Genomic DNA, 57,671 nt, shown 5'->3' with positions numbered 1-57,671 from the left:
CCTCGATGTCGACCGGGTAATGGTCCTTGCCGCCGAGAATGTAGTCGTACACCCGCGCCGAGTGCGCCGTCGTGGTGTCGATCCGATCCTTCGGGTTCCGCATCGCCGCGCTCCATACCTTTGTCACTGGCCGGACTTCACGGCAAGGCTAATGCGTGTGTGGAGGACACGAAGGTCCTCGCGTCAGGAGCCCGTCCGCGCGAACGACCTGTGCGCCTCGATGAAGTGACGCTCGCCCACTGCCGCCTGATCGGCCGGCGCTGAGACCCACAGGTCGTACATCTTGCCGCCCTCGTTCCAGCTCAGGTCGTACGTGCGGCGCGGCCCGCCGTCCTGGGCGCCGCCGTCCCAGGTGAACTCCCAGACGGCGGCGGGGAATCCGTTGTGCGTGGTCTCGCGGACCGAACCGTCCCGGTAGCCGGGGTAGTCCGACGGGCCGGCCTCGTGCGCCTGCCGCATCACCGCGACGGGGCCGTTCGGATCCAGCGGCTGGGGATGGACGCCGATACGGAAGGCGTTGTCCGCCGAGTTGTAGAAGACCCGGGGCGATTCGTCCGTGCGGATGAAGCCGGTGGGCGTCGCCATCGTGAAGCCGGATGGGTCGGAGACCTGCCGGTAGCCCGCGGGGGCCGGGTCACCGGCAGGCTCGGAAGAGTCCGCGGACTGTGTGGGATCGGGCTTGCCCGTGCCCTCGCCGAGCGGTTCGGGAGCGTCGGAGGCCTTCTTGCCGGGAATCTTCAGCTTGTCGGGGCTCTTGGAGGGCTTCCCCGTCGCCCCCGTCGCCTCCGCCCCCCGGGAGTCGTCTCTCGTCATGACCCACGCACCGGTACCGCCGGCCGCGAGGACGACGACCAGTGCGCCGACAAGCAGCGCCGTACGGATCCGGGGGCGCCCGGCCTGTGCGGGAGCGGCGCCGAGCACGACCGGCCCGTCGGACGGAGACGGGTCCACGGACTTGGGGGGCACCGGCGTGTGGGGCACGGTGGGCATCCGCTCCTGCGTCAGAAAGCCGCGCAGTGCTCGCTCCACCTCGTCCGCGCCGAGTCGCCGCGCGGGATCTCGCTCAAGGAGACCGTTCAGGACGGGAAGCAGACCACCGGCCGAGTCGGGCACCTTGACCTCGTCCATCACCACGGCATGCAGCACCTCCACCACCGAGTCGCGGCGGAACGGCGACTCGCCCTCGACGGCGGCGCAGAGCAGCACCCCGAGCGACCACAGGTCGGACTCCGGGCCCGTTCGCTTCCCGGACATCCGCTCCGGAGCGGTGTACTCCGGGGAGCCGACGAACGCGCCCGTCTCGGTCAGCGTCGTCTGCCCGTCGACCTGCGCGATCCCGAAGTCCGACAGCACCACGCGGCCCGTGGCCGCCTCCAGGAGTACGTTCGCGGGCTTGAGGTCGCGGTGCAGCACGCCGGCCGAGTGCGCGGCGCGCAGCGCGGCCAGCAGGGCGAGACCGATACGGGCGGCCTCGGCGGGCGGAACCGGGCCGTCCACGGCGATCCGGTCGGCGAGCGACCTGCCGTCGATCAGCTCCATCACGAGCCAGGGCTGCGCGTCATGCTGGACGACGTCGTGCAGGACGAGGACGCCGGGGTGCTTCACCTGCGCGACCGAGCGCGCCTCGCGCATCGTGCGTTCGCGTCGGCTCTCGGCTTCCGCGGACGAGCGCCCTTCGTCGACGTGCAACTCCTTCACGGCGACGGCCCGGCCGAGCAGTTCGTCGTTCGCCCGCCAGACCGTGCCCATACCGCCGCGTCCGAGCGGTGTCGTGATGCGGTAGCGCCCCGCTATGAGATCCCCGTGACTTGCCATGGGCTGCATCATACGAACTCCCCTTTGGCAAAGCCGCAGTTGGGCCTGTTGATGGCCGTCGTGCGGGAGCGCCGTGACCGACCGGTGAAGAGGAGCGGACAGCGCGCTCCGGGAACGCCTCAGGGGCCGTCCGCGGAAGGCGGGCAACTCTCGGGCGGCGCTCCGTAGCACGTGACGATCGAGGCGGCGCGGTCGCGCAGGGAGGTACGCAACCACTGCGGGGCCAGGGCTTCCGCGTTCGTGGCGAGCTGCCACAGCGCCCATTCGGCGTGTCGTGAATCCTGGAAGGTCACCTCCAGCCGCAGCCGGCCGTCCGCCTCCGCCTCTTCGGATCGGACGGCCAGTGCGGTGGCCACCAGGTCCTCCCGCCGCACCGGGTTCACCCGTACCAGCACGGCGACTTGGTCACCGCCGGTCCGGAACCGCGTGCCACGTTCCTGCCAGGCCCGGTCCAGATCGACCCGGTCCGCCCGCTGCGCGGGTTCGGGGAGTTCCTCGGCGGCCAGCACCCGGGACAGGCGGTAGGTGCGGTCCGCGCCGGACCTCGTCGCCAGCAAGTAGCCCTGGTCTCGTACGGTCACCAGGCCGATCGGGTCCACCGTGCGCCACTGTGGTGTCTGGCCCGCGGCCGCGTAGCGGATGCGCAGCTTGTGTCCGGCGAACACCGCGCGCCGGACCTCGGCCACAATGGCGTCGGGCACTTCCTCGGCGACCACGCGGCGCGAGAGAAGGTCGGTCTCCGGGTCGATGAGGAGTCGCTCGGCCACGCCGGCCGCGGTGTCCCGATGGCTTTCCGGCAGCGCGTCGACCACCTTGAGCATGGCGGAGGCGAGCGCCGAGCCGAGGCCGAACGCCTGCGCGCCGCGCCGTGATCCGGCGACCAGCAGGGCGAGCGCCTCGTCGTGGTTCAGTCCGGTGAGCTCTGTCCGGAAACCGGGCAACAACGCGAACCCGCCGTTCCGGCCGCGTTCGGCGTAGACCGGGACGCCGGCCGCGGACAACGCCTCCATGTCGCGCAGCACGGTGCGGGTGGATACCTCCAACTCGCGGGCCAGCGTGGCCGCCGACAGCCGACCCCGCCGGCGCAGCAGCAGTACCAGCGAGACCAACCGGTCGGCACGCATACGAAAACGCTACCGGAATACATGACGAAGGGTGTCGTGATTTGTGCGGGAGGCTCCTCGACACGACGTCAGAACGGGCGGCTGCCGAGCCGTTGGACGTAGCTGCGTCGACGAATCGAATGGAGCTGATGTGGCTGTGGAGCGAACGGCGGTCAACCCGGTGCCGTGGTCGGTGGAGATGGGTTACCACCAGGGTGAGGTCGTCTCCGGGCACACCCGGACCCTGTACATCTCGGGGCAGACCGCGATGAGCGGCGACGGCGAGCCCCAGCATGACGGGGACATGGCGGCACAGTTGGCGCTGAGCCTCGACAACCTGGAGGCGGTGCTCGGCGAGGCCGGCATGTCCCTCGTGAACCTCGTACGGCTCAACGTCTACACCACCGACGTCGATCTGCTGTTCCAGCACTACGGCGGGCTGGCGGGGCGGTTGGGCGCTGCCGGGGTGGCGCCGACCACCACGATGCTCGGGGTGACACGGCTGGCTGTCCCCACCTTGATGGTCGAGCTTGAGGGAACCGCCGTGGCGTAACGCGACCTCCCAGACGCACCACGGGTACCGACGGCGGCGGGGCACCGTACTCCGGCCGGGTGAGTTCCGCTCCCGCCCGGTCTCGGCGGCCTCCAGGCTCACGGCAGGCGCTTCGACCCTGGTATTCCACAACCCGCCGGCTGGACGTGCCGGATTCGACGGCTCCTTTCCGGGAACAGATGAATGCTCCGTCTTTCCAACAGGAGGTACAGGTGACTGACAACGCGCGGGCATCCGGGGACCCGGTGAGCAAGTACCCACAGCCGGACTTCCCCCAGCAGGACCAGTCACATCCGGGCTGGAGCGGACCGATGGACCCGCCCCCGGACCACGGCGAAGAGTCCTACGAAGGCCACGGACTGCTCGTCGGCCGCAAAGCCCTCGTGACAGGCGGCGACTCCGGCATCGGACGCGCCGTCGCGCTCGCCTACGCCCGCGAAGGCGCCGACGTCCTCTTCAGCCACCTGGACTCGGAGGAGGAAGACGCCCGGGAAACAGTACGGCTGATCGAGGAAACCGGGCGCACGGCGGTCGCCGTCGCGTGCGACATCCGCCAGGAAGCACAGTGCCGCGCTCTCGTCGGCCGGACCGTCGCGGAGTTCGACCACATCGACATCCTCGTCAACAACGCCGCCTACCAGATGTCCCAGCCCGACGGCATCCAGGCCATCTCCACCGAACAGTTCGACCGGGTCGTCCACACCAACCTGTACGCCATGTTCTGGCTCTGCAAAATGGCCCTGCCATCCATCCCCAGAGGCGGATCCATCATCAACACCACCTCCGTACAGGCATACAAACCCAGCCCCCACCTGCTGGACTACGCCATGACCAAAGGCGCGATCGTCACCTTCACCCAAGGACTCGCCCAGATGTTGGCCAAAGACGGCATCCGCGTCAACGCCGTCGCGCCCGGCCCCGTCTGGACACCCCTCATCCCCGCGACCATGCCCGACACAGCCGAATTCGGAAAGCAATCACCCCTCGGCCGGCCCGCCCAACCCGCCGAAATGGCCCCCGCCTACGTCTTCCTCGCCTCCCCCCAAGCCAGCTACATCACCGCCGAAATCGTCAACGCCACCGGCGGCACCCCCCTCCCGTAGTGCGTGTTCCCCGGCAGTCGGAAAGGTCGGACATCGATGGATCACTCACAAGCTCCCGTACTCGAAGCGCTGGAGGCGTATCACCGCCGGGGGTACGTGCCGTTCACACCACCGGGGCACAAGCAGGGCCGGGGAACGGACGAGCGGGTCGCGGCCGTCCTCGGCGACGACGTCTTCCGCTCGGACGTCCTGGCCGTCGGCGGTCTTGACGACCGGACGTCGTCGGGCGGGGTGATCGAGCTCGCGGAGGAGTTGATGGCCCACGCCGTGCACGCGGACCACACGTTCTTCTCCACCTGCGGCAGCTCCCTGTCGGTGAAGGCCGCCATACTGGCCGTCGCGAACCCGCACGAGAAGTTGCTCGTGGGCCGGGACGTGCACAAGTCGGTGGTGTCGGGGCTCATACTCGCGGGCCTGCGGCCCGTGTGGGTCGCCCCCCAGTGGGACGCCGAACGGCACTTGGCCCACGCGCCGTCCCCCGCCGCGTACGAGAGGGCCTTCGCCGAACATCCGGACGCACGCGGCGCACTGGTCACCTCGCCCACTCCGTACGGCACCTGCTCCGACCTCGCGGCGATCGCGAGGATCTGCCACGAGCGAGGCCGGCCGCTCGTCGTGGACGAGGCGTGGGGCGCGCATCTGCCCTTCCACCCGGCGCTGCCGACCTGGGCGATGGACGCGGGGGCCGACGTGTGCGTGACCTCGGTGCACAAGATGGGTTCGGGGCTGGAACAGGGATCGGTGTTCCATCTTCAGGGCGACCTGATCGCGCCCGAGGTGCTCAAGAGCCGAGCTGATCTGCTCGCCACCACGAGCCCGTCCGTTCTCGTCTACGCCGCTCTCGACGGCTGGCGCCGCCAGATGGTCGAGCGGGGACAGGACCTCTACGACGGGGCGCTGGACCTTGCACGAACCGTGCGCGCCCGCGTCGGGGATATCGACGGCCTGCGCGTGCACGGGAGGGAGGACTTCTGCGGACCGGGGCGGGGCAGCGACCTGGATCCGCTCCAGATCGTCATCGACGTCTCCGCGCTCGGCACATCCGGTTACCGGGTCGCCGATCAGGTACGCGAGCGCCATGGCATCAACCTCCACACCTCGGACCACCGCCGTACGAACGCCCAGCTCACACACGCGGACGACGCCGGGACCGCCGAGGCGCTGCTGACCGCGCTCGCGGACGTCGCCGAGCACGCGGCCGAACTGCGCCCCGCCCCCGCCGTCGAGATCCCCGACCCCGCCGCCCTCCGGCTCGAACAGGCCATGCTCCCCCGTGACGCGTACTTCGGAGCGGTGGAGCGGGTGCCGTGGAAGCAGGCCGTGGGGCGGGTCTGCGCGGAGATGCTGACCCCCTATCCGCCGGGGATCCCGGTGGCGCTGCCGGGCGAGCGGGTCACCGTCGAGGTCCTGACGTACCTGCGAGACGGCGTGGCGGCCGGGATGGCCGTGCCGGACGCCGCGGATACCGAGGTCGAGAGCGTGCGGGTGGTCCTTGCTGAGTGAGACCGGGGCCGGGGGCCGAGGCTCCTCGTCAGCGTGGGGGCCGGTCCTGCCGCGAGCCCTTCCGGCCGCTCGCCCCGGCTTCCTTCAGGGGTCTTGGCCGGGCCAGGCTGACACAAGATCACGGTAGCCCGCGAAGCGGGGGCCGGGAACCGTGTCCTGGATCGGCCGGCCGTTGAGCCAGCATATTTCGAAGGCGTCGCTCTCGGTGTCGAGGTGAAGCGTGCCGCTTGTGGAGCAATCGACCGGCTCGCTCTTGAAGTGGGAGACACGGCTTCCAACGCGCGGGAAACTCACCGGCGTTGTCCCGAGTAGGGACGATGAGGCTTGTCCGCGGGCTTCTGGCACCACGGAGGCGGGGTACTGGAGGGCGGGGGCCGCCATGGGGACGGAGCGGCGTGCGGGAATGCTGTCCCGATTGGTGCACGGCGTTGTCCCGGTTGGTTCACGGCATCTGCCGTCGCGCCCGGCAGCGGCTAACGTTCCTGGTCGCGGGGCCGCATGCCGGTATGGCATCGCCCTGCGCGGGTTTCTGCTCTTACGACTTCACGGGGATACGCGAAATGGCCATGGGAGACAGCATGTTGGGTGGCAACACGGCGGGTGGGGGATCTTCCCGGCGGCGAGCACTGAGGCTGGCCGGGGGTGGTCTCACACTGGCGTTCCTGACGGCCGGGGCGGTCGGCTGCGAGGACACGGCGGACGGCGGGGGCTCAGGCGGATCCGAGGGATCCGCGGGTGACAAGCCGTCCGGGGGCGGCGCCCGTGAGGACGGACAGGCCCCGGAGCCGCTGTGGACGAAGTCGACCTCGGCACAGACCTTCGGTGACAACGACGAATTCGTGGCCGTGGGAGGCGTGGTGATCGCGAGCGGTGATCCGCTCGCCGCCTTCGACGCGGCGACCGGCAAGGAGCGGTGGTCGCTGGAGGGCGGTGCGGTCCCCGGTGCGCCGATGCTGGTCGGCAACGGCACCCTGTACCTGGCCAGCGGCAAGTACGACGGTACCGTCGCCGGCTACGACCCGGCTTCGGGCAGGGAGACCTGGCGCAGCCACCTGGGCAAGGACTACCGGCAGCCGAAGCCGATCGCGGTGGACGAGAAGCAGGTGTACGTCATCGCCGAGATACTTGAGGACGACGGTTCGTCCCGGACCAACGTGATCGCCGCGCTGAACAGCAGCACGGGCAGGGTGGCGTGGAGTGAACAGCGTGACCTCGGCACCATGCAGATGGGGGTCCACGCCGCTGTCCAGGGCCGGTATCTCGTGTACACCGACTTCAAGAAGAACCTCACGGTGCGCGACACCGCCACCGGTCAGCAGGTGTGGACACACAAGACGACAAAGACGAGCTACGGCTTCTTCGCCGTCCACGAGAATCTGGTGATCGTCCCGCAGGGGCAGAGCCTTCAGGCCTTCAGTCTGTCCGACGGCGCCGAGAAGTGGTCCATGAAGTCCGAGCGCCTCACCACGTTCAAGGAGCCTGCCGTCGTGGAGGGCGTGCTCTACATCGCCGACAGCAGCCGGACGCTGCGGGCCGTCGAGCCGGGGACCGGCAAGCAGATCTGGCAGTCCAAAGCCCTCGCGGACGCGGAGGTCCAGGTGACCCGGCAGTACGTCAAGGCGGGTGGCGTCCTCTACGGAGCCACGAGCCTCGACAAGCAGGGCGGTATCGTCGCCATCGACGCGAAGACCGGTGAACTGCGCTGGACGTTCAACGACAAGTCCGGCGACTCTCACGCGTGGCTGGTGGCCACCGACGGCAAGCGTGTCTTCGCCCTGCACGGCAAGAAGCTGCATGCCCTACCCACGTAGCGGAGGAACCCCACGAGGGCCCGGCGGCCCCGGGTGGGGTGGTGACGAGCCGGGCCCGAACGCCATCCGTCGTCGCCCGCCTCCGGGACCGGGCGGGCGAGTTCGGCGAGCAGCGCGGCTTGGGTGAGAAGCGGCGACGGCAGGAGGTCTGCGGCGCGTGCCGCGACGAGGGCGCTTCGCGCGGCGCGGCTTCCCGGGCATCGGCCGTCGCGGGCCGCGCGCCGTCTCCTTGTGAAGCGTCCGCCCGGTTCGGTCAGTCGGTATTCTCGCTGTCCTTCTCGCGCTGTCGCTCGCGTTGGCGTCGGCCGTACGCGGCGTTGCGGACGACGCCGTGCTCTTCGAGGCCGGAGCCGAAGGCGCCACCGACCAGCGCGACGGAGGCGACGACCCAGGAGAGATCCAGAGAGTCGGCCGCACCTGTGCCGTGCCCGAGGACTTGGGTGAGGATGCCGGTGTCGAGCAGAAGGTACGTCACCGCGGTGAGCGTGGCGAACAGGGTCACGTACAAACACAGGACTCCCAGGCCGATGGTGATGGCGGTGACGAGGTTGTAGAGGCGGGCACGGGCGCGGGGCAGATAGCCGTCGGGCCGCTCCCACAGCCGGTGGTCGATGATGATCCAGGACGTCAGAGCGGTCAGGCACAGGACGGCGAGTACGGTTTCGCGCCACCAGCCCAGACGGTCGGAGACCTGCCAGACGGTGCCGTTGAACAGCGAGTAGGCGGCGGTCGCGAAGACGCCGGCCAGGGCGCGGGAGAGCGAGGTGAACAGGAGCCAGGGCCGGTTGGCCTTCACCATGCCGGATATGAGCCGTCCGTATCCGGGCAGGCCGGGCACGACGTAGCGGTCGGGCATGCCACGGCCGGCGGCCATCGGTTGTCCGACGACCGGGTCCTTGGGCAGATCCTCGGGACCGGGCCGCGTGCTGTCGGGCAGTACGAGCCCGATCGCCGTGACGATTGCCCGGGCTGCCCGGCGGGTCAGGCGCACGGAGCCCAGAGCCGGCAGGGAGATGAGGGCCACGTGTGCGGTGCGGCCGATCTCGGCGCTGACCGGGCGATTTCCCTCCCGCCGGGGCAGGTCGGTGAGGAGCACCGCCACGTCCCACTCGATCTCGCCCTCGATGGCGGCGTCGAGTCGGTCGTGGACGAGCTCCACCATCTCGGAGACGCCGACCTGTTCATCGACGACGACTCCCGCGGTGAGCGTGCGCACCTGCCAGTCGACCCGGTCGGACAGTTTCTTCCTGAGCCGGGAGGGCAGGGTGGCACCCAGTTCCTCGACGATGTCCGCCGGCAGCCCCGGGTCGGCGACCAGAACGACGCGGACGACATCACGGGGCGTTGCACTATTCGTCATCCCTGCCTCCCTGCCTCCGGAGCCGGCTCCGGCCTCCGGTGCCGGCTCCGGTGCCGGCTCCGGTGCCGGCTCCGGTGCTGAACCGAAGGGCCCGGGGTCCGATCTGACCCGGGCCCTTGGGCCGTCCCGTCCGATGGTCGTCAGGCGGTCACGCCGTCAGGGTGCAAGACAACCTTGGTCCAGCCATCCAGGCGGGCGTCGAAATTCTCGTATGCCGTGGGTCCCTGATCGAGCTTCAGCTCGGGCGAGACGAAGCTCGGCTCCGCCTTCCCGCCCGCGTACGAGCCCATCTCGGCGAATCCGTACGCGGCCCCGGCGAGCGTCGGCTCGGGCTGCATGGTCAGGCAGTAGTTCGTCAGCCCTTTCTCACATTGCTTGCAGAAACCGCAGGCGATGTTGAAGAGCAGGGCGACATATTCGCCGACCTTCACCTTGCTCACCCCGGAGCCGGTCTCGACGACTTCACCGAGATTCTCGTGCCCCAGGGAGCGTCCCTTCTCGAACGAGGTGCGCCCCTCGTACATATGCAGGTCCGACCCGCAGATGTTGGTGGTGGTGAGACGGACGATGATGTCGTTGGGGTGCTCGATCCGGGCGTCCGGTACATCCGCCAGCTTGACGTCGTGGGGGCCGTTGTAGACACGTGCCTTCATCTATGGCCGCACATTCCGACCACCCGGCGCGAACCCGGAATGCCGCCGCAGACGGTGCCGGAGGCGGGGTGATCTGGTCGGTGGTTCCGGCTGTCACCCGGCGGCCGGAGCAAACGGCCGCGCCAGGCTCGTCCCATCCACTGTGACACTGATTGCGTGACCTCGCGCGCGTACGCCGAGAGATCCGCCGGGTGCTCTGTGAGACCAGGGATGATCCCGAGCAGGCGGGCGGCTCACCCGCATACGGGCCGGGACGTGGTCGTCAGCGACCTCGTGGACGCGTCCGCCCTTCTCGGCGTGCCCGCCCCGGCCGGCGACGACAGCATCGCCGGTTTCCGGCTCAGATTCCGTGGTCTGACCATTGAGCGTTCGGATGCCCTTGAAGTCGCGCTCGGAGAGAGCGGGCCATCTGGTCTGCCTGGTCAGTCGTTACCCGCTCCCGCTCAGGTCGCCGAAGCAGCTCGAAAATGCCCGGCCCACGATGCTCCGGCCGCAGATCTGCCATGCGCGGCACGATGTGGAAGTGCACGTGCGCGAAGCCTTCGGCCTCGGCAAATTGAACGACGTACGTCTTGGCGCAACCAGTCACGCTCCGGAGAGCCCGGGAGAGCTTGACCTGCCACATCCCCAGGGCAGATGCCTCAGCGTTGGTGAGGTCGTGGACTGCGGCGACGTGACGTCGGGGCAGCAGCACCAGCCAGCCGGGCACCGCGGTGTTGAAGCCGTGGGCCACCCGCCAGTGCTGATCATGTGCCACGCACTCGCGTGGTGGAAGGTCGTCGAACTCTGCTTCCTTGCTGCATGCGTAGCAGTCGGGAGTCGTCATGAGCCGAGATCGTAGAACGGTCTCGCCGGTGCCGGCGACGACGCCGGAGTTCCCTGGAAGGGTGAGGCCGCGATGACGGCGTCGCGGTCCCGGTCGATGCCCGCGGCGAGGGTGTGGAGGCCGGGCAGGTCGTCTCGGCGGACCCTCTGGTCCCCGCCTGGTCCCCAAAATGACCAAGGGCCGACCTCGGATTTCTCCGAAGCCGACCCTGACCTGCGACTCTCACGAGTCGGGACGACAGGATTTGAACCTGCGACCCCTTGACCCCCAGTCAAGTGCGCTACCAAGCTGCGCCACGTCCCGCTGTTCCCGTCGCCGACCGGGAGAACTCCCGTGCGGCCACAGTGGAGAACATTACCCCACGGCCGGACGGCGGCCGGCCGTCCCTTGGGGGGGAGGGACGGGAGACAATCGGGGCATGACGGAGAACCCGCGGGATCGAGACGTCGAAGGGCGGGCGCGGAGTGCGCGGCCGCGGGATGGGCTGGGGCGGCCGTTGGCCTACGGGGCGCCCGGGGTCGAGCGGGGGCCCGAGGGGGTCGTGCGGGCCCCCGGCGAGACGTTGCGGGAGGCGCAGCGGCTGCTCGATGCGGGGATGCCGTTCCACGCGCACGAGGTGTTCGAGGACGCGTGGAAGTCGGGGCCCGACGACGAGGAGGCGCTGTGGCGCGGGATGGCGCAGCTCGCGGTGGGGCTGACGCATGCCGCCCGGGGCAATCCGACGGGCGGGGCACGGTTGCTGCTGCGGGGTGCCGAGCGGATCTCCGGGCACGGGGCGCCGTACGGGATCGACGTCCCTGGGCTGACCGCCTGGGCCCGTGAGCTGGCGGGACGTGTCGGCGACGGGCCGGTGGATCCCACCGCCGAAGCGCCGCGCCTGACGAGGCCGGCCCGCCCTTGACGGGAAGGCGCGCCACCAACGGCTCGACGACCGCCCGCAGGAATTCCCGCGCGTCAACGAGGCCGTGGTGGCGCACCGCCACCGCTACGCCTGCTCCGCCTCGGCCGCGGAGATGCGGCGGGCCTACGGCACCGTCGACGGGGTGCCGCCGGACGGGTCCTTCGGCGACACCCTCATCAAGCACGACATGGTGCGCGGCACCACGCGGGTACACCGCTTCACGAAAGACGCGGCGACGTCGGAGGCCGTCTTCGTGCCGTCCCGTCCGGAGTCGAAATCGGCGGCGGAGGACGACGGCTGCACGCCGGCGTACGTCCACAACCTGGAGCGCGGCGCGTCCGACCTCGTCATCCTGTCAGCGCAGGACTTCACGGGCCGACCGGTCGCGCGGATCCTCTGCCGGGCCGGGTGCCCCTGGGATTCCACGGCAGTTGGGTGCCGGACGCGTAAGAAACAGCGGAGGGGGGTCCTGGTCAGTCCTCGACCAGGACCACCTCCAGCGTGCGCGGGCCGTGGACACCCTCGACCCGGTCCAGCTCGATGTCACTCGTTGCCGACGGCCCCGAGATCCAGGTCAGCGGACGGGTCGGGTCGAGTCTCGGCATCGCCTGCGGTACGGACGCGACGACCTGTTCCGGCGCCCGTACGACACAGATGTGGTGGTCCGGGATGAGCGAGATACGGCGCCGGCCCTGGTCGGGGCTCCCGTCCAGGACGATCGTGCCGGTCTCCGCGATGGCCACGGCGCAGCCGGTGACGACGCTGTCGACCTCGTCCAACTCCCCCGCGGTGGACTCCTCCCGGTCATGGATCCGGGTCGGATCGGCGGCGGCGAGCCAGGACGGGGGCAGGCCCGGCGGTACGAGCACCGTACGGGAACCGTGCTCGGCGAGCAGGCGCATCAGCAGTTCCGTGAGCCCGGCGGAGTCGGTGCGGTGGACGACGGCCCGGTAGTCGGCGAGGTTCTCGGCCAGCAGGTCGACCATCCCGGCGTCGGGGGTGTGCGTGTCGAGATAGCCGCGCGTCACCTCCGGGGCGTCGGGCGCGTCGGCGACAGCCGCGCGGACCCTGGCGAGGACGCGTTCACGCGAGCCCGAACCGGGGCCAGGGCCGGGGCCCGAGCCCGAACCGGGGCCTGATCCGGGGCTGGTGGCGGGGCCGGTGCTCATCACGGCTTCTTCCCCTCCGTGTTCGGCGTCGTGCCCGACTGCTTACGGTTCTTCTTCCACCAGTCGCGGAACGGCTCCGCCGGCATCTCCGGCAGCTCCCTGCTCCGCGTCCACGCGCCGGTGCCCGGCAGCTTCGACGGGTGCAGCTTGCGCGTCTTCGACGCGACCCGCTCCCCCGCCCCCAGCACGCCGGGATGGTCGAGAACCCACCCCGCCGCCTTCATCGCGGCCTTTTCGAGCCGGTGGCCCTTGCCGCCCTGATCGGCGACACGTTCCCGCAGGTGAACCAGCACCTCCGGAATGTCGATCGCGACCGGGCACACCTCGTAGCAGGCGCCGCACAGCGACGAGGCGTACGGCAGTGAGGCGTCGATCTCGCTCTGGGTGCCCCGGAGTTGGGGGCTGAGGATCGCCCCGATCGGCCCCGGGTAGACGGAGCCGTACGCGTGCCCGCCGGCCCGCTCGTACACCGGGCAGACGTTGAGACAGGCCGAGCAGCGGATGCAGCGCAGCGCCTGGCGGCCGACCTCGTCGGCAAGGGTGTCGGTGCGGCCGTTGTCGAGGAGGACGAGGTGGAAGGTCCGCGGCCCGTCGCCGTCGGCGGTCCCCGTCCACATCGACGTGTACGGATTCATCCGCTCGGCGGTCGAGGAGCGCGGCAGCGTCTGGAGAAAGACCTCCAGATCCCGCCAGGTCGGTACCACCTTCTCGATGCCCACGACGGAGATCAGTGTCTCGGGGAGCGTCAGACACATCCGGCCGTTGCCCTCGGACTCGAAGACGACGAGCGTGCCGGTCTCGGCGACCATGAAGTTGGCGCCGGAGATGCCGACCTTCGCGCGCAGGAACTTCTCGCGGAGGTGGAGCCGTGCGGCCTCGGCGAGGTCCGCGGGGGTGTCGGAGAGCCCCTTGGGCGCGGCGCGGCCCCAGTCGGCCATCTTCGTGCGGAAGATGTCCCGGATCTCGCCGCGGTTGCGGTGGATGGCGGGGACGAGTATGTGGGAGGGCCGGTCGTCGCCGAGCTGGACGATGAGTTCGGCGAGGTCTGTCTCGTACGCCGCGATGCCCTCGGCCTCCAGGGCCTCGTTGAGTCCGATCTCCTGGGTGGCCATCGACTTGACCTTGACGACCTCCCTCTCGCCGGTGGCCTTGACCAGGTCGGCGACGATCCGGTTGGCCTCGTCGGCGTCGGCGGCCCAGTGGACGGTGCCGCCCGCCGCGGTGACCTGGGCCTCCAACTGGAGGAGATAGCGGTCGAGATGGCGCAGCGTGTGGTCCTTGATCTGCTTCCCCGCCTCGCGCAGCTCGGCCCAGTCGGCGAGTTCGGCCACCGCCTTGGCGCGCTTGTCGCGGATGGTGTGGGTGGCGTGGCGCAGATTGCCGCGCAGGGTCTTGTTGTGCACGGCCTCCTTGGCCGCGCGCGGGAAGGACGGCATACCGACGAACGTCCCGCTCATACGAGGGGCTCCTCTCGGGTGCTCGCCAGGATGTCGGCGAGATGCAGGGCGCGCAGCGGTGCTTCCTCGCGGCGCAGAACGCCCCCGATGTGCATGAGGCAGGAGTTGTCTGCGCCGCACAGGACGTCGGCGCCGGTGGAGACGGCGTTGCTGACCTTGTCCTGGCCCATGGCGGTCGATACATCGGAGTTCTTCACGGCGAAGGTGCCGCCGAAGCCACAGCATTCGTCGGCGCCGGGCAGTTCACGCAACTCCAGTCCGTCGACGGCCTCCAGGAGGCGGCGGGGTCTGTCGCCGAGGCCGAGAAGCCGCAGGCCGTGGCAGGAGGGGTGGTAGGTCACCGTGTGCGGGAAGTACGCGCCGACGTCGGTCACTCCGAGGACGTCGACGAGGAATTCGGTGAGCTCGTAGGTACGGGCGGCGAGGGCCGCGGCCGAGGCGTCGCCGATCTTCGGGTAGTGCTGCCGGACCATGGCGGCACAGGATCCAGAAGGGGTCACCACGTACTCGTACCCCTCGAAGGCGGCGGCCGTACGGCGTACGAGCGGCTCGGTCTGCGCGCGGTAGCCGGTGTTGTACTGGGGCTGGCCGCAGCAGGTCTGCGCCTCGGGGAAGTCGACCTCCACCCCGAGACGTTCGAGGAGCCGCACGGTCGCGATCCCGGTGGACGGATACACCGCGTCGTTGACGCAGGTGACGAAGAGGGCGACACGCATGGCCGGAGCATATGCCGCGACCTGCGGCGAACGTAAGACCCGCGCAGACGTCCGATGAATCCACGTCCACATAAAGCCACCAGAAAGCGGGGCGGAAGCCGGGAGGAAGCCGGGAGGAAGGCTGACGAGGCCATGAGGCAGACTCGGCCCGGTGAGACAGATCTATGTGATCGGCATCGGCGCGGGCGACCCCGACCAGCTGACCCTCCAGGCGGTCAAGGCGCTGAACCGGGTGGACGTCTTCTTCCTCCTCGACAAGGGCGCGGAGAAGGCCGACCTGATCCGGCTGCGGCACGACATCCTCGCGGAGCACATCGCGGACGGCCGGGAGTACCGGCTGGTGGAGGCGCGCGACCCGGAACGGGACCGGACGGCCGGCGGCGCCGACTACTCCCCCGCCGTCGGCGACTGGCGCACCAAACGCGCCGGCATCTACGAGCGGATGATCACCGACGAGCTGGGCGACGACCAGGTCGGAGCGTTCCTGGTGTGGGGCGACCCCGCGCTGTACGACTCCACGCTCGGCATCCTGGACGAGATCCTGGAACGCGGCACGGTCGCCTTCGAGCACGAGGTGATCCCGGGCATCAGCAGCGTCTCGGCGCTGCTCGCCAAGCACCGCACGGGGCTGAACCGGGTGGCGCGCCCGGTGCAGATCACCACGGGCCGGCGGCTGGCGGAGGCGTGGCCGGAGGGGGTGGACGATGTGGTGGTGATGCTGGACGGGCACCAGTCGTTCCGCCACCACCTGGCGGAGGACCCGGTCATCCACTGGGGCGCGTACGTCGGGACGGCGGACGAGATCCTCGTCTCGGGGCGGCTCTCGGAGGTCGCGGACAGGATCGTGGAGCTACGGGCTCAGGCCCGCGCCCGCAAGGGCTGGATCATGGACACGTATCTGCTGCGGCGGGACTGAGCCCGAGCCGGGCGAGCGCGGCTCGTACGTCGGGGACTTCCGGTACGCCCTCGGGCGTGGGCGGCCGTTCGACCATGACCACGGGCAGGCCGAGTCCGCGGGCGGCGGTGAGCTTCGCGGCGGTGGCCGGGCCGCCGCTGTCCTTGGTGACGAGGACGTCGACGCGGTGGTCGAGGAGGAGAGCGGTTTCGCCTTCGAGGGTGTACGGGCCCCGGTCGAGAAGGATGTGGGTGCTGCGGGGCAGGGGCGGCTCGGGCGGTTCCACGGTGCGTACGAGGAAGTGCGACCCGTCCAGTTCGGGCCCGGCGAAGGCGGCGAGCCCCTGACGCCCGGTGGTGAGGAAGACGCGCCTGCCCCCCAGTACGGGGAGTTGCGCGGCGGCGTCCGCGAGCGAGCGGGCGGGGTGTCTGCGGTCTCGCGGGTCGACGGGCCAGCCGGGGCGGCGAAGGGCGAAGTGGTCGGTGCCGGATGAGGCCGCGGCCTGGGCGGCGTGGGCGCTGATGGTGGCGGCGAAGGGGTGCGTGGCGTCGACGAGAACGTCGATACGGTGCGCGACCAGCCACGCGGCGAGGGCGTCGGGCCCGCCGAATCCCCCGACGCGGACGTCCCCGGCGGCAGGAGCGGCCGGGTTCGTGACGCGCCCCGCGAGGGAGGTCGTCACGTGCGCGTCCGGGGCGGCGGTGGCGAGCGCGCCGGCGAGCCGACGGGCTTCGCCGGTACCGCCGAGGATGAGCACGCGCGGGTGGGGCATGGGGACGAGGCTACGGGGGCGGTACGGGTACGAGGAGGCGGACCCCGGCGCGTACGGCCGCCCAGTCGGTGTCGCACGGAAGGTCCAGGGCGCGGCGCAGCCAGGGGCCCTGGTCGCCGGTGACGAACGGGACCAGGGCCGACGGGACGGGCTCCAGCGCGGTCGACGTACGTTCCGTCGCTGTGGCGGAAGAGGTGGTGGCCGTCGGCCCCGATGTCGTACCAGCCGTCGGTCAGGCTGGATCAACTCAGGGAAGGTGCCTCGCCGCCCCACGGCCGGAGGCCGGTCACGGGTGTCAGCCCGAACCGAAAGCTGACAGCGCCTACGCCCCCCACCCCGCCTGCTCCCCGCCGACCCGCTCCGCCACGATCTTCTTTCCGTAGCCCGACTCGTGGTACGCCGCCACCGGGTCCGCGTCCGCGCCCAGTTCGGTGCGGACCTCGGCCACCAAGGGGCGTACGTCCGTGTTGTAGGCGTCCATCAGCGCCGCGTTCGCCGCCAGGACGTCGCCGGCCCGCTGGGCGGCGGCCAGGGCCTCGGCGTCCACCAGCAGGGCCTTCGCCGTCGCCTCCTGGACGTTCATCACCGAGCGGATGACCGCGGGGACCTTCTCCTCGATGTTGTGGCACTGGTCGAGCATGAAGGCGATGTCCGACGTGAACCCGCCGCCCCTGATCACCTCGTACATGATCCGGAAGAGCTGGAACGGGTCGGCGGCGCCGGCCATCAGGTCGTCGTCCGCGTAGAAGCGGGAGTTGAAGTCGAAGCCGCCGAGCTTCCCCTCCCGCAGCAGGATCGCGACGATGAACTCGATGTTCGTGCCGGGCGCGTGGTGGCCGGTGTCGACCACGACCTGGGCCTTCTCGCCGAGGCGCAGACAGTGGGCGTAGGCCGTGCCCCAGTCGGGGACGTCGGTGGCGTAGAAGGCGGGCTCGAAGAGCTTGTACTCCACCAGCATCCGCTGGTCGTCGCCCAGCCGTTCGTACACGGCGTCCAGTGCCGCGGAGAGGCGGTCCTGGCGGGCGCGGATGTCGTCCTGACCGGGGTAGTTGGTGCCGTCGGAGAACCAGAGCTTGAGGTCCCGCGACCCCGTCGCGTCCATGATGTCGACGCACTCCAGCAGATGCCCGAGCGCCTTGCGGCGCACCGCGGCGTCCGGGTGGCAGACGCTGCCGAGTTTGTAGTCGTCGTCCTGGAAGACATTGGCGTTGATGGTGCCGAGCCGCAAGCCGCGCTCCTGGGCGTACGCGGCCAGCGCGCCGTAGTCGTCGACCTTGTCCCACGGGATGTGGAGCGCGACGGTGGGCGCGACGCCGGTGTGGGCGTGTACGCGGGCCGCGTCGTCCAACTTCTCCCTGGGGGTACGGGGGACGCCCGGCCGGGCGAAGACCTTGAACCGGGTCCCGCTGTTGGCGTACGCCCAGGACGGTGTCTCGACAGCCTGCGTCATGAGGGCCGCCTTCACGGCGGAGATGTCGGATCGGCGGCTCGTCATCTCTCAACGCTCCATTCAGCAGACCATGAATCGATTCATCAAGGGCGATGATGAGCTGGGCCAACCCGCCTGTCAAGGCCCCGACTTGTCCACAGCGTGCACACTGCCCCTCCACACCGAAAAGACGAGGGTTTCCGGTGCACGCCCATTGACTCGAACCGCTTGGGACGTCTAGCTTCCGGGAAAAGTTGAATCCTTTCATGAGTAAGTCGGTGAATCACCGACACCACCGCCCACACCAGCCTCGCCGAGGAGCCCGCCATGGAAAAGCCCGACAAGGGCCCGGCCCCTGTCCTGGCGCTGAGGGGAGTCTCCAAAACCTTCGGAGCCGTACGGGCCCTGCACGACGTCTCCCTGGATCTGCGGCCCGGTGAGATCCACGCCCTGGCCGGTGAGAACGGCGCGGGCAAGTCCACCCTGATCAAGACTCTCGCCGGTGTCCACCGCCCCGACGAGGGGAGGATCCTGCTCTCCGGCGAACCCGTCGTCTTCCACGGCCCCGCCGACGCGAGGGACGCCGGGATCGCGGTCATCTATCAGGAGCCGACGCTCTTCCCCGATCTGTCCATCGCGGAGAACATCTTCATGGGCCGTCAGCCACGGCGTTCGGCCCGGCGTATCGACCGCAAGGCCGTCCACCGCGCGACGGCCGACCTGATGAGCAGGCTCGGCGTCGCGCTCGACCCCCGGCGGCCCGCGCGCGGGCTGTCCATCGCGGACCAGCAGATCGTCGAGATCGCCAAGGCGCTCTCCTTCGACGCGCGGGTCCTGATCATGGACGAGCCCACGGCCGCGCTCACCGGCGGCGAGACCGCCCGGCTGTTCTCCGTCGTACGGACGCTGCGGGCGGAAGGCGCGGCGGTGCTGTTCATCTCGCACCGGCTGGAGGAGATCTTCGGCCTCTGCTCGCACGTCACGACCCTGCGCGACGGCAGGCACGTCGCCTCCGAACCGCTCGACGGGCTCACCGAGGACGACCTCGTGCGCCGTATGGTCGGGCGCGATCTGGACGACCTGTATCCCAAGTCGGCGGCGGAGCCCGGCTCCACGGTGCTGTCCGTAGGCCGACTGACCCGTGAAGGCGTCTTCAGGGACGTGTCGTTCGAGGTACGGCGGGGTGAGATCGTGGCCCTCGCCGGGCTGGTGGGAGCGGGGCGCAGCGAGGTCGCGCAGGCCGTCTTCGGTGTGGACCGCGCGGACGCGGGCGAGGTGAAGGTCGACGGCCGTGTCCTGCCCGCCGGTTCACCGACGGCGGCGATGGAGGCCGGGCTGGCGCTCGTCCCCGAGGACCGGCGGCTGCGCGGTCTGGTGATGGAGATGTCCATCGAGCGGAACATCGCTCTGACGGGGCTGCGCGGCGTGCGCAGCCGCGGGCTGGTCAGCCGGGCGCTCGAACACGGGCGCGCCGCCGACTGGGCGGTGAGGCTCCAGCTCAAATACAGCAAACTCACCGATCCGGTGTCCGTCCTGTCCGGCGGCAATCAGCAGAAGGTCGTCCTCGCGAAGTGGCTGGCCACCGACCCGGCCGTGCTGATCGTCGACGAGCCGACGCGCGGTATCGACGTCGGTACGAAGGCCGAGGTTCACCGGTTGCTCTCGTCACTGGCCGCGGACGGACTCGCCGTCCTGATGGTCTCGTCCGATCTCCCCGAGGTGCTGCGCATGGCCGACCGGATCCTCGTGATGCACGAGGGACGGCTCACCGCCGAGATACCGCGTGAGCGGGCGACGGAGGAGACCGTGATGGCGGCGGCGACCGGTCGTACGCCGGACACGGACCGCACCGGACGTACGGCGGCGAAGGAGCCGACGCCATGACCAGCACGCTCGACAAGCCCACCCCGGAAGCCGCGGCCGAGGAAGGCCGGTCGGCCCGCTCGCTCGTCGACGCCGTCTTCCGCGCCCGGGAGATCGCGATCGGCGGCGCGCTCGCGCTGCTGATCCTCGGCACCTGGCTCGCCAACCCCGGCTTCCTCGACGACCAGGGCATCAAGGACCTGCTTCTCAACTCCTCGATCCTGGTGCTCCTCGCCGTCGGTCAGTCCGTCGTCGTGATGACCCGCAACATCGACCTCTCGGTCGGCTCGGTCGTGGGTCTCACGGCCTTCGCCTGCGGCCACTTCGTCTCCGGCACCGATCACAGCGCGCTCACCGTCGTCCTGCTCGGTATCGGGCTCGGCACCGTCTGCGGGCTCGTCAGCGGCGCGCTCGTCAGCTTCGGCCGGGTGCCCGCGCTCGTGGTGACGCTCGGCATGCTCTACATCATCCAGGGCATCGACCACGCCTGGGCGCACGGCGAGCAGATCAACGCCGTCAACGTCCCCGAGGGTGTGCTCTCCCTCGGCTCCGGCAGCGTCCTCGGCATCCCTTATCTGCCGCTGATCTCCGCCGCGGTACTCGCCGCGACCGGCTACTTCCTGCGTACCTACCGCAGTGGGCGTGAGCTCTACGCGATCGGGTCGAGCCCGGAGGCCGCGCGGCTGGCGGGCATTCCCGTACGGCGGCGGATCCTGGCCGCCTACGCGTTCTCCGGTGCCGTCGCGGGCTTCGCGGGCGCGCTGTGGCTCGCCCGCTTCGGCACCGTCGTCGCCGACGCGGCCAACGGCTGGGAGCTGACGGTCGTCAGCGCCGTCGTCGTCGGCGGCGTCGCCATCACGGGCGGCACGGGCAGCGTCTGGGGCGCGGCGCTCGGCGCGCTGCTGCTCACCACCATCGGCAGCGCACTGGTCGTCCTCAAGGTCGACTCCTTCTGGCAGCAGGCCATCACCGGTGTGCTGCTGCTCGCGGCGATCACCACCGACCGCGTCTTGCAGGTGCGTACGACCAGCGCGCTCAGGAAGAGGAGCCGGCGATGACCGCGATGACGACACTGACGAAATATCTGCGCTGGGACACGGCCGTCGGCATCCTGCTGATCGCGGTCTTCCTGGCGGGCACCGGCACCACCGAGGGGTTCGCCAACACGGACAACCTGTCGGCGGCGCTCGGCGATGTCTCCGAGATCGCGCTGATCGCGCTGCCGATGACCCTGCTGGTGGTCGCGGGGCAGGTCGATCTCTCGGTCGCCTCGATGCTGGGGCTGTCCAGCGCGCTCGCCGGCTCACTCTGGCAGGCGGGCTTCGCCTTCGAACTGATCGTGCCCATCTGCCTGTTGGCGGGCGCGGCCGGCGGGCTGCTGAACGGCTGGCTCGTCACCCGGGTCGGCCTGCCCTCGCTGGCCGTCACCATCGGCACACTCACGCTCTACCGCGGGCTGGCGTCCGTCATCCTCGGCGACGAGGCGGTGGCCGACTTCCCGGAGACGTACGCCAAGTACGCGGCGTACACGGAGACGGTGCCCGGCACCTTCGTGCCGTATCCGGTCGCGCTGTTCGCGGTGCTCGCCGTCGGTACCGCGATCGCGCTGCACTGCACGGGCTTCGGCCGTTCGCTGTTCGCGATCGGCGCGCAGGAGGACGCCGCGTGGTTCGCGGGCATCCGCGTCAAGCGGCTGAAACTGGTGCTGTTCGTGGTGTCCGGTCTCGTCGCCTCGTTCGCCGGGATCGTCTACACCCTGCGCTACGGCAGCGCCCGCGCTGACAACGGGCTCGGTCTCGAACTGGTCGTCATCGCCTCGGTGTTGCTCGGCGGCGTCGACTTCGACGGCGGGAAGGGCACACTGGGCGGCGCCGTCGCGGGTGTCCTGCTGATCGGGCTGCTGACGAATCTGCTGACCCTCAACGACATCTCCAACGAGATCCAGGTGATCGTCACCGGCCTGCTGCTCGTCGCCTCCGTGCTGACTCCCCGGATCATCGCCGTGGTCTCCGAGCGCCGGCATCGGCGGACGGCGGCCGAGGAATCCGTCCCGGTCTCCGCAGCGCCCTGACTCTCCCCGACTCGACTCCGTCCCACCACCCCCGACCCCCGACCCCGAAAGGCACTCACCATGCTGTCGCAGGCCCGCTCCCGACGCCATGCCGTCGTCACCGTATCCGCCGCGCTCTGTGCCCTCACGCTCGCCGTGTCGGGCTGCTCGGGCACCACCAAAGACTCCGTGAAGGACGACGCCCCCGCCAAGTCGGGCAACGCCGAGGCGAATCCGGACGCCCCGCTCAAGAAGGGCCTGAAGATCGCCTTCCTGCCCAAGCAGATCAACAACCCGTACGAGAAGATCGTCGACGACGCGGGCATCGCAGCCGCCGGGGAGATCGGCGCCACCGGCAAGGAGGTCGGACCCTCCAACGCGAAGGCGTCGTCCCAGGTGTCGTACATCAACACCCTCATCCAGCAGAAGCAGGACGCGATCCTCATCGCGGCGAACGACCCCAACGCGGTGTGCGGCCCGCTCAAGCAGGCGATGAGGCAGGACATCAAGGTCGTCGCGTACGACTCCGACACCGCCAAGGACTGCCGCCAGCTCTTCATCAACCAGGCCAGCTCGGAGGAGATCGGCCGCAGCCAGGTCCGCAACATCGCCGAGCAGCTGGGCAACAAGGGCGAGATCGCGATCCTGTCTGCGACGCAGAACGCGACGAACCAGAACACCTGGATCACGTTCATGAAGGACGAGCTGACGAAGCCCGAGTACAAGGACATGAAGCTGGTCAAGGTCGCGTACGGGGACGACCAGGACCAGAAGTCCTTCCAGGAGACCCAGGGACTCCTCAAGGCGTACCCGAACCTCAAGGGGATCATCTCGCCCACGACGGTCGGTATCGCGGCGGCGGCCCGCTACATCGGCGACTCCTCCTACAAGGGGAAGGTCGTCCTGAACGGCCTCGGCACGCCCAACCAGATGCGCAAGTACATCGAGAACGGCACGCTCGACCAGTTCTCGCTCTGGGACCCGAAGAAGCTGGGCTACCTCGGCACGTACGCGGCGGCGGCACTGGCGTCCGGGCAGATCACCGGGGCCGAGGGCGAGAAGTTCAAGGCCGGTGACCTGGGCGAGTACACGGTCGGCAAGGACGGCGAGATCATCCTCGGCCCGCCGACGGTCTTCGACGCCAAGAACATCGGCGACTTCGACTTCTGAGGTCCCCACAGGTCCCCACGGTGACCGGGAGAGTGAGAGAACCGCGATGAACGCAGCAACCATCCGTCGTCGTACCCGGATCGGTCTCGTCTCCGGCGGGCTCGGCGCGTACTGGCCCCAGTTCCCCGCCCTGCTCCCCCAACTCCGGTGCTCCGCACGGCGGGTGACGGAGCGTCTGGGCGACTACGACGCCGACGTAGTGGACGTCGGATTCATCTCCGACGCCCAGGAGGGCGCGGCGGCGGCCGAGAAGCTGCGGGCCGCCGACTGCGATCTGATCGTCGGCTTCCTCACCACCTACATGACGGCGACGATGCTCGTGCCCGTCGCCCAGCGCAGTGGCGCGCCGGTGCTGCTCATCAATCTCCAGCCCACCGAGGCGATGGACCACGCGACGTTCGGCACCGGCGAATGGCTGGCGTACTGCGGCGCGTGTCCGCTGCCGGAGATGGCGAACGCCTTCGAGCGCGTCGGTGTGCCCTTCCGTTCCGTCTCCGGGTATCTGGAGGACGGGCGGGCGTGGGAGCGGATCGGCCGGTGGATCGGGGCGGCCGGGGTGCGCGGCGCGCTGCGTACAGGCCGGCACGGGCTGATGGGCCACCTCTATCCGGGCATGTACGACGTGTCGACGGACCTGACGATGGTGCCGGCCAACCTCGGGGGGCATGTGGAGGTCCTGGAGTTCGACGATCTGCGCGTACGGGCGATGAAGGCCGACGGTTTGGCGGTGACGGCGAAGCTGGCGGAGACCCGCGACGCGTTCGAGATCGCGGACTCCGTGGCCGAGGAGGACCTGGTGTGGGCGGCCAGGGTGTCGGTCGGCCTCGACCGGCTGGTGGAGGATTTCGGACTGGACTCGCTGGCGTACTACCACCGGGGTCTGGAGGGTGAGGTCCACGAACGTCTCGGCGCGGGCATGATCCTCGGCTCCTCGCTGCTGACCGCGCGTGGTGTCCCCGCGTGCGGGGAGTACGAGCTGCGCACCTCGCTGGCCATGCTGATCACGGACCGGCTGGGCGCGGGCGGCACCTTCACCGAACTCCAGGCGCTGAATTTCCGGGACGGTGTGGTCGAGATGGGCCACGACGGGCCCGCCAATCCGACCGTCTGCGCGAACCGGCCGGTGCTGCGCGGACTCGGTGTGTACCACGGCAAGCGCGGCTGGGGTGTGTCGGTCGAGTGCGACGTACGGCGGGGACCGGTGACGCTGGTGGGACTCGGCCAGTCCAGGGACGGTCGCTACAGGCTGGTCGCCGCGGTGGGTAAAGTGGTCGAAGGCCCGCTGCTGGAAATCGGCAACACCACATCGCGTGTCGACTTCGGCCGCGACCCGGGCGAGTGGACCGACGCGTGGAGTGCGAGCGGAGTGGGGCACCACTGGGCGCTCGCCACCGGCGACATCATTCCGGAGCTGCGCGCGTTGGCCGGTCTGAGCGGTCTGGAGCTGGTGGAGGTCACTGTCTGATGGCGCAATCGGTGGGAATCAAGGACGTCGCCCGGGTGGCGGGCGTCTCCGTCGGCACGGTGTCGAACGTGATCAACCGGCCGGATTCGGTGGCCGAGGAGACGCGGGCGAGGGTGCAGTCCACCATCGAGCGCCTGGGCTACGTACGGAGCGAGTCGGCCCGCCATCTGCGGGCCGGCCGCAGCCGCATCATCGCGCTGCTCGTCCTCGACATGGCCAACCCGTTCTTCGTGGACGTCGCCACCGGCGCCGAGCGGGTGGCCCGGCAGTCCGGGCTCGGTGTGATGCTCTGCAACAGCGCGCAGAGCAGCAGCGAGGAGGCCGAGTATCTGGGGCTCTTCAGCGAGCAGCGGGTGCGCGGTGTGCTGATCACGCCGACGGACGAGACGGGCCGGAATCTGGAGAGCTTCCGGCGGCAGGACATCCCGTTCGTCTTCGTGGACCGGGTCGTGTCGAGCGACGAGGGCTGTTCGGTGTCGGTGGACGATGTCACGGGCGGGGCGCTCGCGATGCGTCATCTGCTGGCCCAGGGGCACACCGACATCGCGTATGTGTCCGGTCCGCCGCATCTCGCGCAGTGCCGGGACCGGCGGGCGGGCGCGCTGCTGGCGCTGGAGGAGGCCGGGCTGCCGGCCGACCGGCTGCGGGTGGTCGAGGCGGAGCGGCTGGACGTGTCGGCGGGGCGCGACTCCGGTGCCCGGCTGCTGGGTCTGCACAGCAGGCCGAGCGCGGTGTTCTGCGCGAACGACCTGCTGGCGCTCGGGGTGCTCCAGTCGATGTACGGGGCCGGGGTGGCCGTCCCGGACGAGATGGCGCTCGTGGGGTACGACGACATCGAGTTCGCGTCGGCCGCCGCGGTGCCGCTCACGTCGGTGCGCCAGCCGGCCTCGCAGATGGGGCGGCTCGCGGCGGAGCTGCTGATCGAGGAGACGGGTGAGTCGGCGGCCGATCACCGGCATCAACAGATCGTGCTGCAACCGGAGTTGGTGGTACGGGAGTCCTCGATGCCACGCGCGGGCGGCGGGCACGGGCCTCGGGGCTGACGCCACTTCAGGGCGCGCCCGGTCCGGTCGGCGCCGGACAGGGCGCGGCCCGACGGCCCTGATCCGATGCCGTCGGCCCCTCTTTGGCCGAAAGCGCTTCGCGGGCGACAGGGGGCGAGCTACCGTGACGCTCCGCAGCGATTCGGACTATCAGACCATTAAGGGGACATCTGATGTCTGTACCGAGTCCGCCCCCCTCGCCCTCAGCCGGTTCCGGTGGCCCGAACGGCACGACACCGCCCACGCCCGGCGGCTCAAGGGAAACGAGCTGGCTGGCGCGCTTCGCGCTGGTCGTTTCCGGGCTTGCTCTGCTCTCGATCTACCCCCTCTACGTGGAGTTCTGGCAGGGCCAGGACGCGAGGAGCGACGAGGAGAAGCAGGAAAATGGTGCCCCGGTCGAGATCTCCATGCATCCCTCCAGCATCAACGCCGTATGGTTCGCCAGCGACGAAGCGCTCGGGGCTCTGGACGGGAAGCAGTTCGACTCGTTCACCGACGACCAGTCCGTACCCGGCTGGACCTGGCTCAGCAAGCACTGGATACCCCTCGGATCGGTCTCGACTGCGGTCAACGTCGAAGCGCTTCACAACACGACATCCCTCGTCCAAGGGGTGCGGCTCCGGGACGTCGTGTGCGGGCCGGCGGTGACGGGCTCCCTGCTCAAGCCCCCGGGCATCGGCAACGCGGGCACCGAGGCGCCGCCGGTCGTCATGGCCATGAACGTCGACGCCGAACGTCCCGTCACTCGGGAACTCACGGAAGACGGAAGGCCGGGCGACCCGTTCACCGGCGACGTGGCCATGGAGAAGGGCGACGCCCGCACGTTCGTCGTCAGCTTCTCGGCACAGAGGAAGTCCTGCACGTTCCGCGCGGACTTGCTCGTGTACTCCAACGGCAAGCCGCGCCTTGTCCCCCTGCCGTCGAGCTCGGCGAACGAGGGGAAGTCGATGACGTACGACTTCAAGGTCACGGCACCGAGCGCTGCCTACGGGGGCCGGTACGTCACTGATGTCGACGGGATGACGGCCGTCCCGGCGGAAGACATCGACTGGTCGGGCGGAGGTCCCGAGTACACCGGCGACTGAAGTCCCCTCCCGGAACGAGGACAGCCCGGACAGGTGCGGTCCGAGCCGTCCGTCGTGCGCGGTGCGCGCTCTGTCGTGTGTGTGTCAGCCGCGGCCCACGAAATCCCACGCCCCGTGCCCGGCGCTGTAGACCTGGAAGCCGGGCTCCGTACGGAGATACGTGGCTCCCTTCGGTGCGGTCACCTTGTCCTTGCGGTCGGCGGGCACATGGATCTCGGCGCTCGCCCCGACCGGCACCTTCACCGTCAGCCGCAGGTCACGGCCGACCTTGGACCATGCCACCGAGGCCGGACCGCGCACCGTACGGATCGACGTACGCGCCCAGCTGACCCCGGTACGGGCGTCGGGGCGGACGGTGAAGGTGCGGTAGCCGTCGTCGCCGGGGCGCAGGCCCGCCACGTTCTCGTACAGCCACTGGGCGACGGTGCCCTGGAAATAGTGGTCGCGCGAGCGGGAGTCGAGCTGCCACATCTCCCACATGGTGTCGGCGCCGTTGTCGAACCAGTAGCCCCAGCTCGGGTAGGTGCGCCGGGTGGCGATGGCGTGGGCGATGTCGGGATGGCCGTGCGCGCACAGCACGCGCAGCAGCACGCTGGTGCCGAGCGCACCGGTGTTGAGGTGGTTGCCGCGTTCGGTGATGTCGGCGACGAGGCTGTCCACGACGGAGGCGCGGGCCCCGGCGGGGACCAGGCCGAAGGCGAGCGGGATCGCGTTGGAGGTCTGCCGGTAGTCCGGGTCCTTGGCGGTGCTGTAGTGCCCGGCGTCGTTGAGGAATTCAGCGTTCAGGGCGTCCCTGAGCCCGGCCGCCGCCGTACGGTAGCGCCCGGCCACCTCGTCGTGGCCCAGTAGTTCGCCCATTTCGGCGGTGCCCACGAGCGCGCGGTACAGATAGGCGGTGGCCGTCAGACGGGTGTCCTCGGGCGGGTTGCCGCCGTAGCCGGGCGGCAGGTAGTCGCCGAGGGCGGTGATCGCGAGGCCGTTCACGAGACGGTCCAGCTCCCAGTCCAGATAGCGGGTGACGACCGGCCAGTGCTGCCGGGCGATCCGGTCGTCGCCGTACACCCGGTACATCTCACGGACCAGGAACGGGTAGACGGTGGTCCACTCGGGTGACGGGCCGAGGTCGCCGTAGCCCCAGCCGCCGCTCGGGACGATCACCGGCAGCTGTCCGTCAGGGTTCTGACTGTCCCTCAGGTCATCCAGCCACTTGCCGAGGAAGCGGTGGACGCCGAAGCCGTACGCGAGGGTGGGCGCGCCGAGCTGCGCGTCGCCCGTCCAGCCGTTCTTCTCGTACATGGGGGTGTCGGTCGGGATGCCGTGCAGATTGTTCAGGAGGGTGCGGCGCATGGCCTTGTCGAGCGTCTCGTAGAAGGGCTCGGAGCAGGAGAAGGCGCTGACCTCGTCGACCTTGGTGTGGACGGTCCGGCCGAGCACGTCGGACGGTTCGGGGCGGGCGGGCAGGCCCTCGATCTGAACGTAGCGGAAGCCCTTGTACGAGAACGACGGCTCCCAGACCTCGGCCTTCCCGCCGCCCGCGCAGATGTACTCGTCGCGCTGGAAGCGGCCGGGGACATGTCCGGTCTCGGCGTGGACGCTGCCGTCGTCCTTGAGTTTCTCGCCGTGGACGAGCGAAACGACGGTGCCCGCAGGCGCTTTGACGGTCAGTCGGGTCCAGCCGGCGGTGGTGCGGCCCATGTCGACCACGTAGACGCCGGCGCGCAGTTCGCTGATCTCGGTGGGGGTGATGGTGTCGATGATCTCGATGGGGTCGTGCGGCTGGGCGCGCAGGGCGCCCTTCGGCGCCTGCTGGGCGCCCGGGGCTCGCCACGCGCGGTCGTCGAAGCCCGGTCGGGTCCAGTCGGCCGGGGCCCGGCGGGCGTCGTACGTCTCGCCGGCGTAGAGGGAGTTGGTGAGGGTGGGGCCCTCGGTCATGCGCCAGTCGGTGTCGGAGACGACGGTGGTGCGGGTGCCGTCCGGGTGTTCGGCCTCCAGGCGGCACAGCAGGCGGGGCTCGCCGTGCCACGGCGGCCGGTGCCAGTTCCAGACGTTGGGGGTGGTCATGCCGTAGAAGCCGCGGCCCAGGGTGACGCCGATGGCGTTGTCGCCCCGGCGCAGCAGGGACGTCACGTCGTGCACGGCGTACATGACGGTCTCGTCGTAGTCGGTGAAGGCGGGGTCGAGCACCTGCTCGCCGACGGGTTGACCGTTCAACTCCGCGACGTAGTAGGCGAGTCCGCTGATGTAGAGGCGGGCACGGGTGACCGGCCCCCGTACGGCGAACTCGCGGCGCAGCAGGGGCGCGGGCGCCTCGGGCCGGGAGACCGAGACGCCGTCGCCCCAGGGGCCTTCGCCGTAGGGGGCGAGAACGGTGGCGGGAGCCCAGCCGCTGTCGTCGAAGCTCGTTTGCTGCCAGCCCTGTTGTTCGGTCCCGGAGGTCAGCCAGTCGTCGGAGGTGACGAGTTCACGGGTCTGCCCGTCGGTGGTCTCGACGACGAGACGGGCGATGAATCCGCCCGGATTGACGGAGGCTCCCCCGCGGTTGGTGGCCACCGCCGCGAGGACGACGCGCTCTCCGGCCGCCTTGACGGCTTCGGTGACATCGGCGGTCCTGCCAGTGCGCCAGCCGTCCTGCTGTTCGGGCGCGTGTGCCACCTGTGCGCCGCCGAGGTGGAGGGTGAAGTCGTCGTCGGCGGTGGCGACGAAGGTCGCGCTCGCGATTCCGGCGCCGGCGGGGAGGCCGAGGCCGGCGCGGAACCAGCGCGGTCCGGCGGGGGCGTCGCCGGTGGTCGCGCCTTCGGTCCAGATCCAGGAGGCGCCTTCGAGGGTGAGGGGATCGGCGCCGGCGTCCGCGCCGATCCATGTGGCGCCCCACTTCTCGTCGCCGAGTGCGGTCTCCCACCAGCCGGCCGTACTCCAGGCCGAGACGTCGCCGGAGCCGTCCCAGACGCGGACCTGCCAGTGGCAGCGGGTACGGGGCGGCAGCGCGGGACCGGCGTAGGGGACGGCGACGCCGCGCCCGGAGGTCACCTTGCCGGTGTCCCAGAGGAGTTGGCGCCCTCCTGCGAGGTCGCGCGGGTCGGTGGCTGCCCTGATCTGGTACGAGCGCTGCTGGGCGCCGTGGCCGTCGGCCGTCAGCTCCCAGGAGAGAAGAGGGGTGGGGTTGTCAGTGCCGAGGACGTGTTCCGCGTACTCCACCTTTGCGGCGACGACGCGCAACCCGCCGCCGTGCGAGGGCCCGTGGCCCTTCGCGGGGGTGGCGGCCGAGGCCACCGGGCCCGCGGCGAGAGAGACGATTCCGGCGCCGGCGCCCACCACGGAAGTGCCCAGGAGACCTCTGCGTGTCCAGCCCATGCCCATGCCAGCCCCTTTGATTGAATCGTTTCATGTCCCGTGTCAAGAATCGTAGGGCCGATCCGGGAGGGCTCACAAGAGGTGCGCGAGGCGCCGGGCGGAACGCCTGCCGCGACTCCGCTTCTTGCTGCGATCAGGGAGACTTTTGCGGCGGAGGGTCGGTCGGCGGGACCGCGAACTACCGCCGCGATCAACGAGGTTGACTGGATCCCGGAACAACCCTGAGCCCAACTTGCGCATATATGACAGGGAAAGACCCGCGTATGGCGCACATGGATTCTGACCAATCATCCATTTCTTGCGCAGATTCATAGACTTCCTGCGGAACCACTCCTAGCCTTTTCGCGTCCGCAGAGTCCCCACGAGCCGCAAGGACGTATGTCTGTGACACCTCCCCCGAGACGCCGCCTGCTCCGCCGCGGCATATCCGCCTCACTCTCCGCCTCCCTGGCTCTCGCGACGGCGGTGGCCGGGACGGCCGCCGTCGTCGTCATGTCCGCCGCCCCGGCAGCCGTCGCCGCCGGAGTACCCGCCCCCTCCCCCGTCGGCATCCCCGGCCGAGGTGCCACCGTGCCCTTCGTGGAGCACGAGGCCGAGTACGCCGCTACCAACGGCACCCTGATAGGCCCCAACCGGCTGTACGGATCGCTTCCCTCGGAGGCCTCCGGACGGCAGGCCGTGACGCTCGACGCGGTCGGTGAGTACGTGGAGTTCACCCTCACCAAGCCGGCCAACGCCATGACCTTCCGCTACTCGCTGCCCGACAACTCCGCGGGGACCGGCCGGGACGCCGGGATCGACGTGCGGGTCAACGGCAGCCAGCTCAAGAACGTGCCGGTGACCTCCAAGTACGGCTGGTACTACGGCGGTTACCCGTTCAACAACAACCCCGGCGACACCAACCCCCACCACTTCTACGACGAGACGCGCACCATGTTCGGCTCCACCCTGGCGACCGGTACCAAGGTCCGGCTCCAGGTGTCGTCGACCGCGCAGTCACCGACGTTCACCATCGACCTCGCCGACTTCGAGCAGGTGGCCGCTCCGATCGGCAAGCCCTCGGGCGCACTCGACGTGGTGGCCGACTTCGGCGCAGACCCGACGGGCGCCGCCGACTCGACCGCCAAGTTCCAGGCGGCGGTCGCCGCCGGGCAGGCGCAGAACAGAACCGTCTACATCCCGCAGGGCAACTTCGAGATCCGCGACCACATCGTGGTCGACAGGGTGACGCTGGCCGGGGCCGGACCCTGGTACAGCGTCCTGAAGGGCCGGCACCCCACCGACCGCAGCAAGGCGGTCGGCGTCTACGGCAAGTACGCGAACCAGGGCGGCAGCAGCAACGTCACCCTCAAGGACTTCGCCATCATCGGCGACATCCGTGAGCGCGTGGACAACGACCAGGTCAACGCCATCGGTGGCGCGCTGTCCGACTCCGTCATCGACAACATCTGGATGCAGCACACCAAGTGCGGTGCCTGGGTGGACGGTCCGATGAACAACCTCACCATCAAGAACAGCCGCATCCTGGACCAGACGGCCGACGGCGTGAACTTCCACTACGGCGTCACCAACTCCACCGTCACCAACACCTTCGTGCGCAACACCGGTGACGACGGTCTGGCGATGTGGGCGGAGAACATCCCCAACGTCAACAACAAATTCACGTTCAACACGGTGATCCTGCCGATCCTGGCGAACAACATCGTCACCTACGGCGGCAAGGACATCACCATCTCCGACAACGTCATGTCGGACACCATCACCAACGGCGGCGGCCTGCACATCGCCAACCGCTATCCAGGTGTCAACTCCGGTCAGGGTACGGCGGTCTCGGGCACCCACACCGCCACACGCAACACACTGATCCGGGCGGGGAACAACGACTTCAACTGGCAGTTCGGTGTCGGCGCGGTGTGGTTCAGCGGGCTCAACGAACCCATCAACAACGCCACCATCAACATCACCGACACCGAGATACTCGACAGCTCCTACGCCGCGATCCATCTGATCGAGGGCGCGACGAACGGGCTGAACTTCAAGAACATCAAGATCGACGGCGCCGGTACCTACGCGCTCCAGATCCAGGCACCGGGCAGGGCGACCTTCGAGAACGTGAAGGCCACCAACATCGCCCAGTCCAACAAGATCCACAACTGTGTGGGCGCCGGATTCCAGATCACCCAGGTCGGCAGCGGAAACTCCGGCTGGTACTCCAACCCGCCGGCCTGCACCGGTGTGTGGCCCGCACCGCAGTGGACCAACGGCGGTGTGCCCGGCGGGCCGGTGGACCCCGAGGACCCGACGGACCCGCCGACCGACCCGCCGGGTGACGAGGGCAACCTCGCCGAGGGCCGTCCGGTCACCGCGACCGGCCAGGCTCAGACGTACGGCCCCGGTAACGCCGTGGACGGCAATGCCAACACCTACTGGGAGAGCACCAACAACGCCTTCCCGCAGTCCATCACCGTGGATCTCGGCTCGGCGAAGAATGTCGACCGGCTGGTGCTGAAGCTTCCGCCTGCTGCGGCGTGGCAGACCCGTACGCAGACACTCAGCGTCTCGGGCAGCACCAACAACTCGACCTACACCTCACTCAAGGCATCGGCGGGCGTCACCTTCAACCCGTCGAGCGCCAACACCGCCACCGTCGACCTACCCGGCACATCGACCCGGTACGTACGGGTGACCGTGACCGGCAACACGGGCTGGCCGGCCGCGCAGCTCTCCGAACTGGAGGTCTACGCGGACTGATCCGACGCGGTGCGGTGCGCCGGCCCGACCGGCGCGCCGCACCGTCCCCCGCTCCGGCCAGGCTCCACTCCCTCGTTCAGATCATGTACGTGTCGAGCCGCCCGCACATCCCGAACTTGCCGTGGGCCTCGGGCAGTCGGGCGTGCACGCGCGCGTCGGCGAGATGCGACGTGTCCCCCTCGGCGAGCCGGCCGAGCTGGGCGCCGGTCTGCCGCGCGGCCTGCGCCGCGCCGGACTCCCAGCGTGCCCGCCAGTCGTCCAGCCTCGGGCGTACCAGCGCCCCGGCCGCCCGGTGGAAGTCCAGCAGCGGCTTCTCGTCCCCGGCGTCCCAGGCCGCGCGCAGCGCCGCGAACCCCTCGACCGCCAGATCCCGCCGGCGCCGTGCGAACGCCGCCTGCTCCGTCTCGGTGCCCTCGGGGATCCGTACGAAGCGGCCGTACGTCTGTGGGTCGGTCAGATGCTCCGGCGGCAGGGTCAGTACGGCGTCCCCGGCCTCGGGCAGCCCGTTGTTCTGCATCAGTACGACGATGCGCAGGCTGTCCTCGTTGACGAGCCGGTGAATGGTGCCCGGGGTGAACCACACCAGTGCGCCCGGCTCCAGCGGGGTGCTCTCGAACCCTTCGGCCGTGAGGGTCTGCACGGCGCCCCGGCCGGCGGTCACCACATACCCCTCGGAGCACGTCAGATGCAGATGCGGGGTGCCACCGTGGAGACCGTCGGCGGCCTCCCAGTCGTAGACGGTCAGATGTGAGACGGCGACGGCGCCGGGCAGCCCGGCGAAGCCTGAGGCCCTGACTGTCTCCGTGCCCGTGTGTGCGGATGAGCCGGTGCTGTACGTCGTCAACACTCCCCCTCCGGGGCCAGGCGAGTAAGCGCTTTCTGTCAGAACGTAGGTCCGCCCTGTGCCCCTGTCAACGGCGGGTAGCGCGGGTTGGGCGGGAGGGCGGGAGGGGACGCACGGTGGAGATCACGCATGTGGGATCCTCAACTCGCCCTGGGCGATAGGCTTTCGCGACGACCGAAGCACCATGCGAGGAACCACCGCCATCTCGGGGGCGTCCCCCCATGAGGTGTCGCGGCGAGGTGGGCCGCCGGGCCGTACGACGGCGCACGTTCACGGGGAACACCCGATTCAGGGGGAAACAGGGTTGGCACAGGTATCACCCAGCACGGCGCAGGCGGACCCGGAGCAGAAGAAACTGGCGGCGGAGCTGAGGACTCTCGCCGCCGAGCCCGCCTTCGAACTGCGCAGTGCTGAACTCATCGACCTCGCGAAAGACCTGGAGCAGCACAAGCGCCTCGACCGCTGGGCCGACGTGGACCTGGTGGGGTCCTACGTACGCCCGGAGAGTCTGGCCCAGGCACCACCGTCCCGCCGCGCACCTCTCCACACACAGATCCGGACCACACTGGCGGCCAAGTCCGGCGCCAAGGCGCTCGTACGGACGGTGCGCGACGAGATACGCCAACGTCCCGTCCGCGAGGGCTCCTTGGAAGCCCTGCTGGGTGTTCTGGTGTTCGTCCCGCTGCTCATCACCTGGTTCGGACTGCGGGAGGCGGTGCGCGCCTACGGCGAGTTGAGCCAGGAGAATCCCAAGGAAGCGACCCGGCCGTTCCTCCAGCTGTGGCAGACGGGCTTCGGCGGGCATCTCTCCTCGTCGGGCCGGTTCGAGAACGTGGCGCTGATGGCGGTCGTGCTGATCAGCCTGCTGGTGGTGCTCTCGGTGTGGCACGCCCGCGCGCGCTCGCGCGCCGACCGGGCGGAGGCGAAGCTGAACGGGGAGCAGGAGTATCTGCTCGGCCGGCTGGCGTCCCTGCTCACCCGGATCCAGCTGACGCTCGTGCCTCATCGCGCCGCGTCTCCGCAGCAGTTCACGGCCGGTCTCAGCAAGGCCGCCACCCGGATGGAGTCGCTGGCGTCCCGCGCCGACCGCAGTCACCACTCTCTGGTCACCTCGGCCAAGGCGCTGGAGGACGCGACCACCTCGCTGGAGAACGCCGCCCTCGCGCTGACCGGCGAGCTGCCGAAGCTCGGCACGGTGGCGGACCGTATCGAGTCCGCCGTACGGGGCGGTCAGGCGGCGACCATGCAGGCGGGCGCCGAGAACCAGGCCGCGGCCGGCCGGATCGCCGACCGCATCAAGTCCGCGGGCGACACGGTGGAGTCGTCGCTCAAGGCGCTCGCCGCCGCGCAGCAGACGCTGGCCACGAAATCGGAGACGGTGGCGCAGGCCACCGAGCGCGCCTCGCAGGCACTGGTGGACAGTGCCGGACGTACGAACGAAGCCGTCGACGGGATGCGGGAGGCCACCGAGCGCTGGGACGCCGCCGCGGCCCACTGGCAGGACGCGGCCGCCCGGTTGGACACCGGGCTGCGCGGGCTGGCGGTGCCCCGGGCCGAGTCCGGGATGTCGCCCGACCCGGGCTCCGGCCCTGGTTCCGGCCCGGCTCCGGACCCGGCGCCCGACTCGTCCGCCGCGCCGACGCTTCCGGGCGGGAGCGCGTACGGGGCGGGTTTCGAGTACGACACACCCACGGAACGGCTCTTGCTGACGGGCGCGAACGGCGGAGCGAACGGCGGGACGAACGGCGGGACGAACGGAAGTTCCAACGGCGGGGCGGGGGCCATCCCTGACACGCCGACCACGCCCGGCATCCCCCAGCAGGGTTCGGCGCGTCCGCCGTATCCGCCGCAGGACGAGGTGGGCCCGTGAGCCGTCCCGTACGCCGGGTGGGCCAACTGGCCGGACGGGTACGGCGCGGCGGGCGGCCCGGCGTCGTCATGCTGGCCGGCTGGCTTTTCGCCGACCTGGTACTGGTGCTCGCCCTGGTGTCGATGGCGGACCGGCCGGACCCGCTGGCCGCCCGCGCCGCCGGCACACCGACACCGTCGCGCTCCGCCTCGCCCTCACCCTCGCCGACCCCGTCCCCGGTCGGGCCGAGGTCGGTGGAGCTGAAGCCGCAGCAGATCCGGGTGAAGGGCGGCGAGACCAAGGACATCGTCTCCCAGATCAACAAGGGCACGAAGAAGTGGCCGGGGCGGACCGCCGCGCTGGTCCTGACCTTCGGTGGCAGCCAGGGCGGCACGGAGTACGCGCACCGGGTCAACTCACTGCTCGACAAGGCCCGTCCGCGGATGTTCTCCAAGAAGACGGCGACGGACGACTTCCACGATCTCGGCGAGCCCGCGAACACCGCGATCATCCGGATCTACTTCTACACCTCGCCCCGCTGAACCAGGGCGGCCCAGGGCCGGTGTGCGGGCCGGCCCCGGAGCCGCGACGAACGAGAGGACCCACGGCGTGGAGCGGTGGCGGCCCGGTGCACGGGCGGAAGGCACGAACGGTGGTACGGACGGACGGCGGCTGCCGCTGCCCGTCCTGCCGCAGTTCCCCGGTATGCGGGGCTTCGCCGACCTGGACTCGGTGATCGGCCGGCTGGGGTTCCGGCATGCCGCCGATCTGCTGCGGGGGCCGGCCGTGGAAGCCGGCACGAGCCCGTTCGCGACCCTGCCGAAGGCCACGACGGACGACGGGTTCCGGATCCTGGACGGCCTGTGGTTCCCCGCCAGGGGACGTGCGTGGACGCGGGTGGACCTGCGCCACATCCGGGAGACGGCCGAGCGCTGGCGCACCTCGACCGATCCGCGCGCCGGTACGGCCGCGGCCCTGATGGACACCATGGAGACGGTCGTCCGCGACGATCCGATGGGGCCGCGCCGCATCGTGCTCTGGCAGGTGTGCCGCGAGCTGAAGGACAGGGCCGGGGGGCCGACGGCGGAGGCGGCGGAGGCGCTCGGGGTGCACAGCACGGACGCCGCCGCGCTGGCGTCCGCCGTCGCGGCGGGCTTTCCGGGCAAGGGGCCGGCCCGCGAGGCGGCCGAGTCGATCAACGAGGTGTGGCCCGGTGCCCGGCTGCGGGAGGCCCTGCGGATCGCCGACCTCCTCCCGGCGCACCCCACCGACCATGTGCTCGCGAACTTCCGGACCCGTCTGAACGACCGGGCCGCGGCCGTGGACCGGCTGATGGCCGAGGCGCGGCGGCTCGGGACGCTCGGCGAGCTGCGCGCGGCGGCGGTCTCCTGGCTCGCGGCGGTACGGCGGGCGGCCGACGACGAGCAGGCGATGGCGGGCCTGCTCGGCGCCGCCACGCTGCTCGCGGACGAGCGGCATTCCCCCGACGCGCGGGAGCCTGTCGATTCGGCGCTGCGGGTGACCGTCGAGCGGCGGGCCGTCACGCTCAGATGGACGGCCGCACGGCTGCCGCGTGACACCGACCGGCTCGGGCCCGTCTTTCGGATCAGGCCGGTTCAGGGAGCGCCCGCCGCGGCGGCGGCTGATGTCCCGGTTGGTGCCGTGGATCGGGAGGCGGAGGAGGGAGGCATGGCGGAGCCACGCCGACCGACGACGACGGAGGGGGCACCTCCGGCAAGATCCGAACGACACGCCCTGGGCGGACCGGTGTCGTACCGGGTGTTCCGGTTCGTGGACGGGGCGCCCGAGCAGACCGTCGAGGTGCCGTACACGGACTCCTCGCTCTCGGTGCTCGACCTGGACGCCCCGATCGGCAGGCGGGTGCGGTACGCCGTACTGCCGCTGCGCCGGGGCCAGTTGGCGGGGGTGCCGCGGATCACCGCCGCCGTGCTGCTGGTGCCGGACGTGGAGGAGGTACGCGCGGTGCCGGTGCCCGACGGCGTACGGCTGGAGTGGCGCGCGCATCCGGCGGCCACCGGGTTCAGGGCGGTGCGCTCGATGCCGCGCCGGGCGGGACAGGCGGAGCCCTCCGGGCAGCCGACGGACGGTGTGCCGGTCGACGGGCTGATGGTGCCGGCCGGACGCAAGGGGGTCGTGGACCGCCCGCTGCGGCCTGGAACGTATCTGTACGAGATCTCGTGCGGCTATCCGGCCGTGCCCGATCTGCCGGGCCCCGGCGGGGAGTTGGTGTGGTCGCCGGGGCTGCGGGTCGCGGCGACGGCCGTGGACTGGCCGTCGCCGGTGGAGGACGTCACCGTACAGCGCCTCGAAGACGGCACCGTGACCATCGACTGGCGTCCGCCGGCGCGCGGGAACGGCCGTCTGGTGGAGTGGCCGGGTCTGCCCACGGCCACGGGTGACGATGTGTCAGGTACCCCGGCCGCGCTGTCGGCGCCGGGTGAGGGCCCGGTGAGCGTGGTGCCCGAGGTGCGCTCCCGCGTCCGGATGACACCGGTCAGTGTCCTCGGTGACAGGGCGGTGGCCGGGTCGAGCGTGCTGGTGGAACGGCCGGGCGCGGTCGAGGACTTGACGGCCCGTCGAACCCTGCCGGGCACGGCGGAGCTGCGGTTCCGCTGGCCCGAGCCCGCGGTCCTGGTCCTGGTGGTGTGGGAGCAGGAGGGGCGGCGGCAGGAGATGCGGGTGGCGCGCAGCCGCTATCTGGCGGACCAGCGCGTGGAGATCCCGCTGAACGGCCGCCCCTGCCGCGTCGAGGTGAGCGCGGTGCCCCGCCCGGACGCCGTCTCCATCCCCGCGGTCCCGGCGACGACGTCCCTGCCGCATCTGCCCGAGCCGCCGCCTCAGCCGCCCAGGAGCAGCCGCGGCCTGGCACTGCTGTCGTTCCCGTGGACGCCGTGGAGCAGCGGGGGCGCGCCCCGTGGCCGCCCGTGGTGGCGCCGCTGGCTGCCCCGGGCGTAGAAGGGCTGAGCCTTCGAGGCCCGGCGGCCGTGGTACCGACCGGCGACGTCGGGCAGGGCCTGTGCCAAGGGCCCCTCGGCGACGGGTGGCGCGCGGCCACCCGTCGCGCTGTCAGGCGTGCACCTCCGCCTCCGTGCCGCCGCCGAACTCCAGCAGCAGCCCGGGGCGCAGTGCCACGGTGCGCCCGGGGCCGACCTCCTGGACCGTGCCGTCGTCACGGCGGACCGTCCACCGGAGGGCCGAACGGTTGGTGAGCCCGAACCGCCCACGCTGCTGCGGGTGTTCGGTCATCTCCCCCACCACGGCGGTGAAGTCGTGCCGCTCGGGGTCGTCCACCAGATGGTGGGCGTACACCCGCGCCTGCGGATCGAGCCGGATACCCCGGCGGGTACGCAGGGCGCCCCGGCCCGTGACGACTTCGAGCTTCGGGGGCAGCAGGACCGCGTTGCCGCACTTCCAACAGTCGGGGGCCGGGCCGTCGGGCTGGGTCATGTTCTGCCGGCCGCAGGACGCGCAGACGGTGATCGCGTCGAGCACCCGGCTCAGCGCGTCCCGCCACTGCGACTCGCGGACCCGCGTCGACGGCGTGTTGAGCCCCCGGGTGAAGGTCTGCACGAACAGGTCCCGCAGGATCTTCGGCAGCGCGCCCCACGTCGCGATGACGGTCGGGTGCTCGCCGGGCACGGGCCTGTTGCTCGTGTCGGCGGGGTCGTAGATGAACAGCGGGTGGGTGCCGTACATCTTGCGCTTGGCCGCCTCGTCCATGCAGCGGATCTTCAACGCCTGTGCGCCGTCGAGCGGGTGATGGTTCATCAGGAGCAGGAAGAGGAGCACGGCGAGCGAGTGCAGGTCGGACTGGATGCCGGGCTGCGCGCCCTTGTCGCCGCGCACCAGTTCGGGGGCCATGAAGTCCATCGTCCCGGCTACGGCGGCGGCTTCGCCGTCCACCACGGCGTTGTCGTTGTCGCACACCAGCACATCGCCGGTGGTCGGGTCGAAGAAGATGTTGCCCCAGTTGATGTCACGGTAGGCGATGCCCTTGGAGTGCAGGGTGAAGTACGCCTCGACGGTGTGCAGCGCGGCGGCGACGAGCGTACGCAGCGTGGTCGCCGCCACCGATGCGTCACGGCGGAAGAGGGCGGGCAGGTCGTGGAAGCGCTGGGGCCGTACGTCCATCAGATAGCCGAAGCCCGGGTACGAGGCCGACGGGTCCATCACGACCGTCTGCGGCCACAGGAACCGGTCGTCGCCCCAGCCGTGGTGGATGAGTCCTTCGAGGATCTGCCGCTGCCTGGCGTCGGCCAATTGCGGGTAGTACCACTTCACGGCCCGGTCGCCGTGCGGCGTCCGCACCCGGTAGACCTCGCCCTGGCCACCCGAGCCGAAGAGCTCGGCGACGGTGACCTGCTCCCCGGCCTCGGTGACCAGGGTCTGTCCGGCTGCGAGCATGCCGTTCGCCATGCTGTACCTCTCTGCTTCAGTGCGAGTCCGCGTCGTCGGTGCGTGTCCACGTCCGCGTGCGCGTGCGTCGTCGGTGCCTGTGTGCGTCGGTGCCTGTGTGCGTCGGTACGTGTGCGCGTCGGTACGTGCGTGCGTCAGTACGAGTCGTCGTTGTCGGGGGCGGGGCGGGCGGGGGTGCGGCCGATCGCCGGGAAGGCGCCCGCCAGCGTCGCGTCGTCCCCGGAGTACTTCGCCGCGTGACCCAGCCAGTCGGGGAGTTGGGCCTGGACGGCCGCGACGCCGTGCGACGCGGCGCGCGAGCGCACCCCGCTGGCGAAGGCCAGGAAACCCTCGTGGTCCGCGAAGCTCTTGGAGAGTCCGTCGGTCGAGATCAGCACGCCCGGCGGCGGGCCGCCGCCGGTCAGCGGCTGCCAGTGCAGCCGCGCCTTGCGCCAGGCTTCGGGCTCGCAGAGTGATTCGGTCTCGTCGCCCATGTCGGGGCCGGTGTACAGCGGCATGTGGGTCGTGCCGTCCTCGTCGACGAGGACGATGTCACCGTCTCCCAACTGCCAGCAGACCAGCAGTCGTTCGGTGAGGACGGCGCCGATCAGCGTGCTGCCGTAGACGGCGAGGTCGGCCGCCGGCGCGGATCCCGCGGCGGATCCCGCGGCCGTACTGCTCGACGTGGTGTTTCCGCCGTGCGCAGGGGAGTTGGCCTCGTGCATCAGGACGCGGCGGCGCCAGGCGTGCACGATCTGCTGCGGGAGCGTACGGGCCTCGGCGAGCAGCCGGGGCAGGTTCGCCGCGTCGTCCCCGCGCCGTACGACCTCCTGCGCGTACACCCGGGCGCAGGAGGTGAACTTCTCCACGGCCCAGCGTGCGCCCATCTCACTGCGGAAGTGCGCGCGCGACCCGTGGCCGTCGGCGACGGCCAGCACGACAGCACGGCCGCCCGCCGTGACGAGGGCCCGGCCCCGGTCCTGGCTGAACTTCTTGGCGACCCCTTTGACTCCCCCGTCGAGGAGCTCCCACGCCACGCTGGATGTCCCGGTGGCGTTCACCAGATGTCGGTCTCGTCCTTGGTCAGCGGCACGACGGGCGAGACGTTCACGGGTGCGGCGTCCTCGATCTTCGGCGCCGACGCCTCCTTCACCACCGCGGTGGACATCCAGCGGATCGCGGCGGCCAACTGGCGCGGGTTCTTGGCGAGCAGCGGTTCGAGTTCGGGATTGCCCAGGAACTCCTTGAGCATGCTCTTGTCCGCGTCGTCGCCGATCGCGACCGCGACACGTACGGCGCGCTTGCCCCACGGCGTGTCGTCGATGGCGCGCAGTCCGGAGCGCCAGTCGTCGGTCGGCTGGCCGTCGGAGACGAGGGCCAGGACGGGCGGCAGGGCGCGCTGCGGCATCGGCGGGGTCTGGAGCGCGGCGGCGGCCATCCGGAAGGCGGCGCCCATGTCCGTGGCACCGTAGGTGTGCACGTCGTCCCAGGTGAACCGGTCCACCGGGGTGGGCTCCTCGATGTGCCAACTCGCCCCGCTGGCAAAGGAGATGGCACGGACGACCAGTGAGGCGGCCGGGTTGGACTGGGCGGCCTGCTGCATCTCCGGAATGGCCTCACGGATGGCGAAGTTCAACTCGCCGATCTTGCCGTTCACTCCCATGGAGCCCGAGCAGTCGAGCATCCAGATGAAGTGTGCCGGGCGGCTGGCCATGCTGCCGCCGGGCACGTCGAGAATGATGGTCACGCTGGTCCTCTCCCCCGAGGCGTCCCGTTCGCGCACGCCTGGTTCTGCCTGTGTGGTGCGTCGGGTGGTGATGTGTGCGGTGTTGTGGTGGCGCTGAAAGCCTAGGCCGAAAGCCTAGTTGAGGGCGCCCGGGTAAGTGTGCTGAGCAGGGATATTGAGCGCCGTCCGGTCAGCGCGGTGGATGCGACGGTGAGTACCCCGGTGGGTACTTGGGCGGGAGCGGGGGCAGCTCGCCGGACGGCGGCGACGGTGGTGGCTGGCCGGGGACATGTGAGGTGGGCGGGCGGCCGGGCTGTCCGGGGCGAGGACCGGGCCCGTGCCCGTGGCCCGGGCCCTGCCCCCCTTGCCCCTGGCCTTGTCCCGGTGGGTACGAGGCGGGGGCACCCGGGATCTGTGTGTCCCGGCTGCCGCCGGCGGCCATGCGGTGCGACCAGCGCAGCCAGCTCTGGAGCCAGTTGTTCGACCGCCCCACCAGACGGGTGGCGACGGCGCCGCGCTGCTCGTCGCTCATCCGGCGAAGCACCACACCGATGGTCTGCCGGAGCAGTTCGTCGACCATCGCGTGCCATTCGCGGGAGGATCTGGTCAGGTCCTTGCGCCACACGTAGAAGAGATCCGCGATGATCTCCGGCTGCGCGGCCATGCGGCCGATCCTGGCATCGTCGGCGAAGTCGGCCTGAACGGCGGCCCGGTAGTGCTGCTGCAACGCCGGTTCGCCGGTGGCGAGGTACGACAGCGCGCCCGACTGGTAGAGCTCTTGCGGCGGGAGGGCGGCGAAGCCGCGCGCCAGCAGGTACTGGACGCCGTCCCACACCGGCCCGTCCACGGGCGAGGCGGCCCGCCGGAGGTCGCCCAGGCTGTCCACGACGTCCCTGGGCGCGCGGCTCGTCCGTGCGAAGTTGTCGGCGGTGACGAGCAGTTGGGCGGTGGCGCGCTCCCGTCCCGTCAGCTCCGGCCGGCGGTGGACCGCCTGGGCGAACTCGACGAGTTCACGGTCGAACCGTCCGGGCGAGGTGAGCCACGCCAGGAACCGCGTGCCGAGATTGGCGGCGAGAACCGCCTCCGCCCCGCAGATGCGGAGGATGGCCGGAAAGTCCGGCCGCTCCGGCTGGCCGGCGCCCCAGACGAGTCCCCACAGGGTCTCCAGAGTCGGCGGGTCGGTCGCGGCCGAGACGGCGGCCCCGGCCGCCGGTTCGGCGAGTTTCGCGAACAGTTCGACCCCGCGCAGGTGGTGCGGCGGCCCGCCCCACCGCACGGCCAGTTCGACCATGCGCACGGAGGGCGGGGCGATGTCGAGATGGGACCGTACCCACTCGCCGTGCGGCGACATCAGCAACTCCCGCAGGAGGTAGCTCCGTCGGCCCGCCGTCTCGACGGCGATCTTCGCGAGGACGCGCCGGTTCAGCCCTTGGTGGCCCACGCTCTTCAGGACGGCGACCGCGTCGGCGCACTCGGGGATGCGGGGCTGGAGCAGAACGCGGACGAGTCTGTTCACCGCGTCCTCGACACCGGGGCCCTGGGGGCCGTGCAGGACGAGCGCGAGATGCAGTGGTCCGGCCCAGGCGGAGACCGGACCGCGCAGTCTGCGCCCGAGGCCCTTGTCGAAGCGGGGTCCGAACTCGGAGCGCAGCGACCGCTGCGCCGCCTCGCCGAGAGGCAGGCCGACGAGCGGGTCGTGCCGGAGCCCGGTGTCCTGGTCCAGCGCGGCGGCGAGCCGCCGTCGGGCGAGGGCGAGCGCCAGCGGGTCGGTGACGCTCTCGGGGCAGTGTTTGCCCAGCTCCTGGCAGACCCGGGTCAACTCCTCGACGGCCGGGGCGCCTTGGGCCGGGTCCTGGGAGGCGGAGGCGAGCGAGGTGACCACGGCGTGCAGGGACTCGCCCTCAAGTGCGGCGAACCCGTCCCCCGACGCCGTTCCCGTCCGCAGGAGTTGGGGCACGAGGGCGGCAAGGTCGAACGGGTCGGCGGCCTCCGCCGTACCCGCCGAGGAGGAACCGGACGAGGAAGCGCCGGACGAGGAGGAGCCGGACGCCGAGGTGCCCGCCGCCGAGGGTACGGCGGCCGGGCCGGGCGGGGCCGCCTGGACCGTCGAGAAGGTGGAGGGCCCCGGTGTCGGCGGCTTCCCCGCCTGCCACAGCGCGGCCGTCAACTCGGCCCAGGGATCGGGGACGTAGGGACTGCCCGGTCCCCCGAGACCGTCGTGGACCCGGTACAGATGCCCGAGGAGCAGCGGATCGTGCCGGTCGAAGGACGAGTCGGGGCCGATTCCGATGATCTGCTGCGGCGCCTCGTGCGGTTCGTCGGCGACGGTGACGAACGTCAGTTCCCTGGCGCGGCGTTCGGGCAGCGACGCGCAGGCGAGGGCGATCCAGCGGACGATCGTCTCCGGGTCCTCCTCGGCGATGACGATCTGCCGGCCCGCGGGGTCGGCCCAGAGGCGTCGTACGTCGGCGAGGAACGGTGCCACGCGCGAGGACTGCTCCTGGGCGAAGCGCACGAGCATCTCGCGGCCGAAGTGTCCTTCCGGGACGGGCAGCGGGTCCCCGTGCTCGTCGGCCGGCCCCGGGGTGTCCCAGGACCGGGAGCGCCACGTGTCGATCGGCCACATACGGTCGAACCCGGCCGCGCCCGCGGGGAGGTGCAGGACCTCGATGAACTGCCGCTGCCTGTCCGGGTCCTCGTCGTCGTCGCGGCCGTTGCAGAGGAGGCTGCCGCCGGCCGGGAGCCGGCTGCAGCTGAGAACCCCGTGCGGCGTCCGGCGATGGGTGAGGGCGATGATCTGCTCGACCTGCGCGAGCAGATCCTCGGAGAGCCCGGCCTCCCCACCCCCCGGCGGCGGCTCGGGCGACCGGAGCGGCCGCAGGCGGACGTTGCCGGTGTCCGGCTCCCGGTCGAGCAGGTAGCTGAGACGGCGGATGAGCATGCCACATTCTGACCAGCCCTCTCACCCGGCCGCAGGCAGTCCGCGAAGTTTGTCCAAGCCGATACCCTTCTCCGCCGCCTGCCCGCCCCGGCCTACTCCTTGACCGCCCCCGAGTTCGCACTCCGTACGAAGTGCCGCTGGAAGGCGAAGAAGAGGACCGCCACCGGGATGGTCGCCAGCAGGGCCGCCGTCAGCTTGAGCGGATACTGCGTCCCGCTGCTGAGGCTGCCGGAGACGAAGGACGCGAGACCGGTCGTCAGCGTCTGGTACTGCGGCGACTGGGTCGCGACCAGGAAGTGCGTGAACTCGTTCCACGATCCCTGGAACGACAGGATCGTCAGGGTGATCAGGGCGGGCTTGGCCATCGGCAGCACCACCGACCAGAAGGTGCGGAAGACACTGGCGCCGTCGATCCGGGCGGCCTCCTCCACCTCCTTGGGGATGGAGAGGAAGAACTGCCGCATGATGAACACCCCGGCCGCGTCCACGAGGAGGGGGACGATCATGCCGGCGTACGTGTCGAAGATGCCCAGCTGGTTGAGGACGAGGAACTTCGGGATCAGCAGCACCACGCCGGGAACCGACATCACCGTCAGCAGCCCGTTGAAGAGCAGGTTGCGTCCGCGGAAGTCGAGCCGGGCCAGCGCGTAGCCGGCGAGCGAGTCGAAGAAGACCCGGCCCGCGGTGATGAAGAGGGTGACGAGGACCGAGTTGCCCAGCCAGGTGCTGAACGGCACGGCGTCCCCGGCGTTCCCGAGCCCGAACAGCCGCCGGTAGGACTCCAGCGAGAAGGGGTTCGGCAGCAGGGACAGCGGATTGGCGGCCGCGTCCGGATCGGTCTTGAACGACGTCACGATCTGGATGGCGAACGGCAGCAGATACAGCAGCCCGACGCCCGTGAGCAGCAGATAGAGCGCGATGAGCAGGATCCGCCGGCCGGCCCCGCGCGGCGCGCGCGGCCCCGCGGGAGAGCCGCTGGTGGCCCGGGGCGCCCAGGTCCCGCGCTTCGTCGGCGTCACCCGGCTCATCGGGGTCGGCATGGTCGGCGGCGTACTCATGAAGCCCTCCGGCGTACGGCCCCGAAGCGCCTGCCCGCTCGGACCCGCTTGTCGCGGTCGCGCAGCAGCACACGCTGGATGAGGGTCATCACCATGATGATCGCCAGCAGGATGAAGGCGATGGCCGCGGCTCGGCCGTATTCGGAGTCCTGGAATCCCGCGGTGTAGGAGAGGAAGGCGGGGGTGAGGGTGGTGTTGCCCGGGGCGCCCTGGCTCATCACGTACACGGCGTCGAAGATCTGCCAGCTGCCGATCAGTCCGAGCGTGACCACCAGGAAGATCACCGGCCGGAGCGCGGGGATGGTGACGTTGCGGAACGACTGCCAGCGGTTGGCGCCGTCCAGCAGGGCGGCCTCCTCCAGCTCGGCGGGCACGTCCTGCAACGCGGCGAGGAAGATCAGCATGTAGGTGCCGGACGACGTCCAGACGATCAGCGTGATGACGGTGCACATCGCGATGGACGGGCCGGACAGCCAGTCCCACCAGGAGAGTCCGAGGAAGCCGTTGGACGCGAGCGCCGCGGTCGGCTTGTCGGGGTCGACGATGCCGAGGCCGCCGAGGACCGTCCAGACGAGGCCGTTGGCGTCGGTGAACCACTTGGGTCCGGTGATGCCGACCCACTTCAGCAGCGCGTTGACGGCGCCGCTGCCCTGGAACAGGAAGAGGAAGACGGTGGAGATGGCGATGGAGCTGGTCACCGAGGGGAAGTAGAAGATCGTCCGGAAGAGGCTCGTGCCCTTGACCCGGCGGCTGTTGACGGCCACGGCGAGCGCGAGGGCGAGGATCGTCTGGAGCGGCACGGCCAGCAGGACGAAGTAGAGGTTGTTGCGGACCGAGGTCATGAACAGCGTGCGGTCGAGGCCGTCGGTGGTCAGGACGTTGGAGTAGTTGTCGGTCCCGACGAAGTCGGCGGCGCCGGTGAAGGGGTTGGACTGCCCGTCCCAGTTCAGCAGGCTGACCCACAGGGCCATCCCGATGGGCAGCAGCAGGAACAGTCCGAGGACCAGCACCATCGGGCTCACGAAGAGCCAGCCCCACAGTCCCTGCCGGCCCTTGATGCCGGACGCGGAGCCGCGGCCGGGGCGCCTGCCCTTGGCCCCGGTACTTCCGTCGCCTCCGGCCGGGGAGGGCGGCGCCGCGACAGTACCGCTGCCGCTGCCGTACTGACTCATGCTCTTTCTCTCTCCTCCCGCACCCGCCGGGGACCGTCCGCCCCGGCGGGTGTCGTACACCGTGGGACCTGTCCGTCAGCCGTCGCTCTTGAGGACCTGTTCACCGTTGGTCTGCAGGTCGCCGAGGATCTTCTTGGGGTCGGCCTTCGCCAGCCCTGCCAGGTCCGTGTCGAACTGTTCGAGCACCTTGGTGAAGCCGGGCAGTGTGACCGGGCCCTGGGCGTAGGCGGAGCCGTCCACGAACGCCTTGTCCTGCGGGTGCTGCTTCTCGTACGTCGCCAGTGCGCTGGTGCGCGAGGGCATCACGCCGTACGCGTCGGCGAACTCCACCTGCTGCTCGGCGGTGGTGAAGGCCTCGACGCGCCTGAACCCGATCCGTAGCTCCCCGCGTCGCCACCACAAGGAACCGCCGCCATGCCGCTGATGGACCTGCCCCTGGAGGAGCTGCGCGGCTACCTCCCCGACCGGGAGGAGCCGTCGCCAGGGCGGCGGCATCGCGCTGGCCGCGTCGGCGCTGACCGACGGCGTGAGCGCGGCCCTGGTCAACCAGCCCTCGCTGTGCCACTGCCGGCGCGCACTCCAGGTGGTGGAGGGCAACGCGTACCGGGAGATCTGGACGTATCTGCGTACCCACCGGGAATCGGCCGAGCGGGTGTTCACGACGCTGTCCTACTTCGACGGGGTCAACTTCGCGGCGCGCGAGCGCTCCGGCGCTGTTCTCGGCGGCCCTGATGGACGACGTCTGCCCGCCGTCGAGGGTGTTCGCGGCCTACAACCACTGGTCGGGGCCGAAGGACATCCGCGTCTGGCCGTGGAACCGCCACGAGGGCGGCGGCTACTTCCAGGACCTGGAGCAACTGCGTTTCCTGCGCGCGCTGCCGGGGCTCGGCCGCGGCTGAGGAGGCGCCGCCGAGCACGGCGCCAAGGGGTGCTCACCCGCGCCGCGTACAGACGCCACGCACCTACGCCACGCGGAAAAACGCGGGCGGGCCGTCATCTCGCCTTCATCCGGGCGTAGTTGACCGTACGGCCGCCGTACGGGCGCGCGCGTCCTCACCGGTAACGTGTCTTCGATCTCGCGGCCTGAGCGAGGCCGCGACCGGTACGGGGAGACACCTATGCAGACAGCGGCCGAGGACGAGGTCCACGACGAGCTCTTTCCCTTCATCCCCACGCCCGGGGACGGCGGCCGCTGGTCGGCGCCCGCCGATCTGGAGCAGCATCTGTACAGGCTGGTCCGGACCGACAACGCGTACGCGTATCTGCGGGCCCTGGCCATCGAGGGTGTGTACTACCCGGTCGCCGTCGACGAGGCTCGGGCGGCCGGCGAGGGCACGTTCCCGATGCTGACCATGGAGATCCCCGACGGCCGCACCGTGGCGCAGGTCTACACGGCGGGTCTGCTGCCCCGCCCGCACCCTCATCTGGTGTACGAGTACACGACGCTGGGCGCGCTCGCGGGGATACTCCCCGCCGGTGTGGACGTCCTCGCGGTCAACGTGGCCACGCCCTGCGAGCAGTACTTCCCCACCGACGACGAGGAGCGGGAGGTCTGGCTGGACCTGCACCACGAGCTGTTCTCCTCCGACGAGTTGATGGACCGTGTGGTGACCCGGCGCTCCGGTGAACTCCCGACGGGGCCCCTGCTGCACGGTCTGGCCTGCGGCGCGCATCTGTGCTTCACCAACGGGGACGCGTGGAACACCACCTACTGGCACGGCATGGGCTACCGGGGCGAGCGGGAGCGCGTCGCCGACTCGTGGGGTGTCCACGACCGGGAGGACTGGCTCGCCATCGAGGAGCGGCTGCTCGGCCGCGAAGTGAGCGCGTGGTACTGGGACTTCGTACTCGGAGCGCGTACGGCACTGATCGCCGCGCGGGGCAACCGTGTCGATGCCGAACAGTGGCGTGCGTGCGTGGAGGACACACTGCGCGACCAGGCCGCACGGACCGGAACCGCCACGGACGACGGCGAGTTCGCCGACTTCGTGGCGCATCTGCGGGCGCTGGTGGGCAAGGTGCTGCGCTACGAGTCCCGCTTCCGCGCCGACGGGCTCCTGCCGCCCGACGGTGTCGTACGGTCGGTCGCCGCGTGGGACATCGGCCGCGCCTCGAAGATGGCCCGCTGGGGCCTGGGCGCCCGCTACGCCACCGAGTCGGAGACGCTCGCCTCGCTGGAACGCGCGTCGGAAGCGGCGCGGGCGGCGTACAGCTCGTGGGAGGAGTTCTCCGCCGGGTATGTGCTGGGGCGGTGTCTCCACTTCGACGAGGAGGAGTTCGGCCCCTGGTACACGACCGTCCTCGACGCCCACCGGGCGCTGGTGGCGACGCCGGACAGCCCGTGGCGGACGGTGCCGTTCGGGACGGGATGACGGCAGTTGGGTGCCGGGGGCCACTTGTGGCCCCCGGGCGCCGCTTCCGAAGGGGTACGTGAGGTTGCGCCCGGCATGGGAAGACTTGGTGAAACCCGCCGCGCGATGTGGTTGCCGAGGATGACAGCACCCGACACCGAGGAGCTGTCATGCGTCATCCAGGGGCGATTCTCGCCACCGCTCCGCTGCCCCTGGTCCCGTTGACCGCCGCTGCTCACGACCTCCGGCTGGTCCGCTGCCGTTCCTCGGCGGCGGGCCGACGCGCCGCCCGGGCGGCTCCGGAGGCCCCCGCCGCCACCGCGCGGGGACGGGTCGGCGGTTGTCGATACGATGCCCGTCCCCGGCGGTGCCACAGGGCACTTCGTTCGCGATACCGAACACCGCATCGCCGCGCACCGCCTACTGAAGCGAACAGACCTGTCGGTCGAAGGAGACCCCCGATGCCCCCCAGCAGTCCGGTCCGCAGCGCTCTGGCCGCCAATCTCCGCCGGGAGAGGAGCCGTCGGGGTCTGTCACTCTCCGAACTGTCCCGGCTGTCCAAGATCGGCAAGGCGACCCTGTCGCAGCTGGAGTCGGCCACCGGAAATCCGACCATCGAGACGGTCTTCAGCCTCTCCCGCGCCCTGGAGGTGCCCATCTCCGATCTGCTGGACACCGGGCAGGCGGAGGCGGTGACCGTGGTGCGGGCCGCCGAGGTGGACGTGCTGAGCGGGGAGGGCGTGGACCTGCGTCCACTGCGGCGGATCGAGGCGGGCGGGGTCATCATGGAGGTGTACGACCAGCAGGTACGCGCCGATTCGCAGCAGCCGTCGCTCGGGCACGCGGGCACCGAGCACACCGTGGTGCAGAGCGGCACGCTGAGCGTCGAGGTGGACGGCCACCAGGTCGAACTGGGGCCCGGCGACTACGTATCGTTCGACGCCTCGCTGCCGCACCGCTACGCGGCGAACGACGGGCCCGTGCGTTCGGTGCTGCTGCTGCACTACCGGTCGGGCGGCAGCACCCGGAACGAGGGGCCGAGCATGCCCCACTGAGGGCGCCACGGCACGCGCGCGGGAAAGTGGGCGGGGCCGGCGCGCGCGACTGACCGACGTTCCGTCCGTGGATGCCGTTGACACCTCCGGTACCTCGCCATAGCCTCAGCTTCGTTCGTTATGCGGAACGCGGAGGTCTGGTGGACCGAACACGAGTCGTCATCATCGGCGCCGGGATCATCGGTGCCGCGTGCGCCCGCGAACTCGCGGTCGCCGGTTTCGACGTCCTCGTACTGGACCGCGCCGGGGCCGCCGCCGCGACCACCTCGCACGGCGAGGGCAACATCCTGGTCTCCGACAAGGGCCCCGGCCCGGAGCTCGAACTCGCCCAGTTGTCACGGCGGTTGTGGCCCGAGGTGCTGGCCGCCCTCACCGGGCGAACCTCCCCGGACGGGGTCGACCCCGTCGAGTGGGACCCCAAGGGCGGCATCGTGGTGGCCACCACCGCCGAGGGCGCCGAGGCGCTGCTGCCGTTCGCGGCGGCCCAGCGCGCGGCGGGCGTACGCGCCGAAACCATGGACTCCGACGCCCTGGCCTCGGCCGAACCGTTCCTCACCGAGCGGCGTACGGCCGCCGTGTACTACCCCGACGACGCGCAGGTCCAGCCGGCCGGCGCGGCCACCGCCCTGCTCGCCGACGCGCTGCGGGCCGGGGCCCGGCTGCGTACCGGCCGCGAGGTGCTCGGCGCCGTGACACGCGGCGGCCGGCTCACGGCGGTGCGCACGGCGGACGGGCAGGTGGAGTCCGACGTGTTCGTCAACGCCGCCGGGCCCTGGTCGGGCGAGGTCGCCCGACGGCTCGGTGTGCCGCTGGACATCCGCCCGCGCCGCGGGGAGGTCCTGGTGACCACTCCCCTGCCGCCGACGGTCTTCCACAAGGTGTACGACGCCGACTACGTGGGCGCGGTGGGCAGCGGCGCGGGCGATCTCCAGACGTCCGCCGTGGTGGAGTCCACCCGGGCGGGCACCGTCCTCCTCGGGTCGTCCAGGCGGCGCGTCGGTTTCGACGACCGGATGCGCCCGGAGGTGCTTTCGTCGATCGCGGCCAAGGCGCTCAAGCTCTTCCCGTCACTGGCGGGCGCGCAGGTGATGCGGGCGTACGGGGGCTTCCGCCCGTACGTCCCCGATCATCTGCCGGTCATCGGCGCCGACCCGCGACTGCCCGGTCTCTGGCACGCGACCGGGCACGAAGGGGCGGGTATCGGGCTGTCGGTCGGTACCGCGCGGCTCGTGCGCGAGTTGCTGACGGGCGCCGCGCCGGCGATCGACGCGAGTCCGTTCCGGGTCGACCGGCCGGCGGTGCTCGGCGACACGCCGACCGCGACCGACGCCCCGAACACCTCGACCGACACCGCCCCCACCACCGAGGAGGGATCATGAGCCCACGTCTCGTACCCGCCGGGTCCGACCCGGCCGGCCGCCGGGACCGGCCGCTCACCATCACGGTGGACGGTGAACCGCTCACCGGCATCGCGGGCCAGACTCTCGCCGGGGTGCTGCTGGCCGCCGGCCGTCCCGCCTGGCGCCGGGCGCCGTCGGGAGCGCCGCGCGGTGTCTTCTGCGGTATCGGCGTCTGCTTCGACTGTCTGGTGACGGTGAACGACGAGCGCGACGTACGGGCCTGCCGCCGCCGCGCCAAGGACGGTGACGCGGTGACCACGCAGTCGCGGGCCCCCGGCGACGACCAGGACGGGCGGCGAGCGCGGTGACGGGACGTCATGTCGTGGTGGTGGGAGCCGGACCCGCCGGTCTCGCCGCCGCCGACGCGGCGCTGGCGGCGGGCGCGGAAGTGACGTTGATCGACTCGGCCGAACGGCCCGGCGGCCAGTACCACCGCATGCTGCCCGAGGCGTACGAGGCGACCGACCCCGGAGCCCTTCAGCACGGCTATCGCTCCTTCGACCGGCGCAGCCGCCGGGTGCTCGGGCATCCGCGCTGTTCCTGGTGGGCGGAGAGTTCCGTATGGGCGCTGGAGCGCCGTGACCCCGCCGACGACGGGCCGCCGCTGGTGCATGTCCTGCGCGGTACGCCCCGGCGCCGCCATGTCCTGGAGCCCGACGCCCTGGTGCTCGCCGTGGGCGCCCACGACCGGGTGCTTCCCTTCCCCGGCTGGGACCTGCCCGGTGTGTACACGGCGGGCGCGGCCCAGGCGCTGGCCAAGGGAGAGCGCGTGGTCGTCGGGGACCGGGTGGTGGTCGCCGGCACGGGGCCGTTCCTGCTGCCGGTGGCGACGTCACTGCTGGAGGCGGGATCGCGGGTGCTCGCCGTGGTCGAGGCGGCCGGACCGGCGTCCGTCGCGCGCGGCTGGCTGCGCCGCCCGTGGGAACTCACCTCGCAGCTCGGCAAGTCCGGCGAACTCCTCTCGTACACGGCGCGGTTGGGGCGCCACCGGGTCCCGTACCGGATGGGCGGAGCGGTCGTCGAGGCCCGAGGGGACGGCCGGGTGGAGGAGATCGTCACTGCCCGGGTCCGGGCGGACTGGTCGGTGGTGCCCGGCAGCGAACGCGTCACCGCCGTGGACGCGTTGTGCGTCGGTCACGGCTTCACCCCGCGGCTCGAACTGCCGGTCGCGGCCGGGTGCGATCTGCGCCGGGCGCCGGGCGGGTCCGCCGCCGGATCGCCCGCCGACGCGTTCGTGGCCGTGGACGACGACCAGCGTACGAGCCGGCCCGGCGTGTACGCGGCGGGCGAGATCACCGGTGTCGCCGGTGCCCCCGCCGCCCGCGCCGAGGGTGCCTTGGCCGGCTGGATCGCGGCGGGCGGCGACCGGGGCTCGCGCGCTCTGGTGACCCCGCGCCGCGGCCGTGACCGGGGCAGGGCGTTCGCGGCCCGGCTGGCGCTCGCGCATCCCGTCGGCCGTGCCTGGCCCGGCTGGCTGCGGCCCGACACCGTGATCTGCCGCTGCGAGGAGACGACGTACGCGGCGGTGTGCCGGTCGGCCGCCGATCCCACCGGTACCGGGCCCCAGGTGGCGAAGCTCGCGACGCGGGCCGGCCTGGGACCGTGCCAGGCCCGTGTCTGCGGCCCGACCGTCGCCGAACTGCGCGGTGGTACCGACGCGGGCGCCGGCCCGCACCACCGTCCCGTCGCCGAGCCGATCAGGCTCGGCGAACTGGCCCGCCCGCCGGAGCCCCCGCCGGGCCGGGCAACCCCGTCCACGCACACCGACTTCCCCGCGGAGGAGAGCACTTCATGAGCACCACCCCGAACGAGCCGAAGCAGCCGAACCGGCCCAACCCGCTGACCGGGGTCGTCGTCGCGACCGCGCTGCCGTACCGGCAGGACACCTCCGCCCCGGCCGGCCTGGCCGTCGACTACGACACGTACGCCGAGCACTGCCGCTGGCTGGTCGACAACGGCTGCGACGGGGTCGGCCCCAACGGATCGCTGGGCGAGTACTCGTCGCTGACGGACGAGGAACGCCGCACCGTCGCCCGTACGGCCATCGAGGCGGTACGCGGACGCGGCAAGGTCGTCGTCGGCGTGCACGGGCCCGGTTCGCACCAGGCCGTTCGGTGGGCGGAGGCCGCCGCGGAGGACGGCGCCGACGGGGTGCTCTGTCTGCCGCCGACGATGTACCGGGCCAACGCGGGTGAGGTCGTGGCGCACTTCGAGGCCGTGGCCGCCGTCGGACTGCCGGTCATGGTCTACAACAACCCCGTCGACACGAAGGTCGACCTGACGCCCGACCTCCTCTCGGAGATCGCCCAGATCGACAACGTACTCGCCGTCAAGGAATTCTCCGGCGATGTGCGGCGCGTGCTGGAGATCAACGAGAAGGCACCCGGTCTGGACGTGATCAGCGGCGCCGACGACGTGGCGCTGGAGAGCATGCTGATGGGGGCCACCGGTTGGTTCGCCGGCTTCCCCAACGTCTTCCCCGCCGAGTCCGCGCGGCTGTTCCGACTCGCCACGGAAGGAAGGCTGGAGGAGGCACGCGCCCTCTACCGGCCGCTGGTCGCGGCGTTCCGGTGGGACTCACGCACCGAGTTCGTCCAGGCGATCAAGCTCGGTATGGAGATGGTCGGCCGTTACGGCGGCCCCTGCCGCCCGCCGCGCGGCCCGCTGATCCCCGCCCACCGTGAGCTGATCACCGCCGAGATGCGACAGGCGATCGACTTCCTCGCGGCGGAGGCCACGGGGGCGGCCACGGGAGCCGCCGCCGGCAGCGAGCGGCAGGCGGTCTGATGCGCAGCGTGCGGACGATCAGCGCGGTCGACTCCCACACGGAGGGCATGCCGACGCGCGTGGTCACCGGTGGCGTGGCGCCCGTCCCCGGCGACACGATGGCCGAACGCCGCCGCTACGCCATGGAACATCTGGACCCGCTGCGCCGCTTCCTGGTCGACGAGCCTCGCGGGCATCCGGCGATGAGCGGCGCGATCCTGCAACCGCCGACCCGCCCGGACGCGGACTGGGGCGTCCTGTACATCGAGGTCAGCGGCTTCCTGCCGATGTGCGGACACGGGACGATCGGGGTGGCGACCGTACTGGTCGAGACCGGGATGGTGCCGGTCACCGAGCCCGAGACCCTCGTACGTCTCGACACCCCGGCCGGGCTGGTGGAGGCCCGCGTGACGGTACGCGACGGGGTCGCCGAGAAGGTCACGCTGCGCAATGTCGACGCCTTCGCGCTGGAGCTCGACGCGAAGGTGACGGTGCCTGGTCTTGGCGAGGTCCGGTACGACATGGCGTACGGGGGCAACTTCTACGCCGTGGTGGACCTGGAGTCCCTCGGGCTGCCCTTCGACCGGGCGCGCAAGGACGACATCCTGGCGGCGGGGCTGGCGATCTCCGACGCCATCGACGCGTACCGTCCGCCGGTGCATCCGGCGGACCCGATGATCCGCGGCTGCAAACATGTGCAGTTCCTGGCGCCCGGGTCGGACGTGCGGCACTCCCGTAATGCCATGGCCATCAGGCCAGGCTGGTTCGACCGGTCTCCGTGCGGCACCGGTACGTGCGCCCGGATGGCGCAGCTTCATGCCCGGGGAGAGCTGGCGCTGGACACGGAGTTCATCAACGAGTCCTTCATCGGGACCCGCTTCACGGGGCGGCTGGTGGGGACGAGCGAGGTGGCGGGAGTACCGGCGGTGGTGCCGGAGTTCTCGGGCCGCGCGTGGATCACCGGGACGGCCAACTACCTGCTGGATCCGGCGGATCCGTTCCCGAACGGCTTCGTTCTCTGAGGAGAGGGTTCTCATGCGCTCAGCCCAAAGACGTTCACGCCTGGTGGTGGCGGTCGCGCTGGCCGCCGCCCTGCTCGCCGCCGGTGCCGGGGCGGGTGCCGCGACCACGGCGCCCGGTTCCGCTTCCGCCGCCGCGGCCGGCACCGGTAAGGAGAAGCGCGGCGATCCGTTCGCACCCGTCGACCCGCAGACCTGGCAGGACCAGCAGGACATGACCTGGAGCGACTACCGGGCCGTGCCCGGTACGGACTGGGCCGACCCGAAGCGGCAGCCGACCGAGAAGAAGCTGAGGATCGCGGTGCTGGCCGTCGACTTCCCCGACCAGCCCTTCGTGATGACGCTGCCCAAGGGCAGCGACGTGTTCAAGAACCCTCAGATCGATCCGGTGCCGCGCGCCCAGGTCCCGCAGTTCTACGCGGACTTCTGGAGCAAGCCGAGCAAGCTCAACCACGGGCACACCGTCAACGAGTACTGGATGGAACAGACCGACGGCCGGATAGGCGTCGAGTTCGTCCCCTTCTCGCCCTACCGTGCCCCGCGCGCGTCCTACGAGTACGGCGTCAACGACATCGGCCAGGAGGGCGAGGGGTGTCCGGCCGGGCACACCTGTGACGGCTCGATCGAGGACGACATCGACCCGATGTGGCTCGACGATGTCGGCGAGGCCGAGTCCAAGACGTACGACCGGGTCTTCCGTCTCTACGCCGGCTACGACGAGACCTCCGTCTGGCAGGAGTTCGGCGAGATGATGTTCCAGAACAAGGAGGACGTCCCCGACGAGTGGGGGCCGCCCGACCCGTCGCTGCCGAACTGGGTCCGGGGCCGCTACACGGAGTGGACGTCGTGGAAGGCCGGCTCGCAGCTCTGGGGCAACTCCGGTATCCGGCAGGGCGAGAGCTCGGGGACGATCACCCACGAGATCACCCACACGTTCGACATCGGCGACAACGCCAACAACCCGTATGTGCGGCCGTACCACCGCTCGGGCACGGGCCCCTTCGACGGCATGGACCGCGGCTCGTTCAACGGACCCGGCGGCCCGCACAACCGCTGGCAGGTGCCCGCGACGCAGGGTGCCTCGATGCCCGCCGGCCATACGCTGCGTACGAGGATGAAGCTCGGCTTCATCGACGACAAGCAGGTCCTCGATCTCGACCCCGAGGCGCTCAAGGCCGCGGGCCCGGCGGTGTTCGAAGTCCGCGCCCGTACCGCCGCCGTACAGAAGGACGCCCTCCAGGGGGTCCGTATCGATCTGGGCAAGGACCGCACACCGGCGTGCGACGTCGCCACGGACCCGATGTGCGCGGGGCCGGGCTTCACGGACTACACCATCGAGACGGTCCAGCGCATCGGCACCGACTCGTTCACCCCGGACAACGGGGTGATGCTGACCAGGAACAAGCCCTACGACAACGAGAACAACAGCTGCGGATATCTCTGCTTCAGCTGGATGGTCGACGCCAATCCGCAGGACATCGGCATGGTCGACTACACGAGACCGGACGGCGCGCCCGTGATGCGGTCCGTCGGCGACTACCGGCAGCTCAACGACGGCCTGTTCCACGCCGGGACCAACTCGGGGAGCGAGTACGAGTATGTCGACCGCGCCAACAGGCTGCACTTCTACGTCATCGACAAGCGGCTGAACCGGAAGGGCGAGCTGTCCTACGTCATCGCCGTCAGGTCGCTCGACGGGTCGGGGCCGCAGAAGCGGGGCGTGGCTCTGGGGCACGGCAGCCCCGAGGGGAAGCCGGACGGCGACGGGACCACGTGCCGGTTCGACCTCACCAACACCGGGCGCGGCGCGAGCGGTTCGACGGCGCGGCACCAGCAGTCGGACGTCTACCGGCTGACGGCGCGGGTCGACGGCGAGAACTGGCGGGTGGCACTGCCCAACCGGCTGGCGACGGCGGAGGCCGGCGGTTCGACGGAGGTGAAGGTCGCTGTGGCGGCGGGCCATGGCGCCGCCCGGACGGGGAAGGTGTCGCTGACGGCGCGGTCGGAGAGCGATCCGTCGCGGACGGCGACGGCGACGTGCGGCGTCCGTCGCTGAGTCGCGGGTGACGCGCGGCTGATTCCCGTTGAAGGTCGGCCGACGCGGCGGGCGGGGGGGGGGCCCCCCGGGCCCCCCCCCCCCGCGCGCCCGCGCCCCGCCCCCGGGGGCGCGCCCGACCGGGGGGCGAGGGGGAGCCCGGCCACGGCCCCGGCGGGGGGAGGCGCGGCGTAG

General features: G+C 70.9%; 44 protein-coding genes, 1 tRNA gene and 3 pseudogenes (1 of these 48 running past the window's edge). 27 read left to right on the top strand and 21 right to left on the bottom strand.

Annotated elements, in window-relative coordinates; translation table 11 throughout:
* The 3 genes from ACIBBB_RS03550 to ACIBBB_RS03540 all read right to left on the bottom strand — a co-directional run.
* A protein-coding gene (locus tag ACIBBB_RS03550; RefSeq protein ID WP_398978238.1) for an SAM-dependent methyltransferase crosses the window boundary here: on the bottom strand, window positions 1–103 show its start. Its footprint begins 698 nt before the window's first position; the window shows 103 of its 801 coding nt (coding positions 1–103); its start codon is at window positions 101–103; the stop codon falls past the left edge of the window.
* A gap of 80 nt (window positions 104–183) precedes the next feature.
* On the bottom strand, window positions 184–1,815 hold the full coding sequence (locus ACIBBB_RS03545) for a serine/threonine-protein kinase (RefSeq protein ID WP_398978237.1): 1,632 nt from the start codon (window positions 1,813–1,815) through the stop codon (window positions 184–186).
* A 119-nt stretch (window positions 1,816–1,934) separates the two neighbouring features.
* Entirely contained in the window at window positions 1,935–2,939 is a 1,005-nt protein-coding gene (locus ACIBBB_RS03540) for a helix-turn-helix transcriptional regulator (RefSeq protein ID WP_398978235.1), read from the bottom strand.
* Window positions 2,940–3,075: 136 nt separating this feature from the next.
* Here ACIBBB_RS03540 and ACIBBB_RS03535 point away from each other — a divergent pair, with 136 nt between their 5' ends.
* From ACIBBB_RS03535 to ACIBBB_RS03520, 4 genes are all read left to right on the top strand, one after another.
* On the top strand, window positions 3,076–3,471 hold the full coding sequence (locus tag ACIBBB_RS03535) for a RidA family protein (RefSeq protein ID WP_398978821.1): 396 nt from the start codon (window positions 3,076–3,078) through the stop codon (window positions 3,469–3,471).
* Window positions 3,472–3,683: 212 nt separating this feature from the next.
* Window positions 3,684–4,574 (top strand): SDR family oxidoreductase, encoded by an 891-nt coding sequence (locus ACIBBB_RS03530; protein WP_398978233.1) that lies wholly within the window; start codon window positions 3,684–3,686, stop codon window positions 4,572–4,574.
* A 36-nt stretch (window positions 4,575–4,610) separates the two neighbouring features.
* Complete coding sequence (locus ACIBBB_RS03525; RefSeq protein WP_398978231.1) at window positions 4,611–6,077, top strand: aminotransferase class I/II-fold pyridoxal phosphate-dependent enzyme; 1,467 nt, start codon at window positions 4,611–4,613, stop codon at window positions 6,075–6,077.
* A gap of 578 nt (window positions 6,078–6,655) precedes the next feature.
* Complete coding sequence (locus ACIBBB_RS03520; RefSeq protein WP_398978229.1) at window positions 6,656–7,888, top strand: PQQ-binding-like beta-propeller repeat protein; 1,233 nt, start codon at window positions 6,656–6,658, stop codon at window positions 7,886–7,888.
* 253 nt (window positions 7,889–8,141) lie between these two features.
* Here ACIBBB_RS03520 and ACIBBB_RS03515 read toward each other — a convergent pair whose 3' ends face one another.
* The 4 genes and pseudogenes from ACIBBB_RS03515 to ACIBBB_RS03500 all read right to left on the bottom strand — a co-directional run bounded on the left by ACIBBB_RS03515 (window position 8,142) and on the right by ACIBBB_RS03500 (window position 11,030).
* On the bottom strand, window positions 8,142–9,248 hold the full coding sequence (locus ACIBBB_RS03515; RefSeq protein WP_398978227.1) for a hypothetical protein: 1,107 nt from the start codon (window positions 9,246–9,248) through the stop codon (window positions 8,142–8,144).
* 260 nt (window positions 9,249–9,508) lie between these two features.
* Window positions 9,509–9,901, bottom strand: a pseudogene (locus ACIBBB_RS03510) (alcohol dehydrogenase catalytic domain-containing protein); the annotation flags it as partial.
* A 340-nt stretch (window positions 9,902–10,241) separates the two neighbouring features.
* A complete protein-coding gene (locus tag ACIBBB_RS03505; protein ID WP_398978225.1) occupies window positions 10,242–10,727 on the bottom strand; it encodes an HIT family protein in 486 nt (161 codons plus the stop codon).
* Between the two features lie 229 nt (window positions 10,728–10,956).
* A tRNA-Pro gene (locus ACIBBB_RS03500) sits at window positions 10,957–11,030 on the bottom strand.
* Window positions 11,031–11,145: 115 nt separating this feature from the next.
* Between ACIBBB_RS03500 and ACIBBB_RS03495 the strand changes: the two genes are divergently transcribed.
* Together ACIBBB_RS03495 and ACIBBB_RS03490 are read left to right on the top strand one after the other, a co-directional pair.
* Complete coding sequence (locus ACIBBB_RS03495) at window positions 11,146–11,628, top strand: DUF309 domain-containing protein (protein ID WP_398978222.1); 483 nt, start codon at window positions 11,146–11,148, stop codon at window positions 11,626–11,628.
* A gap of 64 nt (window positions 11,629–11,692) precedes the next feature.
* Window positions 11,693–11,971, top strand: a pseudogene (locus tag ACIBBB_RS03490) (carotenoid oxygenase family protein); the annotation flags it as partial.
* 130 nt (window positions 11,972–12,101) lie between these two features.
* Here ACIBBB_RS03490 and ACIBBB_RS03485 read toward each other — a convergent pair.
* From ACIBBB_RS03485 to ACIBBB_RS03475, 3 genes are read right to left on the bottom strand one after another with little or no spacing between them, the layout of a single operon-like run.
* Window positions 12,102–12,797 carry a lactate utilization protein C gene (locus ACIBBB_RS03485; RefSeq protein WP_398978220.1) on the bottom strand — a complete coding sequence of 232 codons (696 nt, stop codon included), beginning with the start codon at window positions 12,795–12,797 and terminating at the stop codon, window positions 12,102–12,104.
* Window positions 12,797–14,254, bottom strand: coding sequence for a LutB/LldF family L-lactate oxidation iron-sulfur protein (locus ACIBBB_RS03480; RefSeq protein ID WP_398978218.1), 1,458 nt, complete (start codon window positions 14,252–14,254; stop codon window positions 12,797–12,799). The genes ACIBBB_RS03485 and ACIBBB_RS03480 overlap by 1 nt, the downstream gene beginning before the upstream one ends.
* Entirely contained in the window at window positions 14,251–14,970 is a 720-nt protein-coding gene (locus ACIBBB_RS03475; RefSeq protein WP_398978215.1) for a (Fe-S)-binding protein, read from the bottom strand. The genes ACIBBB_RS03480 and ACIBBB_RS03475 overlap by 4 nt, the downstream gene beginning before the upstream one ends.
* Before the next feature lie 151 nt (window positions 14,971–15,121).
* Here ACIBBB_RS03475 and cobF point away from each other — a divergent pair, with 151 nt between their 5' ends.
* Window positions 15,122–15,886, top strand: coding sequence for a precorrin-6A synthase (deacetylating) (cobF, locus tag ACIBBB_RS03470; protein ID WP_398978212.1), 765 nt, complete (start codon window positions 15,122–15,124; stop codon window positions 15,884–15,886).
* Here cobF and ACIBBB_RS03465 read toward each other — a convergent pair.
* Both ACIBBB_RS03465 and rhaI read right to left on the bottom strand, forming a co-directional pair.
* Window positions 15,855–16,637: a cobalt-precorrin-6A reductase gene (locus ACIBBB_RS03465; protein WP_398978210.1), complete on the bottom strand. Its 783-nt coding sequence runs from the start codon at window positions 16,635–16,637 to the stop codon at window positions 15,855–15,857. The genes cobF and ACIBBB_RS03465 overlap by 32 nt on opposite strands.
* A 322-nt stretch (window positions 16,638–16,959) precedes the next feature.
* Complete coding sequence (rhaI, locus tag ACIBBB_RS03460) at window positions 16,960–18,132, bottom strand: L-rhamnose isomerase (protein WP_398978207.1); 1,173 nt, start codon at window positions 18,130–18,132, stop codon at window positions 16,960–16,962.
* A gap of 261 nt (window positions 18,133–18,393) precedes the next feature.
* On the opposite strand from rhaI, the gene ACIBBB_RS03455 reads away from it, so the two are divergent.
* The 7 genes from ACIBBB_RS03455 to ACIBBB_RS03425 all read left to right on the top strand — a co-directional run bounded on the left by ACIBBB_RS03455 (window position 18,394) and on the right by ACIBBB_RS03425 (window position 26,742).
* Window positions 18,394–19,950 (top strand): sugar ABC transporter ATP-binding protein, encoded by a 1,557-nt coding sequence (locus tag ACIBBB_RS03455; RefSeq protein WP_398978205.1) that lies wholly within the window; start codon window positions 18,394–18,396, stop codon window positions 19,948–19,950.
* Entirely contained in the window at window positions 19,947–20,987 is a 1,041-nt protein-coding gene (locus ACIBBB_RS03450) for an ABC transporter permease (protein WP_398978203.1), read from the top strand. Before ACIBBB_RS03455 ends, ACIBBB_RS03450 begins: the two co-directional genes overlap by 4 nt.
* Before the next feature lie 5 nt (window positions 20,988–20,992).
* The gene (locus ACIBBB_RS03445; RefSeq protein WP_398978819.1) at window positions 20,993–22,000 is read left to right on the top strand and encodes an ABC transporter permease; all 1,008 of its coding nucleotides are present in this window, start codon (window positions 20,993–20,995) and stop codon (window positions 21,998–22,000) included.
* A 60-nt stretch (window positions 22,001–22,060) separates the two neighbouring features.
* Window positions 22,061–23,149 carry a rhamnose ABC transporter substrate-binding protein gene (rhaS, locus tag ACIBBB_RS03440; protein ID WP_398978201.1) on the top strand — a complete coding sequence of 363 codons (1,089 nt, stop codon included), beginning with the start codon at window positions 22,061–22,063 and terminating at the stop codon, window positions 23,147–23,149.
* Between the two features lie 46 nt (window positions 23,150–23,195).
* Window positions 23,196–24,614 carry an arabinose isomerase gene (locus ACIBBB_RS03435; protein ID WP_398978199.1) on the top strand — a complete coding sequence of 473 codons (1,419 nt, stop codon included), beginning with the start codon at window positions 23,196–23,198 and terminating at the stop codon, window positions 24,612–24,614.
* The gene (locus ACIBBB_RS03430; protein ID WP_398978197.1) at window positions 24,614–25,657 is read left to right on the top strand and encodes a LacI family DNA-binding transcriptional regulator; all 1,044 of its coding nucleotides are present in this window, start codon (window positions 24,614–24,616) and stop codon (window positions 25,655–25,657) included. Before ACIBBB_RS03435 ends, ACIBBB_RS03430 begins: the two co-directional genes overlap by 1 nt.
* 173 nt (window positions 25,658–25,830) lie before the next feature.
* Window positions 25,831–26,742: a hypothetical protein gene (locus tag ACIBBB_RS03425; RefSeq protein ID WP_398978195.1), complete on the top strand. Its 912-nt coding sequence runs from the start codon at window positions 25,831–25,833 to the stop codon at window positions 26,740–26,742.
* An 84-nt stretch (window positions 26,743–26,826) separates the two neighbouring features.
* On the opposite strand, the gene ACIBBB_RS03420 is transcribed toward ACIBBB_RS03425, so the two are convergent.
* Window positions 26,827–30,093: a family 78 glycoside hydrolase catalytic domain gene (locus tag ACIBBB_RS03420; protein ID WP_398978193.1), complete on the bottom strand. Its 3,267-nt coding sequence runs from the start codon at window positions 30,091–30,093 to the stop codon at window positions 26,827–26,829.
* Window positions 30,094–30,477: 384 nt separating this feature from the next.
* Here ACIBBB_RS03420 and ACIBBB_RS03415 point away from each other — a divergent pair, with 384 nt between their 5' ends.
* Window positions 30,478–32,844 (top strand): discoidin domain-containing protein, encoded by a 2,367-nt coding sequence (locus ACIBBB_RS03415; RefSeq protein WP_398978818.1) that lies wholly within the window; start codon window positions 30,478–30,480, stop codon window positions 32,842–32,844.
* Window positions 32,845–32,920: 76 nt separating this feature from the next.
* Here the strand turns inward: ACIBBB_RS03415 and ACIBBB_RS03410 are convergent, their stop codons facing one another.
* A complete protein-coding gene (locus ACIBBB_RS03410) occupies window positions 32,921–33,616 on the bottom strand; it encodes a cupin domain-containing protein (RefSeq protein WP_398978816.1) in 696 nt (231 codons plus the stop codon).
* A gap of 376 nt (window positions 33,617–33,992) precedes the next feature.
* Here ACIBBB_RS03410 and ACIBBB_RS03405 point away from each other — a divergent pair, with 376 nt between their 5' ends.
* The 3 genes from ACIBBB_RS03405 to ACIBBB_RS03395 all read left to right on the top strand — a co-directional run bounded on the left by ACIBBB_RS03405 (window position 33,993) and on the right by ACIBBB_RS03395 (window position 38,513).
* Complete coding sequence (locus ACIBBB_RS03405; protein ID WP_398978191.1) at window positions 33,993–35,558, top strand: hypothetical protein; 1,566 nt, start codon at window positions 33,993–33,995, stop codon at window positions 35,556–35,558.
* The gene (locus ACIBBB_RS03400) at window positions 35,555–36,079 is read left to right on the top strand and encodes a hypothetical protein (RefSeq protein ID WP_398978189.1); all 525 of its coding nucleotides are present in this window, start codon (window positions 35,555–35,557) and stop codon (window positions 36,077–36,079) included. The genes ACIBBB_RS03405 and ACIBBB_RS03400 overlap by 4 nt, the downstream gene beginning before the upstream one ends.
* A 67-nt stretch (window positions 36,080–36,146) precedes the next feature.
* Complete coding sequence (locus ACIBBB_RS03395; protein WP_398978187.1) at window positions 36,147–38,513, top strand: hypothetical protein; 2,367 nt, start codon at window positions 36,147–36,149, stop codon at window positions 38,511–38,513.
* Window positions 38,514–38,624: 111 nt separating this feature from the next.
* On the opposite strand, the gene ACIBBB_RS03390 is transcribed toward ACIBBB_RS03395, so the two are convergent.
* The 7 genes from ACIBBB_RS03390 to ACIBBB_RS03360 form a co-directional block, all read right to left on the bottom strand.
* The gene (locus ACIBBB_RS03390; RefSeq protein WP_398978186.1) at window positions 38,625–39,974 is read right to left on the bottom strand and encodes a protein kinase; all 1,350 of its coding nucleotides are present in this window, start codon (window positions 39,972–39,974) and stop codon (window positions 38,625–38,627) included.
* Window positions 39,975–40,108: 134 nt separating this feature from the next.
* Entirely contained in the window at window positions 40,109–41,014 is a 906-nt protein-coding gene (locus ACIBBB_RS03385; protein WP_398978184.1) for a protein phosphatase 2C domain-containing protein, read from the bottom strand.
* On the bottom strand, window positions 41,011–41,667 hold the full coding sequence (locus tag ACIBBB_RS03380; protein ID WP_398978815.1) for a tellurium resistance protein: 657 nt from the start codon (window positions 41,665–41,667) through the stop codon (window positions 41,011–41,013). Before ACIBBB_RS03380 ends, ACIBBB_RS03385 begins: the two co-directional genes overlap by 4 nt.
* Before the next feature lie 202 nt (window positions 41,668–41,869).
* Window positions 41,870–44,620 carry a GTPase-associated protein 1-related protein gene (locus tag ACIBBB_RS03375; RefSeq protein WP_398978182.1) on the bottom strand — a complete coding sequence of 917 codons (2,751 nt, stop codon included), beginning with the start codon at window positions 44,618–44,620 and terminating at the stop codon, window positions 41,870–41,872.
* 92 nt (window positions 44,621–44,712) lie between these two features.
* Entirely contained in the window at window positions 44,713–45,678 is a 966-nt protein-coding gene (locus ACIBBB_RS03370) for a carbohydrate ABC transporter permease (protein ID WP_398978180.1), read from the bottom strand.
* A complete protein-coding gene (locus tag ACIBBB_RS03365; RefSeq protein ID WP_398978178.1) occupies window positions 45,675–46,850 on the bottom strand; it encodes a carbohydrate ABC transporter permease in 1,176 nt (391 codons plus the stop codon). Before ACIBBB_RS03365 ends, ACIBBB_RS03370 begins: the two co-directional genes overlap by 4 nt.
* A 75-nt stretch (window positions 46,851–46,925) precedes the next feature.
* Window positions 46,926–47,396 (bottom strand): hypothetical protein, encoded by a 471-nt coding sequence (locus ACIBBB_RS03360; protein WP_398978176.1) that lies wholly within the window; start codon window positions 47,394–47,396, stop codon window positions 46,926–46,928.
* Between ACIBBB_RS03360 and ACIBBB_RS03355 the strand changes: the two are divergent.
* The 9 genes and pseudogenes from ACIBBB_RS03355 to ACIBBB_RS03315 all read left to right on the top strand — a co-directional run bounded on the left by ACIBBB_RS03355 (window position 47,377) and on the right by ACIBBB_RS03315 (window position 57,497).
* Window positions 47,377–47,749, top strand: a pseudogene (locus tag ACIBBB_RS03355) (acetylxylan esterase). The gene ACIBBB_RS03360 and the pseudogene ACIBBB_RS03355 sit on opposite strands and share 20 nt — an antisense overlap.
* Window positions 47,750–47,968: 219 nt before the next feature.
* Window positions 47,969–49,222 carry a DUF1266 domain-containing protein gene (locus tag ACIBBB_RS03350; protein WP_398978174.1) on the top strand — a complete coding sequence of 418 codons (1,254 nt, stop codon included), beginning with the start codon at window positions 47,969–47,971 and terminating at the stop codon, window positions 49,220–49,222.
* Between the two features lie 440 nt (window positions 49,223–49,662).
* Window positions 49,663–50,256 carry a helix-turn-helix domain-containing protein gene (locus ACIBBB_RS03345; RefSeq protein WP_398978171.1) on the top strand — a complete coding sequence of 198 codons (594 nt, stop codon included), beginning with the start codon at window positions 49,663–49,665 and terminating at the stop codon, window positions 50,254–50,256.
* Between the two features lie 140 nt (window positions 50,257–50,396).
* Entirely contained in the window at window positions 50,397–51,635 is a 1,239-nt protein-coding gene (locus tag ACIBBB_RS03340; RefSeq protein ID WP_398978169.1) for an NAD(P)/FAD-dependent oxidoreductase, read from the top strand.
* On the top strand, window positions 51,632–51,964 hold the full coding sequence (locus ACIBBB_RS03335) for a (2Fe-2S)-binding protein (protein ID WP_398978167.1): 333 nt from the start codon (window positions 51,632–51,634) through the stop codon (window positions 51,962–51,964). Before ACIBBB_RS03340 ends, ACIBBB_RS03335 begins: the two co-directional genes overlap by 4 nt.
* The gene (locus ACIBBB_RS03330) at window positions 51,961–53,451 is read left to right on the top strand and encodes an FAD-dependent oxidoreductase (RefSeq protein ID WP_398978164.1); all 1,491 of its coding nucleotides are present in this window, start codon (window positions 51,961–51,963) and stop codon (window positions 53,449–53,451) included. The genes ACIBBB_RS03335 and ACIBBB_RS03330 overlap by 4 nt, the downstream gene beginning before the upstream one ends.
* Complete coding sequence (locus tag ACIBBB_RS03325) at window positions 53,448–54,443, top strand: dihydrodipicolinate synthase family protein (RefSeq protein ID WP_398978162.1); 996 nt, start codon at window positions 53,448–53,450, stop codon at window positions 54,441–54,443. The genes ACIBBB_RS03330 and ACIBBB_RS03325 overlap by 4 nt, the downstream gene beginning before the upstream one ends.
* Complete coding sequence (locus ACIBBB_RS03320) at window positions 54,443–55,444, top strand: proline racemase family protein (RefSeq protein ID WP_398978160.1); 1,002 nt, start codon at window positions 54,443–54,445, stop codon at window positions 55,442–55,444. The genes ACIBBB_RS03325 and ACIBBB_RS03320 overlap by 1 nt, the downstream gene beginning before the upstream one ends.
* A gap of 13 nt (window positions 55,445–55,457) precedes the next feature.
* Window positions 55,458–57,497, top strand: coding sequence for a peptidase M6 (locus tag ACIBBB_RS03315; protein WP_398978158.1), 2,040 nt, complete (start codon window positions 55,458–55,460; stop codon window positions 57,495–57,497).
* Window positions 57,498–57,671 lie beyond the last annotated feature (174 nt).

The sequence above is a fragment of the Streptomyces sp. NPDC051217 genome (genome assembly GCF_044455465.1).
Taxonomy (GTDB): Bacteria; Actinomycetota; Actinomycetes; order Streptomycetales; family Streptomycetaceae; genus Streptomyces.
The sequence above is the reverse complement of the archived record's forward strand: the minus strand, read 5'-3'. Positions and strand labels throughout refer to the sequence as shown.

Coding starts and splice junctions, on each gene's coding strand:
- ACIBBB_RS03545 (WP_398978237.1), bottom strand. CDS start 1,815: ATGGCAAGTCACGGGGATCTCATAGCGGGGCGCTACCGCATCACGACA.
- ACIBBB_RS03540 (WP_398978235.1), bottom strand. CDS start 2,939: ATGCGTGCCGACCGGTTGGTCTCGCTGGTACTGCTGCTGCGCCGGCGG.
- ACIBBB_RS03525 (WP_398978231.1), top strand. CDS start 4,611: ATGGATCACTCACAAGCTCCCGTACTCGAAGCGCTGGAGGCGTATCAC.
- ACIBBB_RS03520 (WP_398978229.1), top strand. CDS start 6,656: ATGTTGGGTGGCAACACGGCGGGTGGGGGATCTTCCCGGCGGCGAGCA.
- ACIBBB_RS03515 (WP_398978227.1), bottom strand. CDS start 9,248: ATGACGAATAGTGCAACGCCCCGTGATGTCGTCCGCGTCGTTCTGGTC.
- ACIBBB_RS03505 (WP_398978225.1), bottom strand. CDS start 10,727: ATGACGACTCCCGACTGCTACGCATGCAGCAAGGAAGCAGAGTTCGAC.
- ACIBBB_RS03495 (WP_398978222.1), top strand. CDS start 11,146: ATGACGGAGAACCCGCGGGATCGAGACGTCGAAGGGCGGGCGCGGAGT.
- ACIBBB_RS03485 (WP_398978220.1), bottom strand. CDS start 12,797: ATGAGCACCGGCCCCGCCACCAGCCCCGGATCAGGCCCCGGTTCGGGC.
- ACIBBB_RS03480 (WP_398978218.1), bottom strand. CDS start 14,254: ATGAGCGGGACGTTCGTCGGTATGCCGTCCTTCCCGCGCGCGGCCAAG.
- ACIBBB_RS03475 (WP_398978215.1), bottom strand. CDS start 14,970: ATGCGTGTCGCCCTCTTCGTCACCTGCGTCAACGACGCGGTGTATCCG.
- ACIBBB_RS03465 (WP_398978210.1), bottom strand. CDS start 16,637: ATGCCCCACCCGCGCGTGCTCATCCTCGGCGGTACCGGCGAAGCCCGT.
- rhaI (WP_398978207.1), bottom strand. CDS start 18,132: ATGACGAGCCGCCGATCCGACATCTCCGCCGTGAAGGCGGCCCTCATG.
- ACIBBB_RS03455 (WP_398978205.1), top strand. CDS start 18,394: ATGGAAAAGCCCGACAAGGGCCCGGCCCCTGTCCTGGCGCTGAGGGGA.
- ACIBBB_RS03450 (WP_398978203.1), top strand. CDS start 19,947: ATGACCAGCACGCTCGACAAGCCCACCCCGGAAGCCGCGGCCGAGGAA.
- ACIBBB_RS03445 (WP_398978819.1), top strand. CDS start 20,993: ATGACGACACTGACGAAATATCTGCGCTGGGACACGGCCGTCGGCATC.
- rhaS (WP_398978201.1), top strand. CDS start 22,061: ATGCTGTCGCAGGCCCGCTCCCGACGCCATGCCGTCGTCACCGTATCC.
- ACIBBB_RS03435 (WP_398978199.1), top strand. CDS start 23,196: ATGAACGCAGCAACCATCCGTCGTCGTACCCGGATCGGTCTCGTCTCC.
- ACIBBB_RS03430 (WP_398978197.1), top strand. CDS start 24,614: ATGGCGCAATCGGTGGGAATCAAGGACGTCGCCCGGGTGGCGGGCGTC.
- ACIBBB_RS03425 (WP_398978195.1), top strand. CDS start 25,831: ATGTCTGTACCGAGTCCGCCCCCCTCGCCCTCAGCCGGTTCCGGTGGC.
- ACIBBB_RS03420 (WP_398978193.1), bottom strand. CDS start 30,093: ATGGGCTGGACACGCAGAGGTCTCCTGGGCACTTCCGTGGTGGGCGCC.
- ACIBBB_RS03390 (WP_398978186.1), bottom strand. CDS start 39,974: ATGGCGAACGGCATGCTCGCAGCCGGACAGACCCTGGTCACCGAGGCC.
- ACIBBB_RS03380 (WP_398978815.1), bottom strand. CDS start 41,667: ATGGCCAGCCGCCCGGCACACTTCATCTGGATGCTCGACTGCTCGGGC.
- ACIBBB_RS03375 (WP_398978182.1), bottom strand. CDS start 44,620: ATGCTCATCCGCCGTCTCAGCTACCTGCTCGACCGGGAGCCGGACACC.
- ACIBBB_RS03370 (WP_398978180.1), bottom strand. CDS start 45,678: ATGAGTACGCCGCCGACCATGCCGACCCCGATGAGCCGGGTGACGCCG.
- ACIBBB_RS03365 (WP_398978178.1), bottom strand. CDS start 46,850: ATGAGTCAGTACGGCAGCGGCAGCGGTACTGTCGCGGCGCCGCCCTCC.
- ACIBBB_RS03350 (WP_398978174.1), top strand. CDS start 47,969: ATGCAGACAGCGGCCGAGGACGAGGTCCACGACGAGCTCTTTCCCTTC.
- ACIBBB_RS03345 (WP_398978171.1), top strand. CDS start 49,663: ATGCCCCCCAGCAGTCCGGTCCGCAGCGCTCTGGCCGCCAATCTCCGC.
- ACIBBB_RS03335 (WP_398978167.1), top strand. CDS start 51,632: ATGAGCCCACGTCTCGTACCCGCCGGGTCCGACCCGGCCGGCCGCCGG.
- ACIBBB_RS03325 (WP_398978162.1), top strand. CDS start 53,448: ATGAGCACCACCCCGAACGAGCCGAAGCAGCCGAACCGGCCCAACCCG.
- ACIBBB_RS03320 (WP_398978160.1), top strand. CDS start 54,443: ATGCGCAGCGTGCGGACGATCAGCGCGGTCGACTCCCACACGGAGGGC.
- ACIBBB_RS03315 (WP_398978158.1), top strand. CDS start 55,458: ATGCGCTCAGCCCAAAGACGTTCACGCCTGGTGGTGGCGGTCGCGCTG.